Origin of the sequence: Anabaena sp. WFMT (assembly GCF_051781005.1) — a bacterium.
Classification (GTDB): domain Bacteria; phylum Cyanobacteriota; class Cyanobacteriia; order Cyanobacteriales; family Nostocaceae; genus Anabaena.
Map to the genome: position 1 here is coordinate 115,343 of NZ_JBPWOA010000006.1, position 57,671 is coordinate 173,013.

Annotated in this window: 46 protein-coding genes (1 of these 46 cut by a window edge); 24 read left to right on the forward strand and 22 right to left on the reverse strand. The window is 38.5% G+C overall.

Features of this window, described 5'->3' with window-relative positions; all coding sequences use genetic code 11:
• Nucleotides 1–182 precede the first annotated feature (182 nt).
• The 11 genes from ACSQ6I_RS05290 to ACSQ6I_RS05340 form a co-directional block, all read right to left on the reverse strand.
• Nucleotides 183–1,394 carry a mechanosensitive ion channel domain-containing protein gene (locus ACSQ6I_RS05290; RefSeq protein WP_438889315.1) on the reverse strand — a complete coding sequence of 404 codons (1,212 nt, stop codon included), beginning with the start codon at nt 1,392–1,394 and terminating at the stop codon, nt 183–185.
• 25 nt (nt 1,395–1,419) lie between these two features.
• Nucleotides 1,420–1,695, reverse strand: coding sequence for a hypothetical protein (locus ACSQ6I_RS05295; RefSeq protein ID WP_438889316.1), 276 nt, complete (start codon nt 1,693–1,695; stop codon nt 1,420–1,422).
• Nucleotides 1,696–1,710: 15 nt separating this feature from the next.
• Nucleotides 1,711–3,897, reverse strand: coding sequence for an adenylate/guanylate cyclase domain-containing protein (locus ACSQ6I_RS05300; protein ID WP_438889317.1), 2,187 nt, complete (start codon nt 3,895–3,897; stop codon nt 1,711–1,713).
• A gap of 194 nt (nt 3,898–4,091) precedes the next feature.
• Complete coding sequence (locus ACSQ6I_RS05305) at nt 4,092–5,615, reverse strand: PAS domain S-box protein (protein WP_438889319.1); 1,524 nt, start codon at nt 5,613–5,615, stop codon at nt 4,092–4,094.
• Entirely contained in the window at nt 5,608–6,012 is a 405-nt protein-coding gene (locus tag ACSQ6I_RS05310; RefSeq protein WP_438889320.1) for a diguanylate cyclase, read from the reverse strand. The genes ACSQ6I_RS05305 and ACSQ6I_RS05310 overlap by 8 nt, the downstream gene beginning before the upstream one ends.
• Entirely contained in the window at nt 6,002–7,030 is a 1,029-nt protein-coding gene (gene glsA / locus ACSQ6I_RS05315; RefSeq protein WP_438889322.1) for a glutaminase A, read from the reverse strand. Before glsA ends, ACSQ6I_RS05310 begins: the two co-directional genes overlap by 11 nt.
• Nucleotide 7,031: 1 nt before the next feature.
• Nucleotides 7,032–7,790 (reverse strand): MinD/ParA family ATP-binding protein, encoded by a 759-nt coding sequence (locus tag ACSQ6I_RS05320; protein WP_438889324.1) that lies wholly within the window; start codon nt 7,788–7,790, stop codon nt 7,032–7,034.
• Nucleotides 7,791–8,014: 224 nt separating this feature from the next.
• Entirely contained in the window at nt 8,015–8,290 is a 276-nt protein-coding gene (locus ACSQ6I_RS05325; protein ID WP_438889325.1) for a TM2 domain-containing protein, read from the reverse strand.
• 495 nt (nt 8,291–8,785) lie between these two features.
• On the reverse strand, nt 8,786–10,366 hold the full coding sequence (locus tag ACSQ6I_RS05330; RefSeq protein WP_438889326.1) for a lysostaphin resistance A-like protein: 1,581 nt from the start codon (nt 10,364–10,366) through the stop codon (nt 8,786–8,788).
• Between the two features lie 240 nt (nt 10,367–10,606).
• Nucleotides 10,607–11,179 (reverse strand): phycobiliprotein lyase, encoded by a 573-nt coding sequence (locus tag ACSQ6I_RS05335; protein ID WP_438889327.1) that lies wholly within the window; start codon nt 11,177–11,179, stop codon nt 10,607–10,609.
• Between the two features lie 73 nt (nt 11,180–11,252).
• Nucleotides 11,253–11,933, reverse strand: a complete 681-nt coding sequence (locus tag ACSQ6I_RS05340; RefSeq protein WP_438889328.1) for a HEAT repeat domain-containing protein — start codon at nt 11,931–11,933, stop codon at nt 11,253–11,255.
• A 191-nt stretch (nt 11,934–12,124) separates the two neighbouring features.
• Here ACSQ6I_RS05340 and ACSQ6I_RS05345 point away from each other — a divergent pair, with 191 nt between their 5' ends.
• Nucleotides 12,125–12,676 (forward strand): YciE/YciF ferroxidase family protein, encoded by a 552-nt coding sequence (locus ACSQ6I_RS05345; RefSeq protein WP_438889329.1) that lies wholly within the window; start codon nt 12,125–12,127, stop codon nt 12,674–12,676.
• A gap of 274 nt (nt 12,677–12,950) precedes the next feature.
• Here ACSQ6I_RS05345 and ACSQ6I_RS05350 read toward each other — a convergent pair whose 3' ends face one another.
• Nucleotides 12,951–13,787, reverse strand: coding sequence for a fasciclin domain-containing protein (locus tag ACSQ6I_RS05350; protein WP_438889330.1), 837 nt, complete (start codon nt 13,785–13,787; stop codon nt 12,951–12,953).
• A gap of 895 nt (nt 13,788–14,682) precedes the next feature.
• Here ACSQ6I_RS05350 and ACSQ6I_RS05355 point away from each other — a divergent pair.
• The 3 genes from ACSQ6I_RS05355 to ACSQ6I_RS05365 all read left to right on the forward strand — a co-directional run bounded on the left by ACSQ6I_RS05355 (nt 14,683) and on the right by ACSQ6I_RS05365 (nt 18,881).
• The gene (locus tag ACSQ6I_RS05355; RefSeq protein ID WP_438889331.1) at nt 14,683–15,477 is read left to right on the forward strand and encodes a glutathione S-transferase family protein; all 795 of its coding nucleotides are present in this window, start codon (nt 14,683–14,685) and stop codon (nt 15,475–15,477) included.
• 139 nt (nt 15,478–15,616) lie between these two features.
• Nucleotides 15,617–17,347 carry a helicase HerA domain-containing protein gene (locus ACSQ6I_RS05360; RefSeq protein ID WP_438889655.1) on the forward strand — a complete coding sequence of 577 codons (1,731 nt, stop codon included), beginning with the start codon at nt 15,617–15,619 and terminating at the stop codon, nt 17,345–17,347.
• Nucleotides 17,348–17,897: 550 nt separating this feature from the next.
• A complete protein-coding gene (locus ACSQ6I_RS05365) occupies nt 17,898–18,881 on the forward strand; it encodes an RNA polymerase sigma factor, RpoD/SigA family (RefSeq protein ID WP_438889332.1) in 984 nt (327 codons plus the stop codon).
• 207 nt (nt 18,882–19,088) lie between these two features.
• Here ACSQ6I_RS05365 and ACSQ6I_RS05370 read toward each other — a convergent pair whose 3' ends face one another.
• Nucleotides 19,089–19,904 (reverse strand): SnoaL-like polyketide cyclase, encoded by an 816-nt coding sequence (locus tag ACSQ6I_RS05370; protein WP_438889333.1) that lies wholly within the window; start codon nt 19,902–19,904, stop codon nt 19,089–19,091.
• 357 nt (nt 19,905–20,261) lie between these two features.
• Here ACSQ6I_RS05370 and ACSQ6I_RS05375 point away from each other — a divergent pair, with 357 nt between their 5' ends.
• Together ACSQ6I_RS05375 and ACSQ6I_RS05380 are read left to right on the forward strand one after the other, a co-directional pair.
• Nucleotides 20,262–23,816 (forward strand): eIF2A-related protein, encoded by a 3,555-nt coding sequence (locus ACSQ6I_RS05375; RefSeq protein WP_438889334.1) that lies wholly within the window; start codon nt 20,262–20,264, stop codon nt 23,814–23,816.
• A gap of 556 nt (nt 23,817–24,372) precedes the next feature.
• On the forward strand, nt 24,373–25,098 hold the full coding sequence (locus ACSQ6I_RS05380; protein WP_438889335.1) for a hypothetical protein: 726 nt from the start codon (nt 24,373–24,375) through the stop codon (nt 25,096–25,098).
• Nucleotides 25,099–25,263: 165 nt separating this feature from the next.
• Here the strand turns inward: ACSQ6I_RS05380 and cobO are convergent, their stop codons facing one another.
• Both cobO and uvrB read right to left on the reverse strand, forming a co-directional pair.
• Entirely contained in the window at nt 25,264–25,941 is a 678-nt protein-coding gene (cobO, locus tag ACSQ6I_RS05385; RefSeq protein WP_438889336.1) for a cob(I)yrinic acid a,c-diamide adenosyltransferase, read from the reverse strand.
• 366 nt (nt 25,942–26,307) lie between these two features.
• Nucleotides 26,308–28,305, reverse strand: coding sequence for an excinuclease ABC subunit UvrB (uvrB, locus tag ACSQ6I_RS05390; protein WP_438889337.1), 1,998 nt, complete (start codon nt 28,303–28,305; stop codon nt 26,308–26,310).
• A gap of 355 nt (nt 28,306–28,660) precedes the next feature.
• Between uvrB and ACSQ6I_RS05395 the strand changes: the two genes are divergently transcribed.
• The 3 genes from ACSQ6I_RS05395 (at nt 28,661) to ACSQ6I_RS05405 (ending at nt 29,826) form a co-directional block, all read left to right on the forward strand.
• The gene (locus ACSQ6I_RS05395) at nt 28,661–29,023 is read left to right on the forward strand and encodes a hypothetical protein (protein WP_438889339.1); all 363 of its coding nucleotides are present in this window, start codon (nt 28,661–28,663) and stop codon (nt 29,021–29,023) included.
• A 174-nt stretch (nt 29,024–29,197) separates the two neighbouring features.
• On the forward strand, nt 29,198–29,488 hold the full coding sequence (locus ACSQ6I_RS05400; RefSeq protein ID WP_438889340.1) for a nucleotidyltransferase family protein: 291 nt from the start codon (nt 29,198–29,200) through the stop codon (nt 29,486–29,488).
• Nucleotides 29,485–29,826 (forward strand): HepT-like ribonuclease domain-containing protein, encoded by a 342-nt coding sequence (locus ACSQ6I_RS05405; protein WP_438889341.1) that lies wholly within the window; start codon nt 29,485–29,487, stop codon nt 29,824–29,826. Before ACSQ6I_RS05400 ends, ACSQ6I_RS05405 begins: the two co-directional genes overlap by 4 nt.
• Nucleotides 29,827–29,870: 44 nt before the next feature.
• On the opposite strand, the gene ACSQ6I_RS05410 is transcribed toward ACSQ6I_RS05405, so the two are convergent.
• On the reverse strand, nt 29,871–30,647 hold the full coding sequence (locus ACSQ6I_RS05410) for an ABC transporter permease (protein ID WP_438889342.1): 777 nt from the start codon (nt 30,645–30,647) through the stop codon (nt 29,871–29,873).
• 203 nt (nt 30,648–30,850) lie between these two features.
• Here ACSQ6I_RS05410 and ACSQ6I_RS05415 point away from each other — a divergent pair, with 203 nt between their 5' ends.
• Nucleotides 30,851–31,999 (forward strand): DegT/DnrJ/EryC1/StrS family aminotransferase, encoded by a 1,149-nt coding sequence (locus tag ACSQ6I_RS05415; protein WP_438889343.1) that lies wholly within the window; start codon nt 30,851–30,853, stop codon nt 31,997–31,999.
• A gap of 104 nt (nt 32,000–32,103) precedes the next feature.
• On the opposite strand, the gene galE is transcribed toward ACSQ6I_RS05415, so the two are convergent.
• Nucleotides 32,104–33,099 carry a UDP-glucose 4-epimerase GalE gene (gene galE, locus ACSQ6I_RS05420; RefSeq protein WP_438889345.1) on the reverse strand — a complete coding sequence of 332 codons (996 nt, stop codon included), beginning with the start codon at nt 33,097–33,099 and terminating at the stop codon, nt 32,104–32,106.
• Nucleotides 33,096–34,499 carry a sugar transferase gene (locus tag ACSQ6I_RS05425; RefSeq protein ID WP_438889347.1) on the reverse strand — a complete coding sequence of 468 codons (1,404 nt, stop codon included), beginning with the start codon at nt 34,497–34,499 and terminating at the stop codon, nt 33,096–33,098. The genes galE and ACSQ6I_RS05425 overlap by 4 nt, the downstream gene beginning before the upstream one ends.
• A 1,505-nt stretch (nt 34,500–36,004) precedes the next feature.
• Between ACSQ6I_RS05425 and ACSQ6I_RS05430 the strand changes: the two genes are divergently transcribed.
• The 12 genes from ACSQ6I_RS05430 to ACSQ6I_RS05485 all read left to right on the forward strand — a co-directional run bounded on the left by ACSQ6I_RS05430 (nt 36,005) and on the right by ACSQ6I_RS05485 (nt 51,742).
• Nucleotides 36,005–38,173, forward strand: a complete 2,169-nt coding sequence (locus ACSQ6I_RS05430) for a GumC family protein (protein WP_438889348.1) — start codon at nt 36,005–36,007, stop codon at nt 38,171–38,173.
• Nucleotides 38,174–38,193: 20 nt separating this feature from the next.
• Nucleotides 38,194–39,519, forward strand: a complete 1,326-nt coding sequence (locus tag ACSQ6I_RS05435; protein ID WP_438889349.1) for a nucleotide sugar dehydrogenase — start codon at nt 38,194–38,196, stop codon at nt 39,517–39,519.
• Complete coding sequence (locus tag ACSQ6I_RS05440; protein WP_438889351.1) at nt 39,516–40,460, forward strand: Gfo/Idh/MocA family protein; 945 nt, start codon at nt 39,516–39,518, stop codon at nt 40,458–40,460. The genes ACSQ6I_RS05435 and ACSQ6I_RS05440 overlap by 4 nt, the downstream gene beginning before the upstream one ends.
• Complete coding sequence (locus ACSQ6I_RS05445) at nt 40,453–41,034, forward strand: acyltransferase (protein ID WP_438889352.1); 582 nt, start codon at nt 40,453–40,455, stop codon at nt 41,032–41,034. The genes ACSQ6I_RS05440 and ACSQ6I_RS05445 overlap by 8 nt, the downstream gene beginning before the upstream one ends.
• A gap of 53 nt (nt 41,035–41,087) precedes the next feature.
• Entirely contained in the window at nt 41,088–42,203 is a 1,116-nt protein-coding gene (locus tag ACSQ6I_RS05450) for a DegT/DnrJ/EryC1/StrS family aminotransferase (RefSeq protein ID WP_438889353.1), read from the forward strand.
• Nucleotides 42,200–43,507, forward strand: coding sequence for a lipopolysaccharide biosynthesis protein (locus tag ACSQ6I_RS05455; protein WP_438889354.1), 1,308 nt, complete (start codon nt 42,200–42,202; stop codon nt 43,505–43,507). Before ACSQ6I_RS05450 ends, ACSQ6I_RS05455 begins: the two co-directional genes overlap by 4 nt.
• Before the next feature lie 61 nt (nt 43,508–43,568).
• Entirely contained in the window at nt 43,569–45,491 is a 1,923-nt protein-coding gene (asnB, locus tag ACSQ6I_RS05460) for an asparagine synthase (glutamine-hydrolyzing) (protein WP_438889356.1), read from the forward strand.
• 120 nt (nt 45,492–45,611) lie between these two features.
• Nucleotides 45,612–46,886, forward strand: coding sequence for an O-antigen ligase family protein (locus tag ACSQ6I_RS05465; RefSeq protein WP_438889357.1), 1,275 nt, complete (start codon nt 45,612–45,614; stop codon nt 46,884–46,886).
• Nucleotides 46,887–46,980: 94 nt separating this feature from the next.
• Complete coding sequence (locus ACSQ6I_RS05470) at nt 46,981–48,102, forward strand: glycosyltransferase family 4 protein (RefSeq protein ID WP_438889358.1); 1,122 nt, start codon at nt 46,981–46,983, stop codon at nt 48,100–48,102.
• A 28-nt stretch (nt 48,103–48,130) separates the two neighbouring features.
• Nucleotides 48,131–49,315 (forward strand): glycosyltransferase, encoded by a 1,185-nt coding sequence (locus ACSQ6I_RS05475; protein ID WP_438889359.1) that lies wholly within the window; start codon nt 48,131–48,133, stop codon nt 49,313–49,315.
• Between the two features lie 133 nt (nt 49,316–49,448).
• Nucleotides 49,449–50,213, forward strand: coding sequence for an FkbM family methyltransferase (locus ACSQ6I_RS05480; RefSeq protein ID WP_438889360.1), 765 nt, complete (start codon nt 49,449–49,451; stop codon nt 50,211–50,213).
• 143 nt (nt 50,214–50,356) lie between these two features.
• On the forward strand, nt 50,357–51,742 hold the full coding sequence (locus tag ACSQ6I_RS05485; RefSeq protein ID WP_438889361.1) for a hypothetical protein: 1,386 nt from the start codon (nt 50,357–50,359) through the stop codon (nt 51,740–51,742).
• Between the two features lie 169 nt (nt 51,743–51,911).
• Here ACSQ6I_RS05485 and ACSQ6I_RS05490 read toward each other — a convergent pair whose 3' ends face one another.
• The gene (locus ACSQ6I_RS05490) at nt 51,912–52,655 is read right to left on the reverse strand and encodes a DUF561 domain-containing protein (protein WP_438889363.1); all 744 of its coding nucleotides are present in this window, start codon (nt 52,653–52,655) and stop codon (nt 51,912–51,914) included.
• Nucleotides 52,656–52,833: 178 nt separating this feature from the next.
• Between ACSQ6I_RS05490 and ACSQ6I_RS05495 the strand changes: the two genes are divergently transcribed.
• The gene (locus ACSQ6I_RS05495) at nt 52,834–54,027 is read left to right on the forward strand and encodes a DUF4336 domain-containing protein (RefSeq protein ID WP_438889656.1); all 1,194 of its coding nucleotides are present in this window, start codon (nt 52,834–52,836) and stop codon (nt 54,025–54,027) included.
• A gap of 86 nt (nt 54,028–54,113) precedes the next feature.
• The gene (locus ACSQ6I_RS05500; RefSeq protein ID WP_438889364.1) at nt 54,114–55,343 is read left to right on the forward strand and encodes a DNA cytosine methyltransferase; all 1,230 of its coding nucleotides are present in this window, start codon (nt 54,114–54,116) and stop codon (nt 55,341–55,343) included.
• On the opposite strand, the gene ACSQ6I_RS05505 is transcribed toward ACSQ6I_RS05500, so the two are convergent.
• From ACSQ6I_RS05505 to mnmE, 3 genes are all read right to left on the reverse strand, one after another.
• Nucleotides 55,300–56,043: a restriction endonuclease gene (locus tag ACSQ6I_RS05505; RefSeq protein WP_438889366.1), complete on the reverse strand. Its 744-nt coding sequence runs from the start codon at nt 56,041–56,043 to the stop codon at nt 55,300–55,302. The two genes, ACSQ6I_RS05500 and ACSQ6I_RS05505, sit on opposite strands and share 44 nt — an antisense overlap.
• Nucleotides 56,040–56,288: a helix-turn-helix domain-containing protein gene (locus tag ACSQ6I_RS05510; protein WP_438889367.1), complete on the reverse strand. Its 249-nt coding sequence runs from the start codon at nt 56,286–56,288 to the stop codon at nt 56,040–56,042. Before ACSQ6I_RS05510 ends, ACSQ6I_RS05505 begins: the two co-directional genes overlap by 4 nt.
• A 93-nt stretch (nt 56,289–56,381) precedes the next feature.
• Nucleotides 56,382–57,671, reverse strand: partial view of a tRNA uridine-5-carboxymethylaminomethyl(34) synthesis GTPase MnmE gene (gene mnmE, locus ACSQ6I_RS05515; RefSeq protein ID WP_438889657.1) — the 3' portion only. 105 nt of this gene lie beyond the right edge of the window; 1,290 of the gene's 1,395 nt are visible here — the last part of the coding sequence; its start codon lies beyond the right edge, outside the window; the stop codon is at nt 56,382–56,384.

A 57,671-nucleotide genomic window follows, 5' to 3' on the forward strand; every position in this document is an offset into this window, starting at 1 on the left:
ACTTCATATCATTATATAGGACTACTATTCGATTTTTGTTGGCGTAGCCTGCGCTTTGCGCTTACAAGACTCAGTAGACACGGAAATTCTTCTTACCTATTAAGAGTTCCCTGCCTCTATGAAAAATATGGCTTACGCCTCCCGTAAGGGATACATAAATCAAATCGGATCACTATAGAAATTTAGTTAGGGACAACGCTTGATTCTGTGGCCAGGCGAATTAGTTTTTTACGTTCATCAATGAACTGGCTCATTTCTAGAGCAAATTTAGGATAGTTTTGAGTGAGATGAGCGATCGCACCGGGAGTAATGCTGATAACTGATGTCGTTTGGATAACAGTAGCAGAAACAAGGCTAGGTTCAACATTATTGAAAAATACCATTTCACCTAAGAAGTCCCCTTCAAATATATGGGCAATCTCTTGTTTTTGACCAGATTGATCATTGACTGACAGTAAAACCTGACCACTTAAGAGGATATAAAATGCCTGATCAAATGCACCAGCCACCACAATTTTTTCCCCAATCCCAAATAACTCTACTGTTGTATGTTGGGTTAAATATTGAATGCTTGTGTGATCTAAACGGGTAAATAGGGATTGCGATCGCAATATCTCAGTTAGACCTTCAGGAGTACTATTCCGGTTGACGGGCATTTCATTAATCTTGTACTCTATCTTGTCTGCAAAGGGAACATGAAGACGATTGCGGCGAATGGCGTAATAGGCTCGACTCCAAAATAAGTCTTCAATTGCCTCGAACTGACTGTAGTTGGTGATAAAAAAACGAATCTCGTACTCTATATAAGTATTTTTATAAACTTGGGGATCAATTTGGGGCAAGGGGTGAGGACGAATGCCATCTACAGAGAGAGCAACTTCCCGGAGTGTTTGACGCACTAGATCGGGATGATCTTGATAGGAAAATGGCATTTTCAAGCGGATAGCATGGAGTGGATCGAGCAGAGTGAAATTGCAGATGTTCTCTTTGCCTAAGTTCCCGTTGGGAATGATGATAATGTCCCGATCAATTGTTTTCAGCCGCACTGCTCGCCAGTTGATTTCAATTACTTCTCCTTGTAAATTGCCTATTTGAATCCAATCACCTACTTTAAATGGACTTTCGATAATTAGTAAAAAACCAGATACTAGATTACTCAAGGTGTCCTGTAAAGCTAAAGCCATGACTAGAGATCCAACCCCTAGTGCGCCCACAACCTTGCTTAAATCAACGCCCCACACTTGGGATAATAAATAGCTGAGAATACTCAGAAATATTACGGCACGAAGAAACTGAAATAATAGGTTAGGAACATTAACTTGCCACAGCCGTTGTTTTTTATCGGTTGCTAAGATTGTGTCAAGTAATAACAGCAAAATATAGAACAAGGCCATGCCAATTAGACTACCAATAATCCGCTTAGACTACCAATAATCCGCTTAGACTACCAATAATCCGCAGAGCGAGGGAATCTTTTGGTACATCAAAAAAGTGAGCCATTACCAGCCAGAGGCTTAAAGGAGGTAAAAGCAGATTGCGCGTGGCATTCAAAATCTGTGCCAGAGGATTTTTATGGCGTTTACATTGTTCAGTGAGTTCTCCTAAGCCAATCACCACAATGGGTAAGCCTATGATTATGGCTAGTCCTTGAAGTAGGATTTCTTGATCATTTGGTAGGTTGAGTAAGTTGCTCATGGTTTGCTCTCGGCTCTAATTTGTGGGATTGAAGATATCGTCTGCATCGAAATCTAATCCAGAAGTAATATCGCTGATTAGACTGCTCATGCCCGTTTTACCGAGAACCCAAGTCGGCAGATTGGATTTGTCTTCTAAGTTGATTTTTTGATCTGGCTCAAAGGGAAAAAGTTCTTGCACGCGATCGCAGATAGCTTGTGTTACCCGAATGGTGTTGGCTTCTGCCTGTTGGGACAATTGACTGGCGATATAAAGCGGTTCTCCCCAGATGTCATACTGAAATTTTTTCTGTCCAATGAGGGCGGCTGTAATTGAGCCAGTATGGATACCAATCCGTAAATTAAAGTTAAGATTATATTTATGATTTACCTCTTTAACCAAGTTCAAAGCATCCTGGGCAAAGTCTACGCTACGTTTGACGTGATCCATGCGGGGTTTGGATAAACCACAAGCAGCAATATAGCGATCGCCAAAACAATTTAATCGTTCTATATCTACCCGATTTGCTTTCTCATCTAGTAAAGTAATCCATTCATTAAAACTATCAACAACGTTTGTATTACCGTGTTCCTGGGTAGCCTTTTCCAAGTCTACAATTTGGATGACGATGATAGTCACCTGTTGTAAGCGATCAACAATGGGTGTTTCTCCTTGTCGCCACCGTTCCATTACCGGACGGGGTAGGAGGTTTAACAATAGGCTTTCGTTTTCTTGTTCTTTTTGCGTAATTGCCTCTATTTTTTGGCTAATTTGCCCCACTAAGCCATTAAAAATTTTAGCTAGTTCACTAATTTCGTCTTGGGAAGTAATCTCTAATTCTGTACTTAAATCACCTGATTTAGCATCCTGCAATCTTTGCACCATCTGATCAATAGGTTTCATAAATTGCACAGATGCGATCGTTGCATACAGAGTCACCAGCAAAATCAGGATAATGGTAGCCAGCAGGATATAGTTTTGCAAAGAACTAATAGGTGCATAAGCTTCAGACAATGACATCTCGGAAATAATTCCCCAGTTGACATCTTGAATATTCAGGGGAGCGTAGGAACTGAGGACTGGGGAACCTTGATAGCCTTTGATAATTTGTGTTCCTGATTTGCCTTGTATTGATTTCCTCGCAGCATCAGTTTCGATGGTATGAAGTAACAGCGAAGTTTTCAGTTGTTCAATTAGATAAACTGTCTTGGATCTGACTCCGTTCTGACGTAACACATCGAAATAGGTAGTTGGATTTTCAATTAAGAGTCGAGCCGCAGATCGCAAGCGCAAATCATCACCCACCAGATAAGTCTCTCCTGTATCTCCGAGTCCATCCTGTTTCCAACGGCGATTGCCAGTCAAGACAAGATTAATTTCATCAATTGGTAACTGCACTGCCAAAATTCCCACCCGTTTTGTCCCATCGTAAATAGAACCTGCCAGGAAAGCAGCAGGAGCATTGTAGGAAGGACGATAAAACTGGAAATCAACCAATTTAGTAGCGTCACGGTCTGGATTATCACGGACTTGTTTTACGACTTGGGCAAGATTACTATTGTGATAGGTTCCAGTATAAAGATTGCTAGAAAAATCAGTTTCTTTGTAAACGGTATAGACAACGTTACCTGTTTCTGCATCAATTAAAAACAAGTCATAATAACCAAATTTTTTAATTAAATTCCGAAATAAACTGTGATATCGAGAATGAATTTGACTATAGTTACTACTATCTTTTGCTTGATCTAATTCATCTTTTTTGCCAACTGGATAAGGATTATTAGCAATGTAATGATATTGTAAATAACGAGATTCTGGACTATTTGGTTGATAGGTTTCCAAGACAGGCTTACCTTCAATATTTTTGGACAATCGCGGTAGAAATTCTTGATTGTAATAATTTTTGATTACCTGATCTTGAACAGAAGAAATTGATTGCTGTTTCAGTTGGTTAAATTCCTGATCAAATTCTGTCATGGCTGACACGACCATGCGGTTTTCACACAATGTTTCAATTTGGTTGTGTAATGTGTTGAAATAAGATTCGATTTGATAGGCTTTAGAAGAACCAACACTCGTTAACTGATTAAAAATGCGTTCGGTGAGAATTTCCCGCGATTTACTCCAACTGAGATAGCCCACCACCAGAATTGATCCCAAACTGGCAATCAAGAGCATGATTTGCAGTTTGGATTTAATACTGAGATACTTGAGTCCTAACACCGTTCACTCCAACAATTGTCCAGATTTACTGAGGTCATCTCTGACTGTATTTCATTATCAACCATTAATGCCATTTCAATATAAAGAACCGTAAAGACACAGAGAAATAAGAGTTTGAGTGATATTTTGCGTAAGTCTTAATTGAAAAATGTTCGACTTAACTTTACTTTAATTTAATTTATACTTAACTATCGCTAACTCCAAAATTCATCCAGATTAACCTCTGCCATTTCCTGCTGTACTTCTTGAAAATATGTACTTCCAGTCAGCATTGCCACTTCTTTTTCACGCTTGTTCTGGTCAATTTCAATCTTTAATTCTTCTAATTGTCGTCTTAGTTCATCTTCTCGACGTTTGCGATCACTAATGTTCTGGACAATACCTTCGTAGTACAATACATTCCCTTGACTATCTTTTACTGTCCGAGCATCAATTTGTATCCAGATAATACTTCTATCTTTGCAGTAAGAACGGTACTCAAAATTCTTCGCAGTTCCTTGTGTTGCTAATAAGGTTTTAAATTCAGTACTTTTTTCTAAATCAACATAAAGTTGCTCACTAATATTCGTGATGCTTTCTATCATCTCAGCAGGTGAGTCATAACCATAAATTTTTGATAGTGCTGGATTGACATTGATAAATCGTTCTGCTGGAGAAGATTGAAAGATTCCTTCCAAGGCATTTTCAAAGATGCTGCGGTAGTTTTCTTCGGCAATACGAAGAGATTCTTCTGCCTGTTTGCGTTCTGTAATGTCAATACCAACGGATACTGTTGCATCACCCTGTTGGTATTTTTGGGCAACCACCAGGTAGTAGCGATGATCATTACTTAACTCAATATCAATCACAGTCTCTGCCGCCATATCTGGACTTGCAACAAAGCGAGTCAGAAAATCTGCCAGTTTGCCATTGTCTTTAAGGAAACCAACGTCCTGACCAATAAAAGCATCTTGAGTCAGGTTGAAATTCTCTGCCAAATGACGATTCACCCCAATATAAACTCCCCCCGAATCCACCCAGGAAATGGAGCCGGGAACCGCATTAAGTACAGCTTCTAGTTGATCCTTTGCTTCTGCTAATTCTTGTTCGCGGGCTTTTAATTGCAAAACCATTTGAGTAAATATCCGTGCTAACCTACCTAACTCATCCTGGCGAGCCGCAACCCCATCTAATAATTCAGGTTGGAAGGTGTTATTCTCAACGGAAATAGCAGCGCCAATAACTTTATCAACTTCCTGCAAATAACTAGACATAGTTTGATTGGCAGAAATTAAAGCCTCCTCCATGCGTCTACGTTCGGTGACATCTCGAATCGTCAACACAGCAGTGCGATCGCCATTTTTCAATTCGACAAAAGAACCCGCAATTTCTAATATTGAGGTATTTCCATGCTGCTGAAATTCATATTCACTAGTTTGAAAATTTTGAGACAATACCTGATAGACGGGATGTTCTGCATCTACTAGCACAGTTCCTGCCTGAGCCAGAGGTAGTAGAGTAGGCAGAGTGCAACCGAGAACAGCAAGATGACTGCGGTTAACGAGGCGATCAAAGGTGGTATTACACCATTGAATTCCCCCATCTTCTCCTGCCCATGCGATCGCTTCATCAATCGAGCCAAGGGCAAGCTCCATTTTTCCGAGCGTAACCCGTAATTCTTTAATAACGACTGCTAAATTCTTATCAGCCAGTTCTAAACCCGCTAATAGATTACTCATGGTCTTCCCCTATTTGGTGATGGGAATTAACCGGGTTTAAAGGACGAAGTTGGGCAGCAAAATACCACTTTCCTTCAATTTGTTCTGCCGTAATATAATGCTCGGAGAGAATAGAACGCCCATCTTGGGAAATGACCATTGCATTGATCGGATGATTGGCAACATGGGAAATTTCTGTAATGGTGAATCGGGAAAACCCCAGGTTATGGGAATCGTGAAAATTCAGGGGAATAATGTCTGCTAAGGTTCTGCCAATCAGATCAGCACCCCAGAGATACTCCTCGGTAAACTGATCATTGATATAGACGACAAATCCCTGATCATCTGAAACTACAACGGGTTGCTGAATTTCTGAGCGCAAATCAGCAAAGTTTTTTGATAATTTTTCACCAGTCATTGATGTTTCCTCCTTCCAACCACTCTTTTAAATCTCGTTCTGGTTTAGCTACGTTAAACAAATGCAAACCAAAGTCTTTGGAGAGGTCTTCACATACCTTGATACCCCGTAGACTGTTACCCTTGGTATCTAATGGTGGTGAAAACGTACCAATGCCTAATTGACTAGGAACTACTGCCGTAATTCCTCCTCCTACGCCACTTTTGGCTGGTATCCCCACTCGATACGCCCACTCGCCTGACGCATCGTACATACCACAGGTAAACATGACGCTAATCACATCTTGAACATAGTGTTCATCGATCGCCCTTTCTTTTGTGACTGGGTTGATACCCCCATTTGCCAGGGTTGCTGCCAGCATTGCTAAATCTTTAGCGTTAACTAAAATTGAACATTGCTGAAAATAGAGATCCAGTGTTTCATCAATTTTATTGCTGACCATGCCAAAGTTCAGCATCAGATAAGCCATTGCCTTGTTGCGGTAGCCTGTTGATTTCTCTGACAAAAAAACGGGTACGTTTATGTCGTGTTCCCGTCCAGTGTAGCGTTTAAACATTGCCAGCATTCGTTTCAAGCGTTCGGTACTGTTTTGACCTTTGATTAGATCAGCCGTAGCGATCGCCCCTGCATTTACCATTGGGTTATAAGGACGGTTGGTGGCTTCATCTAACACAATTGAATTAAATGCTTCTCCTGTTGGTTCGACACTGACTTTACTATTCACGTACTCGCGTCCGTGATCTTCTAATGCCAAACCATACACAAATGCTTTAGAAATGGATTGAATTGTGAATAATTTATCACAATCGCCTACCTCAAATATCTGCCCATCAGGTGTAACCACACAAATACCAAACCACTCTGGTTTTGCTAGTGCCAATTCGGGAATGTAGTCAGCAACAACACCATCATTGAGCGATCGATATTTTTCGTATATATCGTTTAAATAATTCCGAAAGGGCGACGTAACCGCAGCAATGGAACTGGCAAGGGACTGCAAATCTCCTAAATTTGACATTTTACCCCTCTATAATTTGCTGTGCTACTTTGCGGAATTCTTTAGTAACGGGATGTTCTGGATATTTCACGCAAAATACCCCTTCACTGGCAAGCTGCACCATATCTTCCGACAGCGGAAACACCCCAGCAACGGTTTCACCGTAGGTTTCTTCAACTTTCTGCTTTAGTGCCTCTAAGTTGAGTTTGCTGTGGGCTTTATTGATTGCTAACAGCATTTTTCTAACTTTCAGCTGCCGTGCCACATCTACAGTGATAGCTGTACCTTGGTAATCTTGTTTGTCGGGGCGTAAAATTAGGATGAGGACATGGGAGATGGCGATCGATAAAAAAGTTTCTTTTGATAAACCAGGATGGGTATCAATAAATAAATAATCAAGCTGAAGTGCTTTCACCAAACTACGAAACCCATCATTCAGGAGTTTGACATCATAGCCTTCCTTTAAAATTCTGGCGATTTCATCTGCTTTGACACTGGAAGGCACTAAAAAAAGCTGGCCTGGACTATCTACACCAATGTTGGCACTAACATCATAGGCAGCGTCCTGAATCGGACTTTCACCCCACAGATAATTATTCAGGGTTTTCCCCATCTGCTCTGGTTCGAGACAGAATAAATTATGAATTCCGGGCGAAGGCACATCTGTATCTACTACACCCACACGGTGGCCAAGCAAAGCCATTGTGGTTGCTAAGTTGGCAGTAAAGTTAGATTTACCCGTACCACCTCGGTATGAATGAATGGAAACAACTTTGGGCATTGGTGTAAATTTGGGAAGACAAATTTCTCTTTGTGAGTAACATATTAAATATAGTATAAGTAGCCGTTTTTACGGTGATTTCCCCCTGATTTTTAACCAAGGGATATATGGGGATTTATTACGTTGTTTGTATGAAGAGTTACAAGTATCAATTACTGCGAGAACTTTACAGAGAACTGTAGTATCTAAATTTTGTAAACATCCTCAGCATTGATATAGAAATTCTAGAACCAGCCCTGCTTATTCACAAAGTAAGTGTGAACAAAATTTTCATGGCTTTTGTTTAAATAGATCATGCCTTCAATTAAACCTATCAGTTGCATAATTAGCAATGTAAATCCGTAAGTGAGAGAACCGCCAACTACAGAAATGACTAACATAATAAAACCTTCTGGTGCGTAGCCAAGAATAAATTTATGTAGCCCAAATCCTCCAAAAATAATGCCACAGTAACCCGCTAGAAGTTGTTTGGTAGCGTGGGAAGGGTTGAGATTAGCCATATTCAGTTATGTCCTTGAATTCAGAAAATAAGAATAAATAAATATATTTAGTTCCTAAATATACTTTTTTTGTGATGGTAAAAGCACTTCTTAATATCAATAGCTAAAGCCAATGCACCATAATTCCTAATACAACTTGGAAGTATAGAACTGAGGATATAGTCCAACCAAGTCTGAACCTATCAGGCTAATTGATGGCTGTTTGTAAATTGGCTAACAAATTTCAGTGCAGCAAGTTTACAGATTTATAAGCTCAACATTTCTCTTGAAGAGAATAACCCCAATAATCGGCAAAAACTTGCCACACGATGCTAGTATTTACAGGTTTATAGAGATTATGTCCGGACTTTTTTGAGTTCCCTATCTGACGGGAGGATACATTTTTTTGTGGGCTGTCAGTGCATATGCACACAGAAAAATTATCTGTTTTTAGAATTCTTTTTAATTGTTGATGTAAGCAAATATTTTGAATTTTTACCTCCGTAAATTTTAGTATTAATTATTTCCACTACCTAAGAGAAACAAACTGAGTAATGTGCCGCTATTCCAGAGACTATGGAGAAGCATAGGGGCGAGGAGATTGCGCGATCGCGTGTAAACTATTCCTAATACCATGCCCAAGGCAGTGAGAGGCAGAATTTCCGATAAGCTGAGGTGAGCAGCAGCAAATAACAAGCTACTGGCGACAATGGATGCCCAAACTGGAATGTAACGAGTTAGGGAGGGCAACAAAAATCCCCGGAATAGAAATTCTTCAAAAAATGGCGCAGCTATACCAGCAGTAAAGAAAAATATCCCCAATGCGACGTTATCTTTACTTTCTAGCGCTAGTTGTAACAGTGGATTACTTCCACCTTGTCCATTCCATAGTTGCTGATTAATCAACGATACTACCACCACAATCGGTAAAGCAGTGCAGTAGCCACCCAATCCCCACAGAAACCAATTACTTTGACAACGGAAGCGAAACCAGTCTTCTGAGAGGGGTAAATAGCGCCTAATGGAAAAATAAAGCACTGACAGCGCCCCGAATGCAACTAGCAAGTAACTTACCAACACAGAGAAAGCCTGGACTCGTGCATTACCTGTGCCACGAGGGATTGGTAAGGTGTTTAAAATTGCGGGTATAAATAATTGTCCCATCAGGAAAAATCCCAGGACAAAAACCTGTAAAACTGTTTCTCCATTCCAAGGAGTAGTCCAAGGCTTTTCACTATTTTCAGCTAATATAGATTCTCTTCCCTTCAGTAAACGCTGAATCACCAAAGCCACCAGCAGTATGACACCAATCAACGCCGTTAAACTGGGAATAGTGGCAATAATTGCTAATTTCCATACTGCATCAGTAGCAGCAGCTTGTTGGGCAGCTAGAACATCTGCTAGAACATCTTCACGTTGTTGGAGTTGGTATAGCTGAATCAAAGCAGTAGACTGAAACCAACCTTCTAAATTCTTTTGAATAAGTTGTTGAGCATTGGGGAGTAGACGAGGAGGGTTACTCCAAATTCCATTTAATACCTTAGCTGTTTCGCTAAATTCTGGTTTGATATCTGAGCGTTGCTGTACTTGACTCCAAGTGGCGACGGCGTTTTCTGTTTGTCCTTGTTTGGCTTGTAAGATTCCTAGCCGCAAGTCTAATTCATCCCGCAATTTTTGCAGTTGTTGAACAGACTTCTCTAACTGTTGCTGCTGTTCTTGAAGAGAAGTTTTGGTGTCAAGGGGGTCATTTGGTAAGGGTTTAGGAGGTGTGACAGCAGTAATATCAGGCAAGAGCAATTTTGCTAATTTGATTTCGGCTTTATCTAAATTAGTTTGGACAGACTCACGCGCTTGTTGATATTGCTGGGTAGCACTTTCTAAGGGTTTATCACCCAGTATCGCTTCTCGAATTGCGAGAAAATTCTCGTTGTTGCTATCTTCTGGCTGCCATGCTTGGGCTTGTAAGACAATATTGGTTTGGTACAGTTCCAGCCGACTTTGGAACTGAGGTTTTTGCCAGCTACTAAATAAAGACAAGCCGGACAACATGAGTGCAAATAGTGTCAGCCCAATTAACAGCAACCGCTTAAGTGTCATCTATCCCCCTTTGACTTACCAGTGAAGAGCGCACGCCCCTTGGAAATTATAAGCTAGTCGGGGGGATTGGGTAGATTTGATCTTAGGAGACAAAATTCAGAGTGCTGAGTAAGCACATAGCTTGTGATGTTTAAAGCCCTAAGTAAGGGCATAACTGCACTTAGAGCGGTAGCGGGGCATTTACCCCGGACAATTTTTTGCTCAACACTCGTTACTCAGAACTCAGCACTCAGAACTGTTTTAGCTTGCAGGCGCATTAACTGCATTGGCAGTCTCAGCCGCTTTTGCAGCTGGTGTACCACCCATCCGAATTTCTGAAGTAAAAGAAGCCATACTAAACCCGCCAAACCGCTTCAGGACACTTACCCGCATCCGTAGATTGGGACTGGCAAACCACAAGCGTTCTTCAGACCACATGGTTTCATATTCAGTAATCAGGGTAAGAGCGCCATCATCGCCCATTTTATAGCTGCCAGCAACGGGGGCTTTTTCCGCATAACCCATTTCCCGCAGTAATTTACCTTCGTCTGGGTTATCTGCATTAGGAACGGTGGCTAAGACGGTAGAACCTTGGTGTTTTTCTTCATCCCATTCCATTGTCCCGTTCCAGGTAACTCGCGCACCACAGGAAGCCGTACTAGGCTCAATTTCATACTGTTGACACAATTTGATCACTTCTGGATGATCTGCGGCCAGCATCTCAATCACGATATCTGATTTACCGTCTTCCGATTGCTTAAAAGCCAGATGGTGACTGGTGCGATGAGAAAACCATTTACCAGCACTTAACTCAAAAAACTCTTCAATATTCATGAATCAAATGATCCTGTATCAAAATTCTAAAAATCCTACTTTTATTATTAAAATCTAGCAGGAGGCGTTTATCTTAAACTTGCTTGTCTATTTCTTCCAGTCTTTTTAAAGAAATTCTCGCAGCTTCAGCAACATGGGGATGACTGTCTTTTTCCAGGTATTTCAAAGCTGAGATACTCTTGGGTGTGGGCAGATTGCCTAAAGCTTCAGCTAGACGTTGCCTCACTAACCAATCCTCGGCTTGGGCAAAGCGTAGGATATTATCTACAGAGTCAATGGATTTGATTTCTCCCAAAGCGGAAATAGCAGCTTGTTGGATGACGACTTCTTTGCTATCCAGTGCTTGAATGAGGATTGTTCGGGCGCGGGGGTCTTTAATGTTACCGAGAGATACGGCGGCACTAAATCTCACTAGCCAGTCGGTATCTTCATAAAATGCCCGTGATAGGGCTTCTAATGCTCTGTTATCTCCTAAATATCCTAAAGCCCCAGCGGCATCAGCACGGATACCATAATCTGGGTCAGTTTCCAAAATTTTCACTAAAATAGGATAGCATTCTGGGGTTTGTTTGATCCCTAGAGCAAATACTGCCATTGAGCGCAGTTGTAGGGATTCATCATCTAAGACCTTTTTAATCAAAGGTACGGCATCTTCTGGGGATATGTGGCGCAAGCTGGCCAGTGCTACCATGCGATCGCGCAAATTTGGACTTTCTAACTGGGTAGAAATTATCTCTAAGCTGGGAACAGTCATTATAGTTAAAAGCGTTTTCTTTACTTATCTTTAACTTTAACGTAATTCACTACTTAAGCCCCAAGACCGATTCTAATGTATTCAAATTAGCAGTCCGATTTAACACTCAGGTATGAAGAGAAGACTGAAAGATCAACGTAGGGTTGAGGAACGACTGTCAACCACAGCGTCAAATCTTCAGGAGATTCACAATGGTTCAACTTACTGAACGTCCAGGAACAAAGAAAATCGCCAATTCGCAAGATAAGTTCATCTATGAAGTTGGTGTTATGTATGATGCTGAAAATCGCTTCTTAGAAGCCCAGCAGATGATCTGGCAATGTTGTCAAAACAATCAATTAAAGTCTTTAGTTGAGACTCATATTAGCGAAACTGAGCAGCAAATTAGTAACCTAGAGCAAGTTTTTAATATCTTGGGAAAACAACCACAACGGATTACTTGTGATGCTGCGGCTGGTGTGATTAGTGACGGTCAAAAATTCATGCTACTGGCAGCAGATAGTCAAAAAGTTCTGGAACAGGGGATAGTAGGAGGACAATTAACAGTCGAACATTTGGAAATTGCCTGTTATCGCTCTTTAATAAAATGTGCTGAACAGATGGAACAAAAGCAAGTTGTGCAGTTATTACAGCAAAACTTGCAACAAGAAGAGCAAACAGCACAAAAGCTAGAGCAGTTAATGCCACAATTGCTGCAAGAAACAAAGTCTGGTGACAGCAAGACTACTGCTAAATCTCGCTAATTTAACTGTAACGATGCACCTCTCCAATGCGGAGAGGGTCAGTTAAATCTTTTGTGAAAAACCAAAAATTAAGAATTTTAAGTTTCTCCCCGCAAAGAGCAGAGGTTTACCAGAGAGGTTCTACCAATTAGTAGAACTCACGTCAAATAAAGTCTGGATTCATACTCTAACCTTAGTCGGCCACAGCCTTAAGACTGTGGCTTTTTTGTATTATTGATGAATTTGTATTTTACTCAATTTCCAGGTTGCTTGTTAGCAAAAAAATTCTGCCAATCTACAAACTAGGTGGCAAAATCAAATTGTCAATTACATGAATAACTCCGTTGCTTGCCGGAATATCTGCTTTAGTGACCTGAGCATCATTCACAAATACGCCTTTAGCAGGATCGATTTTCACACTAATGGGATCACCCTGCACACTAGTGACTTGACCAGATTTTAAATCGCTGGAAAGGACTTTCCCCGGCACCACATGATAAGTTAGAACCTTAACCAATACTTCCTTGTTCTCTGGCTTTAACAAGTCCGCTACAGCATCCTGTGGTAATTTGGCAAAAGCTGCATCAGTGGGAGCAAAAACAGTGAACGGCCCTTGTCCTTTCAATACTTCTGTGAGTCCAGCGGCTTCTAAAGCCTTGATGAGCATTGTAAAAGAACCCGCTGATTCCGCTACTTCTAGAACGTTTTTAGTTTCAGTTGTCTCGGCTGGTTGTGGGGTTGGTTCTGGTGTGGTATCAGGAGTTGTTGGCGCTTCTATTCTAGGTTGAGTTGGTCTGACTGGTGGTGTTTCACTAGGTGCTGTACGACCATTATAGGGAGGTTCGTTGAAAATATTTGGTCTAGGATTGAGTACTCCACTTCCCTTGCTCTGGGCTATCTGTGTTTTACTTTTAGTGTTGCCATTTTCTGTTGTTAAAACCAGGTTAGCAGGTATGGATTGAGAATTTGCTTGTATGCTTTGATGGCGATTATGGGCAGCTTCTTGGAAAATATTGGCATGAGGATTGAGGATTTCGTTCGCTCTAGATGGTAAAATTACCAGGAGACTGAAGCCAGTTACTCCTAGTATTCCAGCGAGGTTGGTCAATAATTTGCTGTAATTAGCCTTCATAAATTTGGTTTGTCTTCATTTTTAACAAGCTACATAAAAACTTATAGCATTTTGCCAACCCAAAATATAACTACAACAGGAAGTCTATTTTTTGGCAAAAACTTATTTGGCGCTGTTAAGATAAAGTTTTACAGATTGGTTGCTGTGAATGATCAGCAGAATTTAGCCAAAAGTTAATGTAAATTTGGTAACAAAGATTATAGAAACCTTGCCTACAACCTCTCTCCAAGGTTTATGGAATAGATTTGGGTCAATTAGTTGTTGATATTGCAGGAACTGACAATTTTATTGTATTTCAAGATTTACGCAATTGGCATATTATTAGGGTTTGTCAGATGTCGAAAATCTGTTGATACTAACCAATTTATTAGGTCTGATGTACCCTTCTACAATCTTAGATTGAGTATGACACCCAGCTTTAGTCTTATATTTAGATGTCAGTAGTATGAAAAATATGACAATTTAGTAAAATTGACTACAAAATATGCAGAAATATCTGCTATTGACAAACAATAAATTTGCGTATATTCAATATTTATGGTTTTATATTGAATGTCTACAATTTTTAATTAGGAAATGATTAAATCACAAAATTATATATGGATAATTTAAAAATTAATCATAAAACCAAATGTTTGACAGCCTGAATTAAGCTCACGCATTAGATTTAAGAGTTAGTCTAATGGATTGATATAAATAATGATTATAAAAATTTGATGATTTCAGATATATTTATTTTGAGGTGATTATTGATTGTGCCAAAAAAAAGGCAAAATTTCAACTTTAGGTTGAATTGTAAAAACGAGCAAATGATTCAACATGATGGAAAAATTACTTATACTGAAGATAGAATTGTAAAAGCAATAAATAATAAGTTAGTTACAAGGAATAGAATATGCTGGAATTATATCAGTGGGAACTATCTCAATATTCGGAAAAAGTGCGTCTAATCCTTGATTATAAAGGTTTAGAGTATCGCAAAATTGAGGTTACACCAGGCATTGGACAAGTCGAACTGTTTCGTTTAACTGGTCAGAAACAAGTTCCAGTATTGAAGGATGGTCATAAATATATTGTAGATTCTACAGCGATCGCTAAATATTTAGATTCCGAATATCCAGATCGTCCCCTGATACCGACTAATCCCAAAAAACGTGCCACCGCTTTATTGCTAGAAGATTGGGCTGATGAGTCTATAGGTGTTAAGGGTAGAAAAGCGCTATTTGCTGCTATTAGTCAAGATCAGAGTTTTCGTAAGTCTTTATTACCCGTCTCCACACCAGATATTTTCAAAAGCATGATTGAAGGTGTCCCCGCTGATTTTCTCAGTGTGTTGGGTTTTGGGGTTGGTTTCAGTCCAGATGCAATTAGTTCTGCGATCGCTAGTCTAAAACAAGATTTGGAAATTTTGACAGAATTATTAGCAGATAGTCCCTATCTGTTGGGAGATGAACCAACCATAGCTGATTTAACAGTCGCCGGTTTGTCTATATTATTGAAGTTCCCAGAAGGGCCTTATTTGGATTTACCAGAATCCCTGAGAGGTAAAGGATTGCCCATCTTAGCCGATAATCCTGATTATGAAGCATTTTTCACTTGGCGCGATCGCATCTACACTCAATTTAGAAAGCCATTATCAGGGAAACCTCCCGCTGCTGGAAGCGCACCAACTTCGATTCAAATTGATTAGATAACAGGTGACAGGTGATAGGTAAGAGGTGACAGGTGACAGGTGACAGGTGACAGGTGACAGAAAGAAATTTAACAATTACCAATTACCTATCACCAATTACCAATAACTAATGACCAATGACCAATTGACAAACAAAATGAATTCAGCACAACCACTAGGTTCAGTCATCCAAGGTTCGCTTACAGGTGGATTAGAAGTTAGATTACACCCAGATATTTCTGTAGAAGATATGCGGGTGGGGAAATTTTTAGTAGTACAAGGGGTGCGATCGCGCTTTTTCTGTATGCTGACTGATGTAGCATTAAGTGCTGCAAATGCGCGAATTATTGCTAGTCCCCCAAATTGGGATGATACATTTTTGCGAGAAGTTTTAGCCGGCAGTGGTACTTATGGCATGATCAACCTCGCACCGATGTTGATGTTTACCCCCGAATCTCAAGAAACTTCCTTCTCCACCAATGGTAAATCTCTAAATCCCTTTATTCCCACTAGCAATGGTTTAGCATCATTTCAACCCCAAACCAGCACGACGATGGAATTGTTACCAGTTAAAACTATTCCTAGTCACTTTAGTCAAGTTTACGAAGCCAGTGAAGAAGATTTCCGGAAGGTGTTTGGTTGGGAAGATGATCCCCACAGAAATAACTTTTCCATCGGTAAACCCTTAGATATGGACGTACCGATTTGTATTGACTTAAATCGGTTTGTAGAACGGAGTAACGGCGTTTTTGGTAAATCTGGAACCGGTAAATCCTTCCTGACACGATTACTTTTAGCAGGTGTCATTCGCAAAAATGCAGCTGTTAACTTAATCTTTGATATGCACTCAGAATATGGCTGGGAAGCAGTAGCTGAAGGTAAAGAAGTTAACACCGTCAAAGGCTTAAAACAGTTATTTCCCGGTAAAGTTGAAGTTTATACCCTTGACCCCGAATCAACCAAACGCAGGGGTGTACGGGACGCTCAAGAACTGTTTCTTAGTTATGAGCAAATTGAAGTAGAAGATATTAAATTATGTGGCAGAGATTTAGGACTCTCAGATGCAGCTTTAGATAATGCCAATATCTTATTTAACGAGTTGGGTAAATCTTGGATTCCCCAGTTATTCAATATGACTGGTGAGGATATTAAGATGTTTTGTGATGACAAGCCAGGACACCCAGGATCAATCACTTCATTACAACGGAAATTATTACGTTTAGATAGTTTAAAATATATGCGGGCTGTTTGTCCCCAAAACTATATCAGTAAAATTTTACAATCTCTCGAAGCTGGGAAAAATGTTGTGGTAGAATTTGGTTCCCAGTCGAATATGCTCTCCTATATGTTGGTGACGAATATGATCACCAGACGCATTCACGAACATTATGTCAAAAGAGCAGATAAGTTTCTGCAAAGTAAAAATCCCTTAGATCGGCCAATGCCATTAATGATTACAATTGAGGAAGCGCACCGCTTTCTTGACCCAGGAGTAGTACAAAGTACAATTTTTGGAACTATAGCGAGAGAACTGCGGAAATATTTCGTAACACTTTTGGTAGTTGATCAACGCCCGTCGGGGATAGATAATGAAGTCATGTCCCAAATTGGTACTCGCATCACTGCTTTGCTTAATGACGAAAAAGATATTGATGCCATTTTTACAGGTGTGTCTGGTGCTGGAGCTTTGCGATCAGTATTAGCAAAGTTAGATTCTAAGCAACAAGCCTTAATTTTGGGTCATGCCGTGCCTATGCCAGTAGTTGTGCGTACACGTCCTTATGATTCCACTTTCTACGCCGAAATTGGCGATCAAATTTGGGAAGAAAAGTCAGATGCAGAGGTTTTTGCAGCCGCAGAACTGGCTAAAGCTGATTTAGGTTTTTAACCACTTTCAAAAAATCTACCAATTACTCAAAACTCAGTACTCAGCACCCAAAACTCATTGCTATTTCGTGACATCCCTCCATTAGAGGAGCTTCATAAGTTCGGTTATCCGGCTACTTGTAAGCAACAGAAGAGGGGTTTTTAACGTCACTATAGATATAGTCAGCTTTTTTAAGGAACTCCTAAGAAACTTTAGCAGCTAGACTATTTTACTTTATAATAGAGAGCTTTGATCTGCTGCTATTTACTATCCGCCAGATTTGCCTTACCATAAAAGTAGAACTCATACTGACTTCGTGTTTTACAGTTGCTGCCAGTGACTAAGAGGAAAGAAAAATTCTTGAAAACAACTCAGTGTGCTGCGAGAGAGTTTCCATAATTGAGGGAGGGTAAAGGAACCCATTCCCAAATAGTACCGTCCTAAAAAAGACTATATAAATTAATCGCTTATGGTAGCGCACAAATGTTTAGTGATGTATATACCATCTTTCTCAATCCACCCTAATTGAGAAAATATTTATTTTGTTTAGGGAGTAGAGGACAACGCACCAATGCCTACTGTTAAAACCCAAAATGAAAACCTCAACACCAAATTCACGGCTGATATGGTGAGAACCTATCTGCGGGAAATTGGTCGTGTGCCACTGCTAACCCGTGAACAAGAGATTGTATATGGGAAGCAAGTGCAACAAATGATGACCTTGCTAGATGCTAAAGAAGCTTTATCCAAAAAACTAGATCATGAGCCTAGTTTAGCAGAGTGGGCTACTCATGTTAACCAATCTGAAAACGAAGTTAAGCAGACGGTAGCGCAAGGTAAGCGAGCCAAGCAAAAAATGATTGAAGCAAATTTGCGTTTGGTTGTAGCTATTGCGAAAAAGTATCAGAAGCGAAATATGGAATTTCTGGATTTAATCCAGGAAGGAACCTTGGGACTAGAGAGAGGAGTAGAGAAATTTGATCCTATGAGGGGTTATAAATTCTCGACTTATGCTTACTGGTGGATTCGCCAAGCGATTACGAGAGCGATCGCCCAACAAGGTCGAACAATTCGCTTACCTATCCATATTACCGAAAAGTTGAACAAAATTAAAAAAGTGCAACGGGAATTGGCGCAAAAGTTGGGAAGATCCCCAACACCAACAGAAATAGCCAAAGAACTGGAACTAGAACCTGCTCAGATTCGTGAGTATCTGAACATGGCACGTCAACCAGTCTCTTTAGATGTACGAGTTGGTGATAACCAAGATACCGAACTGCAAGAAATGCTCGAAGATGATGGTCCATCACCAGAATATTACACCACTCAGGAATTCTTGCGCCAAGACCTCAATAACCTGTTGGCAGAACTTACACCCCAACAGCGTGAAGTTGTAGCCCTGCGCTTTGGTTTAGAAGATGGTAATGAAATGTCTTTGGCAAAAGTTGGTGAACGGTTGAACCTCAGCCGTGAACGTGTCCGTCAATTAGAGCATCAAGCTCTTGCACATTTACGTCGCCGTCGCGCCAATGTTAAAGAATACGTTGCCAGCTAAAAGTCGAGACAAGCACCCGCTTGTGAAGAAAGATAACTTTTGGCTGTATGCCTCCTGAATCCAGGGGGCAATTTTTTTGCGTGTAATACTACAATAAAACAGCTGTTGCACCTTTAACTTGCAGATAGAAGGACAGGCTGTTCTGCCTACCCCACAAGAATTTTCACCCAAAAGAATGTGTAAATTAAACTTCCAACAGCTGATAAATTACCGCAATAAAGCTGCAAATGGACAACCACTAACAGCTAAATTAGCTGATGTTGGCTTAAATTTAGATGGCAAAAGCCGCTTGAAGAAACCCAAAAAAGTTTGTTGCCAAGAACTAGAAGGTGGTGTTTCTGGTGTCAATGTCTGTTGTTTAGTATCTGTTCCAGTTTTACCTCCTGATGTTAGTTGATTCAAAAATTTACCATTGTCATAATAGTGTTCCAAGGAAAGAATTTTACAATTTTCAGTAACTTGGACAATACTTGTACCAATCACTTCTATCATCTGCCCAGTCGGAATATAATCTTTATAATTACCTTGGAAATGTCCCCAATGCCGCCATTTAAAAGCAATAGTAGGAGGTGCTGAATAAACTTCTAATACTTCCCATAAAAATCCCTGAGGAAATGCAGTATGAAACAGATGGGTAGAAGATTCAAAATCTTCTTCTGTAGCTTTATAATTTGGAGTATTACCAATCAACAGTTTATAAGTACCTGACTGAACTAAATCCTCTAATTTATAGCTAGTTCCACCATTCGTACTCATACGAAACTTATCTTGAACTACAGAAATCCACTCTTGAGGATTGGTTTTGAAATTAGCTTCAACGTCGAAAGTTCGCACCAAGTTTTGGACAAGTGTTTCCAGGGAATTAGCCGGGTGGTTACGTAGACTTTCTTTGGCTAGATTTTCATTAGAACGGGTATAATCGGGTTGCTGACCATAACGCCACGTTACATTAGTGTTATGTTTGAGGACTACATCTCGATTTTGTACCCAAAGTGGTAGATTTTCAATGTTAATCTGAGTCATAAATACCTCTGCTCAAAAATTACAACAAAGTAACCCTAAATACTCATCCTGTGGAAGTTGCAGAGATATCCCCTTAATTTTACAGCAACAAGCTATACAGCTTTTTGTGCGGCTTTTGTGAATAATTAACTAGTGATGAAGAGCCGTTGTTTTTCATCCCAACTAAAAATATCATCACACCTGATGGCTATCAGCGCCAGGGAAGTTAAGGAAGTTAAGGAGATTGGCTAAATTAAATTACTAAAATCTTTGATTTTCAAGACTTTCAGACTTTGAATATTTTTATATTGGGTACATTATGGCATAAATTAAAATCCATAAAAATCAGGAACTTCCAGATTTTGAGTTTATATGATCATGGCACGTAAGCGAGGAGTAGTCCTGACAAGACAAGGATATCAGCGACTACAAAAGGCTCAACAAGAATGGGAAAATCGGGAAAATTATGGTGTAACTTATACCATAGAAGCTTTAAGCGAACTTACCCAACTAGACCCTGCTACAGTTTCTAAAGTTTTACATCGAGAAATGGGGGTAGATAAACGTACTTTAGAACGCTTTTTTCGGGTATTTAATCTGGAATTGTGCCAAAGTGATTATGCTAAACCGGATGTTGTGCCACAAACATCGGAAGCAATTAGTATCTCTCATCAAAATAAGCTGGTTTGGGGTGAAGCACCGGATATTTCTATTTTTTACGGTCGCACTCAAGAACTAGATATCCTGCAAAAATGGATTATTGAAGACCATTGTCGTTTAATTACATTAATAGGTATTGGCGGAATTGGTAAAACTAGTTTATCAGTGAAACTAGCTCAAAATGTTTCTGAAAAATTTACTCATGTAATTTGGCTGTCTTTACGTAATGCCCCACCGCCTTTAGAAATCATAGCAAATTTAATCCAGTTGTTATCCAACGGTGAGGAAATAGATTTACCAAAAAATATTACCCAAATAATTAATCGACTACTTGAATATCTACAAAAGCAACGTTGTTTGTTAGTTTTTGATAATCTGGAGACTATTTTTTCTAGTGATAATTATGCAGGTTATTATCTACCAGGATATGAAGGTTATGGTGAACTTTTACTGAGAATAGGAGAAACTCAGCATCAAAGTTGTTTATTAATTACTTCTAGGGAAAAACCAAAAGAAGTAGCAGCAATGGCAGGTAATCAACTACCGATACGTTCTTTGTATATTCATGGTTTAAGCATTGCCGAAGGACAAAAGATTTTTGGCGCTAAAGGTATTGTTGGTTATAGCAATTCAGATTGGGAAAATTTAATTATTAGCTATGGGGGTAATCCTTTATATTTAAAAATTATTGCCACTACAATATTAGATTTATTTAATGGTAGTATTGCTGATTTTATCGCTCAAGGCACAACTGTTTTTGGGGATGTTCGCAATCTCGTTAGTCAACAATTTAATCGCTTATCACTATTAGAAAAGTCTATATTATATTGGTTAGCTATTAACCGGAAACCTGTAGAATTAAACGAATTAAAAGCAGATTTATTATCTCCTATTGGCCCATCTAATTTATTAGAAGTTTTAGAGTCTTTATATCGTCGTTCCCTAATTGAAAAAAAAGACAGTCAATTTACATTACAATCTGTAGTTATGGAATACGTGACTATGAATTTGATTGAGCAAGTATGTCAAGAAATTGCTACTGCTAAAGTTTCATTATTCCAAAGTCATGCTTTAATTAAAGCTACTGCTGCTGATTATATCCAAGAAATTCAAATTCGCCTCATACTGACATCAATTATTGAGAATTTACAAGTATTATTAGGAAATACCAGCCAAATTAAATCACAATTGCTCAATATTATTAACTGTTATCGTGGTCAAGCACCATACGTTACTGGTTATATTGGCGGGAATACCATTAATTTACTATCTCAATTATTACCAAAAATTAGTAATGAAGATTTTTCTAATTTAACAATTTGGCAAGCTAATTTACAAAGATGCAATTTACAGGATGTCAATTTTAGTCATAGCCATTTTACTAAATCGTTTTTTACAAACACATTTGGTATTATTTTTAGTTTGACTTTTAGTTCCGATAATGAACTTTTAGTTACAGGGAGTATTGATGGTGAACTTTGTTTATGGCAATGGCGAGAAAATCATCAGCTTTTTAGGCAACAAGCACATACTACAATTATAGAATCTATTGCCTTTAGTCCCGATTGTCAATTAATAGCTAGTTCTAGTCGAGACAAAACTGTAAAATTATGGGATGTCTCTACAGGGCAATGTCTTTTAAATTTGCCTTCACCTGATGGAACTATCAAAAATATTGCCTTTAGTCAAAATAGTAAAAAGCTATTCGGTTGTTTAGAAAGGCAAATCATCTCTTGGGATGTTCAGACAGGTATTTGCTCAACATTAGTTGCATATCAAAGCCGCATTTCGGCAATGGCTGTATCAACTCACAACGATATTTTGATATTTGGTTGTGTAGATGGTACGATTAATATTTTGGATACAAATACTGGTAAATTTGTAGAAAATTTTTCTACAAGTAGTGGAGTAATATTATCTGTAATTGTTAGTGATGAAGACAAAATTTTGGCTAGTAGCTTAACTAATAAAACGCTAAAAATTTGGGATGTAAATGCTCGTTGTTGTATTGTAGATTTATCTGCTCAAAGCTACAAATTTTCATTAATTGCTATCAGTCTAAATGGACTTACCTTAGCTACAGGTAGCGGTGAGAAAATTATCAAAACCTGGGATATTCATACTAATAAGTATCTACAAAGTTTAGAAGGACATCTCTCGGAAATAAACACTATTGCTTTGAGTCCCAATAGCAAAATTTTGGCAACTGGTAGTGTCGATAGGACGGTAAAGTTATGGGATGTGACTACAGGTAAATGTCTGAAAACTTTACAAGGTCGGACTGATTTTGTCCATTCAGTTGGATTCAGCCATGATGGTAAGATTGTCGCTAGTGGTAGTCAACATGAAATTAGGCTTTGGGATGTTAATTCTGGCCAGTGTGTGACTAACATATCAGCGTATAAAGATTGGCTTTATTCCTTGGCTTTAAGTTCTGATGGTAAATTACTTGCTTGTGCGAATCTTGGGAACGAAAATCATATCATCAGACTTTGGCAAATACAGTCTCTGCACAAGGGAAATAGTTATCAAGCACCTGACAAAATTTTACAAGGACATACAGATAATATTTGGGCGATCGCATTCAGTCCAGATGGTAAAATAATTGTGAGTGGCAGTAGCGATCGCACTGTTAAACTTTGGGATTCGCAAACAGGTCAGTGCTTACAAACCTTTTCAGGCCATACCCGACCTGTACTTTCAGTAGCTTTTAGTCTCGACGGACAAATTATTGCTAGTTGTGGTGGTCATTCAATCATCAAAGTTTGGGACGTTATTACAGGGGAATGCTGTCAAACTATACAAGAAGTTGCTTCTTATGTTTTGAAATTTAGTCCTAATAGTTACATTCTAGCTAGTGGAAATACGAGTGGTGTGATCAAACTCTGGGATGTGCGAGATGGTCAGTGTATTGGGATTTTAGGCAAATATGGCAAACCCATTATCTCTTTGGCCTTTAGTCCAGATGGACAAATTCTAGCTAGTGGTAGTTTTGACGGTACAGTGACCTTGTGGAATATCAACACCAATCAATGCATCAATACCATAGAAATAAACACAGGTTCTGCTTGGTCACTGGATTTTAGTCCAGATGGTAAAAACCTGGCTTGTGGTAGCAATGGAGAAACCATTCATCTATGCGACCTCAATATAGATAAAGATATCAAAATTTTGCAGGGCGATCGCCCTTATGAAGGCATGAATATTCAAGGTGTAACAGGATTGACACCAAACATCATAGCTAGTGTCAAAGCGCTGGGAGCAGTTGATTAGATCATCTTATGAATTACGCAAAAACTCTTCCAAGCTTTTATGTCTACCTGTTCTCTGCGTCACGTCAGTTGCGACAACGGAGGAAACCTGACTCCGCAAAACACTGGCTTCTCCGTGGTTAGTTATTCCGTGAATTGTGCATAAGTCCTAACTTTATATACATCTCAAAGATCAGCATTTAACTTACCCAATAATTTTTATCTCTCGTCCGAAATCTCAAGGTTTGCTGTTGTAGCTAAGAATAGCCAAGCAAATTGGACTGTGAGAGCAATCTTGATGATCGCAAGTTGCTATATATCAATATAGATTTGATTGGTAGTTTTGAAAATATATTCGTCATCCCTCAAATGGGTTAATCTATCGGCTGAAGCGTAAATTTATCAAATGATAATATTGTTCACATTATTAGCAAAAAAACTATAAAAACTTCATTTTTTGACTTTTTTGAACCAAACAATATATATAAAACCTTTGAGGGAATCGCGCAGTATCAGTGTTTAGTTAAGATGTAAGGAAATTACAGATAATTAGTTAGCTTTATTACAGGAGAAATCAGGTGCTTAACAATATTTCTAAATTCATTACCTCACGTCAGTTAAAGTTTCCTGTTGTTAGTGTGCTGATCACCTTTGGTATTTTAGGCTTAGGTGTAATCGGTGAACAAACAAAAATTAACCTGAAATCTTCTACTGTGATAGCGGCTAATTTACCAAGTTCTCAAAATCAAATTCAGAGTGGTGATAAAACTCCTATTTTAGCGCGACTGAGAGAAATTAGAGATCAAAGAAGTCAACTCAGCGCTGACAATACAGATAGTAACGACTTAGAATCGGAAATTTTATCCAAAAATATTCAGACAATCCCCACAAAGACAAGACAAATAGGGGGAAAATCACGAGTAAATTTCCCTGAAAGGGATGGTATTTATCTCTATGGTCAGTCCTCAACACCAAACCAGTTAGGACAAGGTTATATTGTGTTTCAGAAACAACAAGGTAAGGTGATTGGTGCATTGTATATGCCGAGTTCCGAGTATAGTTGTTTTCAGGGGACAATTGCTAACTCAGGGGAATTGGCGATGACAGTAACTAGTTCTCCTGGTGAACTTGGTGTAATGCAAGTGTCAACTACCAGCAGAATACCCAGATTCAGCGATGAAGATGCTATCACTTACGCTTACTCTGTAGCATTGCAGGATTATCATCAGCTAGACGCTGTGAGTGCTAATGATAGAGAAATTTTGCAAGGGTGTAGTCAAGATGTCAATGGTGGTAATCAGTAGATGTTTGATGGAATGTTTTTACAAGGGTTCTGGATAACGCATATTTAAATTTGATCGATGTCTGATTACTTAGCAATACAAAAGAGGGCGGGAAAACCCCGCCCCTACAGGCTTTACAATTAAAAACTGTACTTCACGGATTTGAAAACTGGTAGATAGGATTAATCAATATTCAATTCCTGCTTGGGCTTTAACGCCTTGATCGCGGAAAGGATGCTTAACTAAAGTCATTTCGGTGACTAAATCTGCTTTTTCAATTAAAGCAGGTGGTGCACCTCTACCTGTGAGAATTACGTGTTTATCAGGTGGTTTTTGGGATAGACCGGCTAATACTTGTTCAACTTCTAAGTAACCGAGTTTGAGAGCAATATTAATTTCATCTAATAGTACGAGTTTGAAGTCGGGGTTGCGGATGAATTCTAATGATTTATCCCAAGCGGCGCTGGCTTTATCTAAATCGCGATCGCGATCTTGAGTTTCCCAGGTGAAGCCTTCACCCATAGCATGGAATTCTAATTGGTCTGACCAATGGCTGAAAACCCGCTTCTCTGAAGGTTCCCAGGCTCCTTTAATGAACTGCACTATTGCTACTTTATGACCATGACCGAGCGATCGCATGACCATTCCTAAAGCCGCAGTGGTTTTCCCCTTCCCGTTACCAGTATTGACAATAATTAACCCTTTTTCGGGTATGGCTTTGGCTATGCGTTTATCTTGTACTTCTTTGCGTCGCTGCATCTTTTGGCGATACTGATCATCATTCAGAGATGATGACATTACCTCATCAATCAAACGCGAAATTTCTTGATCTGAATTTAAATCTTCTGGTGTGTCGTTTTTCATAAACTTTGTTAGAAATTAAGTTTGGATGATTTTACTTACTTCCTTCGTTCTGGAAGAATGAAGAATTAAATGAACCGCGTTCGCGAAGCGTTCCGTAAGGAAAGACGCATTCGCGGTAGCGTTGCGAAGCAAAGGACGCGAAGGTAAGAAAGAAGAAGGAAGAAGATTGTAATTACAGCAGTTTTTGAAGAAATTAGGTACACATTTAGCGGGCAAGATGCCCGCACCACAAGAGTTTGATTATTCCAGTTTGTACCTCATTTGAATGAAATATGCTGTATTATATTTTCCCTATATTTATTCAGGTTACGCTAAACATTATTGAAAATATGTGAGTATTTACGCTTTTAGCTGACGGCTAATGATTTACCGTCCTAACATTTTATCTCGAAGATGCTTGATGCGATCGCGAAATTTTGCGGCTTCTTCAAATTCCATTTTTTTCGATGCTTCTTTCATTTGTGCTTCTAATAGGGTAATCAATTCTGGAATCTGCTCTAATGGTAGATCGTTGATATGTTCATCTACGACTTTTAAATCAGTTGCATTTAAACGTCTTGATACATCTAAAAAAGACAAAATCGCATTACCCGATTTTTTGATAATTGGTTGTGGTGTAATTCCGTGCAGTTTATTATGTGCCGTTTGAATTCCCCGTCTTCTATCGGTTTCATCAATGGCTTTAATCATACTCTTGGTTAAGTTATCAGCATACATGATGGCTTTTCCATGAATATGACGCGCAGCCCGGCCAATAGTTTGAATTAAGGAACGTTCAGCACGCAAGAAACCTTCTTTGTCTGCGTCCATAATTGCGACTAAGGAAACTTCTGGTAAATCTAAACCTTCCCGTAGTAAATTTACCCCCACCAATACATCAAAAATTCCTTCTCGTAAATCTTGTAAAATCTCAATACGTTGAATTGAATTAATTTCCGAATGTAAATATCTAACTTTAATTCCTCTATCTTCCAAATATTCAGTTAAATCTTCCGCCATGCGCTTTGTTAGAGTAGTAATCAAAGTTCTTTCTTTACGGTCAACTCTATCTTTGATTTCTCCTAATAAATCATCAATTTGTCCTTCTGTGGGACGAACAAATATTTCTGGATCTACTACTCCAGTTGGTCGAATCACTTGCTCAACTATATTATCTTCTGAAATTTCTAATTCCCAAAGTCCTGGAGTTGCTGAAACAAAAATGCATTGATTAGCTTTTTGCCAAAATTCATCTACTTTTAAAGGACGGTTATCAGCAGCACTGGGAAGCCGAAAACCATGATCTATTAAAACTTTTTTCCGTGCTTGGTCGCCGTTATACATCCCACGAATTTGAGGAACTGTAACGTGAGATTCATCAATTACTAACAGCCAATCTTTAGGAAAATAATCAATTAAACATTCTGGTGGTTCTCCAGCTTGTCTACCTGCTAAATGACGAGAATAGTTTTCTACGCCATTGCAATAACCCACTTCTCTCAGCATTTCCAAATCGTAGCGGGTGCGTTGGTCGATGCGTTGCGCTTCTACTAATTTACCTAATTCTTCTAATGTTAATTTTTGCTGTTTTAATTCTGTGGAAATATCTTCACAAGCGACTTCTAAACGTTCTTCTGGGGTGACAAAGTGACGCGCAGGGTAAATGTTAACTGCTTGGAGACTGCTCAAAATTTCCCCAGTTACAGGGTCAATGTAGCGAATTGCGTCAATTTCATCGCCAAAAAATTCAACGCGGATTATCCGGTCTTCATAAGCGGGTCCAATTTCTAAGACATCACCACGGACGCGGAATTTTCCCCGACCCATTTCTAAATCGTTGCGACTGTACTGCACAGATGTCAAATCGCGCAAAATTTGCCTTTGGTTAACTTCCATACCTATTTGTAGGGGAATGGCAGCTTTGAGGTATTCAGCAGGCATTCCTAAGCCGTAAATGCAACTAATAGAAGCAACAACGATGACATCTTTGCGTTCAAAGAGCGATCGCGTGGCTGAATGTCGCAACATATCTATCTCATCATTAATCGCCGCTGTTTTCTCTATATAAGTGTCTGTAACCGGAATATACGCTTCTGGTTGATAATAATCGTAATAGCTGACAAAATACTCAACAGCGTTGTTAGGGAAGAACTCCCGTAACTCATTACACAACTGAGCAGCCAGGGTTTTGTTGTGCGCTAAGACTAAGGTAGGTTTACCCACCTTCTCAATCACTGCGGCGATAGAAAACGTCTTACCGGTTCCCGTTGCACCCAGTAAAGTTTGGTAACGATTACCGGCTTGGAGACTGGAGACAAGTTGTGCGATCGCTCGCGGTTGATCCCCTGTGGGACTAAAGGGAGCTTGAAGACTAAATTCCGTCATACATACAGTTTTGTTGAAGATACCCACTTCCATAGTAGCGACACAGCCTCTCTCTGTGGGGTCTGAGTGGTAAAACAAAGGAAGCAAAGTGGGGATGTCAAAGATGACTAGATTTTCTCATTTTGCGAGTTGATTGGTTTGGAGGAGGAGCGCATCCCATTTACAACCCCTACCTACGAAACTTTGAGGTCAAGGTATTACAGGGATTAAATAAACTTATATTTATATGAGGTTTTTTAGAGTTACACTCACATATATAGGAGAAAATACATCTTTCCTTAATTATTGTAAAATTCACGTAATAAGTAAAAGGTGTTAGTTTACAAAGCGCCACAGCTGCAAAGGAGACATAAAAATGGAAGAAAATACCCAGGGTAATAATGTGAATACAGAGGAAGGTTCTCAAGGGACACTCATCGTTGCTGGAGAGCGTCCCATTGGCAGCAGTGGCTTACAAGTCGCAGAAACAATATCAATCGCTGGATTGCGTCCTATTGGCACAAGTAGTTTGGAAGTGGTTGAAACCTATAACTCTATGGGAATTCGTCCCATAGGTGCAAACACGTTCCAAATGGTTAGTAGTATCAATCTCTCTGGTATTCGTCCAATTGGTTCCAGTTCAATAGTGATTTCTGAAAACTATTCTGTGTTTGGTAATCGTCCAATTGCACCCAATATTGTTGACGATTCTGAAATTCTGATGGGATTTCTAGACTAAGAACTAAGATCAATCCCATATCTTTATCAACCCAGTTTTATTGCTAAACTGGGTTTTTTATGAAAATAAACAGAAAAATTTCATCTCACCAACTGCATGGCATTATTAATGCTACAGATGTCGAATTTGCAATCTAGGTTATACTCAAGCAAGAGAATAGCTGCCATTTAGGTTATGGGAATTGAAGAATTATTACTACCATTTCGTGAAGAAATATTAAAAATTGCCGCTAAATATGGCGCTTATAATATGCGGATTTTTGGTTCAGTTGCCAGAGGTGAAGCAACACCAGATAGTGATGTAGATTTTTTAGTGGAACTGCAACCTCAATGCAGTTTATTTGACTATATAGCGTTAACTCAAGATTTAGCAGCATTGCTAGGACGCAAAGTTGATGTTGCTGAACCTCAGAATTTACATGATTTAATTAGAGATAAAGTATTAAGTGAAGCTGTCCCATTATGAAAAATGAGCGTTTATATTTGAGCAATATTAAAGAATGTATTGAACGGATAGAAGAATATACCCAAGGTGGAAAAGAAGAATTTATGCAAACTAAGATGATTCAAGATGCAGTGATTCGCAATTTTGAAATCATTGGGGAAGCAACAAAAAGATTATCACCTGATTTGAGAAGCAAATATTCTGATGTTCCTTGGCAGCAGATGGCGGGTTTACGGGATGTACTAATTCATGATTATCTAAAGGTAAATCTGAATTTAGTTTGGCAAATTATCGAGCAAAATTTAGCTGATTTAAAATCACAAGTTACAACAATTTTACAAAATTTAAGTGAAGGTTAGGATGATATGCCCTGAGAATTATAGGTAATCAATCTAAAATCATTTTACCGCACTAACTGCATGGCATTATTAAAAAACTGACGGCATAAACCTTTGGTGACTAAAATTGTCGTCAACAAATTTGCGACAACAACCATAAACATAATCAAAATTTCATAGGATACGGCTTCTAAAGGTTTTACTCCAGCGAGTAACTGTCCGCTGGTGAAAGCTGGGATTGTCACCATGCCAATGAGCATCATTTGATTTAGAGTGGGGAGCAATGCGGCTCGAATTGCGTCTTTACGATAAGGACTAATTGCTTGCTGGGGAGTTGCACCTAAACTTAAATGAGTCTCTATTTCTGTGGGAAATTGGTTAATCGCATTTACAAGACGTTCTCCTGCTACTGCTGCTGCATTCATGCCATTACCAATCAATATGCCGGCTAAAGGAATTAGATAACGTGGTTCATACCATCTATCTGGTTGGATAATTAAAAAGTTGGTATAAAGCAATGTTAAGGCGGTACTGATGAAAATTGCCCCCCACACTAAAGGTAGTACTTGAGGAATTTTTTGGCTGATGCGATTTCGTGCGACAATCGCCGTAATTGTCAGCATGATTGTTAAAATCGCTAAAACTGCCCAAACATTGTCTACAGCAAAGATGAAGTCTAAAACGTATCCTAATACGATGAGTTGGAGGATGGTTCTACCGGTGGCTAAGGCTAAGTTTAACTCTAGTCCTAATTTTTCCCAGGCAGATAAACCAAGAGCGATCGCTATTAATGCTACAGCTAATGCTAAATCTACAATATCCAGTTTAATCAAATCCGGCATGGTTTCTCTACTTCCTGGGATTTTCTACTTGTAGCAACGGTCAAGATGCTGAGGACATCAATTGATGATGGAACTCCTTCTACAACAGGTTTTTACTCCTGACTTCTGCTATCAAACAGCCTACACGCGAATAATTCAAAATTCCATTAGCAAACAGCACCCGTAAAAGTGTATCTTTTGTATCTCGATTAAAATAATAAATTATGATCCAACGCGTAAATTCCATTCCCGCATTTGATATAAAACAGCAATACGCCACTATTGAAGCGGAAGTCAGTAGTGCTGTTCTAGAAGTTCTTGCTTCTGGCCGTTATATTGGTGGCCCTGCAATTGCAGGCTTTGAGCAACAATTTGCTGCTTATCATGGTGTAAGTGAATGTGTAGCTTGTAATTCTGGTACAGATGCGCTGTATTTAGCACTACGCGCTTTAGGAGTTGGTGCAGGTGATGAAGTTATTACCACACCTTTCACCTTTTTTGCAACTACTGAAGTTATCAGTGCTGTAGGTGCAACGCCTGTTTTTGTTGATATTGATGCCACTACCTTTAATTTGGATGTAGCACAAATAACAGAGGCAATTACACCTAAGACCAAGGCTATTATCCCAGTTCACTTGTTTGGACTACCTGTGGATATGACAGCTTTGATGGAGGTTGCTCAATTTCACAATTTAGCAGTAATTGAAGATTGCGCTCAAGCTACAGGTGCAACTTGGGATAATCAAAAAGTTGGCAGCATTGGACACGTTGGTTGTTTTAGCTTTTACCCAACTAAGAATCTGGGTGGTTGTGGTGATGGTGGTGCGATTACAACTAATGATAGTGCGATCGCAGCCAAGTTGCGAATATTGCGAGAACATGGCAGTAAAGAAAGATATATTCACGAAGAAATAGGTGTCAACAGCCGTTTAGATGCCATTCAAGCCGTAATTCTGCAAATTAAACTGCGCTATCTAGATACGTGGAACAAACAACGGCAGCAAATAGCCGCTTATTACTACCAATACCTCAGTCAAGTTCCCGGTATCACCACACCCCAAGAATTACTAGGAGGAGTTGGAGTTTGGAATCAATATACCATTCGCGTTTCTAGTGAAGGCAGAAATGGTGCAAGTGCTAAATATCGGGATTGGGTGCGGACTCAATTACAAGAAAAAGAAGTGAGTTCCATGCTTTACTATCCCCGTCCTTTGCATCTGCAACCAGTTTATGAAAATCTGGGTTATCAACCGGGACAATTGCCAGTTTCAGAGCAAGCTTGTCACGAGGTGATATCTTTACCCATGTTCCCAGAACTAACCCAGGAACAGCAAGATAAAGTAATTTATGCCTTGAAAGATTGTTTAGGGTAAGATTTAGGGCAGGCATCTTGCCTGTCTGTAGCACTATTTTGTCTGCAAAATATCATCAACTTTTATCTAGAGTTGTCTAATAACCCGACTACCAGCCAAAAAGCTCATTTTGTCCCAGACACCATTTCTCGCTGTCTTTCCCAAGCCAAAGTAGTAGACACGATGAGATCCAGATCATTATATTTGGGTTGCCAGCCCAGCACCTTGTGAATTTTATCGGCACAAGCTGTGACGCAGGCTGGATCACCCTCACGACGGTCAGTTTCAATAACAGGAAAATCCACCTCAGAAATTGCCTTGACTCGTTCAATAACTTGACGCACACTATAGCCTTGCCCATAACCGCAATTAAGAATTTGGCTTTCTCCACCCATTTCCAGATAGAGTAAAGCCTCCAAATGCGCTGTAGCCAAGTCTTCCACATGGATATAGTCCCGAATTCCGGTGCCATCTGGTGTGGGAAAATCAGTGCCAAAAATTTGCATTTGTGGCTGACGTTTAAGTGCTGCATCACAGGCAGATTTAATCAGATGATTTGTCTTAGGTGATATTTGCCCCAGCTTGCCACTAGAATCGGCTCCTGCCACATTAAAATAACGTAGAATTACGTAACGCAGAGAAGAAGTAATAGCATAGTCCTTAATCAGCCATTCGCTCATCAGCTTTGAGCGCCCATAGGGGTTAATAGGCATGGTAGGGGTAAACTCACTAACTGGATTTTCCCCTACCTCTCCATAAACTGCTGCTGTACTGGAAAAGATGATTTGATTAACACCCATCACATGACAACAGCGGAGTAAATTTAAAGTATTGCGTGTGTTGTTAGCGTAGTAGTCCAGGGGATGGATGATTGATTCTGGTACAATCAGACTAGCGGCAAAGTGCAACACCGCACTAAATTCATGCTTGGCAAAAACTAGATAAAGATGGTCTAAGTCGGCTAAATCGCCGATAATCAAATCGCCGTAAAGCACAGATTTTGGTGAACCTGTAGAGCAATTGTCATAGACTATAATGTCATAACCGACTGTACCAAGTTGGCGGACAACGTGTGAGCCTATATAGCCTGCGCCACCAGTTACTAAAACTTTTTTTCTCATCTACCTTGACCTAAAAAAACTACTCGTATAGTTTTGAAAGCGATCGCTAAATCTAACCAAATGGAATAGTTCTTGATGTAATAGAGGTCGTAAGCGAGCTTTTCATAGGCATCTTCAATTGATGCACCGTAGGGATAGAGTACCTGGGCCCAGCCTGTTATTCCCGGTTTGACCAAATAACGTAGTTCATAGTAAGGAATCGCTTCTTTCAGCTTGGCATCAAACTCTGGACGTTCTGGACGTGGGCCAATTAAGCTCATTTCTCCCCTCAGCACATTCCAAATCTGCGGTAGTTCGTCGATTCGCAACAGGCGTAGCCAACGTCCTACTCTAGTAACACGAGGGTCATGTTTATCAGCCCACTGTACCCCGTGTTTCTCAGAATCTTGATGCATAGAGCGGAATTTATAAACTCTAAATGACTTGCCATATAAACCTGTTCGTAACTGGCTGTAGAATACTGGGCCCGAACTATCTAATTTAATTGCCAGTATCGTGAACAACATTAGTGGGGATAAAATTACGAGCAAAACCATTACCAGAATCAAATCTACAAACCGCTTTAACTTCATAGTTAAGTAGCCAGGCATCAAGTGAAACCCAGGGCTAAAAGCGAACCACTTATCCTGTAGTAGGTACGAAGGGAGTTTATACCATAAGGTTTCATAAAAATCCGGCAGCCTGTAAATTGGAATACCTCGCAGCCGGATTTGCATCAATTGCTGTACCTGCATATCAGAAAACTGAATATTGGTTGCTATGATTACGGCAGACCAAGATTCTTGAATCCATTTAGATAAATCATTGAAGTCTCCTACATAATTCAGATTATCCAGTTCTGAACGAGCAGGCTTTTGATCAGCTTCAGGAGTTAGCACAACTAACTTCCCCAATAGATTTAGCTGTAATAGATTTTGTGTAAATTTGATTGCGCTTTCACCTGCACCCAACATCAACCAACGACTTTGCTCAGTGCGCGATCGCACCCATCTCGCTGCTAATAATCTTAACATCACTGCCCAGATGCTAAAAATTCCCAAGCTTGATAGCAAAACGCCCCGTTTAACCAATGTATGATCCACCCAAGCCATTAGCGCAAAAATGAAAAAACCACTTACTAAAATGCCGATTAGGGTGCGAGATGGTGTCCTTAATCCCGCAATCTGTCTCTCTGGATGGTAAGTATCAGCCAAATAAAGTCCTACTAGCATTAATAAGACAAAACAGTAAATAAATGGGTCAAATCCGTTAATTGGTTGGCCTAACCGTAACCAAAAAGCAAATAATAAACAAACATACAAGCCAAAAATATCACCTAAAAAAAGGATTATAGGCAGAGTACGTGGTATGTTTGGCAATTTGGTATTATTTGGAGAACTGATGTAACTAGTAAGATTCATATATTTTATTAGCTTGTGTTTTGCTCATTTTTGTACAAGGTTCAAATTTCATACGAACTTACACATTGATTTGGATATAGCGTTTCCTCATCACATGAGGTACATCATAGCCCCCTCCCCACAAGCGATGAGGGGGTTGGGGTTTTTGTACCTCACTCAACCGATAGCTATATATCTGAGGTTAAAACCTTTTATCCTTCTTTTATTATCAAAAAAAAATGATCAATTTTCTGATTTTGATATCCAGATTCACACAATGTTGCCAAGATTTAAGTTCCACAAAAAAACAACATATTGGTGAATATGCTCAAACATTGATAAATAATAAGCTGGGATTTTTTTAATCTCAGATTTGGATGTAGCGAACGGACAGAAATGAGGATTATCAATACCATTCAGTTAAGGCTCAAAATTAATTGAAAGAAAACTCAACATTACCCAATACTTATTTGAGTATTGCTGCCTTCCCACTACGCGGAAACAAGCTAGAATTTTTCTTAACTGAACAGTATTGGATTATGAATACCATTCCCAATACTCTAACTACAGATTGAAGAAAAGTCGTATTAGCCAGTAAGGATTAAGGGTTCTTCGGTTATTTATATGGAAAACCTGGTTCAACATTATTGACAGTCTTATTTCACTGGCATTTCATTGAAAACAAGAGCATAATCCTTTATAACTCTTGCCCAGTAAAGGTTTTGTTATAATCAATCCTCAATCACCATAAAAAAGGCGAAAGATCCAGATTAATATAAATTATGTGTATAACACATTACGAGAATGAGTGTTATACCTTTTGATATATTTTCCTTATGGGGCAAAAATCTCAGGTACTCTTTAAGGCAGAACGTTTCAAGATATCGTCAAGACAAACTAATGAAAGTTTAGGTAGTCTGGTTTGTCCTATAAATCTAGAAAAGTTGAGACTCACAATCCATAAATTAATAGAATGAGCTTTTCTAGAGAATATACTAAAAATACACACATCAGAGCTTATGTGTCTAGCTTTATGCAACGATATTTTGAAAAATTGGCGTTCTAAAATTCATACGAATTTGATTCATAATGTATCTACTAATTTCCGGGCTGCAAAAAGCCAATAATTAGTGTTATATCAAGTTTTTAACAAGATTACTATCCAGTAATTATGAAGTTTAAATTGATGTTGCATAAGGGCTAGACAGATGAATTATGGTATGTGTATTTTAAGTACATCCTCTCACGACACTTCAATAAAAACTAAGCCCAAACTGGCTTATAGGTATAAACGTGGAATAGCTTCCCATTTTTAAACCTATAATTGAAGTTATTGACAGCAAATTTCAGGCTCTTAGAATACAGTTGGATAGGGATAATTGAGTAAAAGTTTGTGTGGTTTAATTAGTAGACAATAAGGTATTTTTTGCCAAAAGAAATATGATGAATCTTTGTTATTGCATACAAGGCCAATTCTTTGTTTTTAATAATTGAAATTTAATTTCAATCAGTGACAACATTTTAATATGGAATCTAAGCAAGAAGACCAAAATTTATCAGAATTTCAAAATCACTCGCTGGTTTTCAAAAAGCATTGGTTGATGATAGTAACTATAATCGCCTTTGTTTTTGGATTGACAGGGTTATTAACTTTCACACAAACATTGATTTACGAAGCCAAAGGTAAACTACTGTTAAAGCAAAGTGAAGCTTCTTCCTTGGCGGGTTTGAACCAAAAAGTGGGAGGACTGACAGGTCTGAGTAACACAAGCAATCCAGTGGATACAGAAGTACAAATAATTCGTTCTAATTCCATCGTTCAGAGAACTATTGACAGACTTAAATTAAAAAATAAACAGGGTAAGCCTCTAACAATTGAAGAATTTATCACAAAACTAAAAGTCAATGGGATTCGTGGTACAGATGTGATGGAGTTAACTTACCAAAGCAATAATGCCATAGAAGCTGCGGCAGTTGTTAATACTTTGATGAAAATTTACTGGGAAGATAATATTCTGACTAATCGAACAGAGACGAAATCTGCGAAGGAATTCTTAAGTAATCAATTGCCTAAAATTGAAAACAGAGTGGCACAAGCAGAAGCAGCTTTACGCTACTTTAAAGATAAAAACCAAATAGTTTCCTTAGAAGCAGAAGCAAATTTAGGAGTGCAAGAAATCAATAATTTATTAAGTGAAATTACTAAACAAAAGGCACAACTGGAGGCTGCTAAAAGTCGTTCTATAGGTTTACAAAATCAGTTGAAATTGAGTACTCAACAAGCCTTCAATCTTTCTACTATAAGTCAGTCCCCTGGTGTGCAGCAGGTGCTAACAGAATATCAAAAAATTCAGAATGATTTGGCTGTAACGCAAACTCGCTTGACAGATGAACATCCAACAGTCAAGAATTTGATGAGCAAAAAACAAGCTTTGAAACAGCAGCTACAAAAGCAAGTTGGAGACATTGTATATAGTCAAGAATCTATACCAGACAAAAATTTGCAGATTGGACAATTGAAGCAAACACTGACATCTGAATTGGTGCAATCACAGCTAAATAAGTTGGCATTAGCAAACCAAGTCAGAGTCTTACAAAATGCATTATTCACCAGCCAAACAAGATTAAGAATGTTACCCCAACTGGAACAACAACAGCAAGCGCTAGAACGACGTTTGCAAGTAGCACAAACTACTTATCAACAAGTATTCAAGCAATTACAAGAAATGGAGGTGGCAGAGAAGCAAAAAGTTGGTAATGTGCGGATAGTTTCAGAGGCTGTAATTTCTGACAAAGCTATTTCTCCCAAGATTATCCCCAACTTGGCTCTAGGTGGATTTTTAGGAGTGCTATTAGGGATTGGGACAGCACTACTGTTAGAAGCTATGGATAAATCACTGAAGACAGTTGAAGAAGCTAAACAGTTGTTGGGTTATCCCTTATTGGGAACTATTCCTAGCCTAAGTCACAAAGAAGGAATTGGATCAGAACTGCCTATTAGAGACAATCCCTATTCGTCGGCCAGTGCTGCCTTTGAAATGCTGATGACTAACTTGAATTTCACCTTCTCTGACAAAGAATTACGGGTAATTTTAGTGACTAGTTCCATCCCGAAGGAAGGTAAGTCTTTTGTTGCTGCTAACTTGGCAATAGCAAAAGCACAGATGGGATGCCGAGTGCTGTTGCTGGATGCAGATATGCGTCGGCCTCGGCAACATGAAATTTGGAAATTGCCTAATGTCATGGGGTTGAGTAATGTGTTGGTAGGTCAGGGTGAATTAACAAAAACGGCACAAGTAATGGTTGGGTTGGAAGTATTAACATCAGGAACCATTCCACCTAATCCTGTTGCACTGATTGATTCGCAGGGTATGGATTTGTTAATTAAAGAATATGCTCAAGAGTATGATTTTGTTATTATTGATACTGGATCACTCGCGATAAATGCGGAGGCACAAATTCTCGGCAAATTGGTGGATGGAATGTTGCTAGTTGTACGTCCTGGAATGGTTGATTCGCGTACAGTGATCGCAGCCAAGTCGCTGGTGGAGCAGTCAGGACAGCAAGTTTTGGGAATGGTGGTGAATGGGGTAGGGAGTGATAGTAACTATAGCTACTACTCTGACGAACACCCCTCTGAAAAATTACATAATAAAAAAACAGAGAAGAAGTTGCCGAATTTTCGGGTTTCATGAAGTTTATTGATTGATTAATTATGTCTAATATCTCAACAGCTTTAATTACTCTTGAAGAAAAGATTATTAACCGTACTGCCATTGTCGGGGTTATTGGCTTAGGTTATGTTGGTTTACCTTTTGCAGTCGAAAAGGCCAAGGCAGGATTTCAAGTGATTGGGATAGAACAAAATCCTGTCAGAGCAGAAAAAGTCAATCGTGCCGATAATTACATTACTGATATTAACGATGATGATCTCAAGAAAGTAGTAACGGATGGAAAATTACAAGCTACTACTAATTTTGACCAAGTATCAGAAATGGATGTGTTGGTAATCTGCGTTCCGACACCACTGAGTAAAAATCTTACACCTGATTTAAGTTATGTAGAAACAGTTACCCAGGGAATTACCAAAGGATTAAGAAAAGGGCAGTTGGTCACCTTGGAATCAACTACTTATCCAGGTACTACAGATGATGTCATACGTCCAGTCTTAGAGCAAACAGGTTTAAAGCAAGGAGAAGAGTTTTTTTTAGCGCATTCTCCTGAAAGAGTAGACCCTGGTAATCAGCGATATACCACTAAAAATACTAATAAAATAGTGGGTGCTTCTGACCCAAATTCTCTAGCTGTTGCGAGGTTATTTTATGAGCAAACGATAGAGAAAGTTGTCACCGTAAATAGTGCCAAAGCTGCTGAATTAGTAAAAGTATTTGAAAATACATTTAGAGCCGTTAATATTGCCTTGGTGAATGAATTAACCTTATTATGCGATCGCATGAGTTTAAATGTCTGGGAAGTGTTAGATGCAGCTAATACTAAACCTTTTGGCATCATGCCTTTTTACCCAGGTCCAGGTGTGGGCGGACATTGCATTCCCATAGACCCACATTATTTGGAATGGAAAGCCAAGGAATTTAACTTTGAAACTCACTTTATTGCTTTAGCAGGAGAAATTAATCGCCGGATGCCGGAATTTGTCCGGGAAAAAACCTGGCGCATTTTGAATAGCTTGGGTATAGCACCAACAAAAGCAAAGGTACTAGTAATTGGCGTTGCTTACAAGAAGGATTTAGGCGATTGGCGAGAATCCCCAGCTATCTCCATAATTAACAAATTACTACAAGATGGTGTGGATATTGGCTATCACGATCCCTATGTACCGGAAATTACAATAAATGGTAAGAAACTTTTCTCGATGCCATTAACTGAGGATACCCTGGCAATTCCTGAATTAGTTATTATCATCACCGACCATAGCCAAATTGATTACATTCACTTGGTGCAGAAAGCTCAGACTGTCCTGGATACACGGGGAGTAACTCGACATTTAAATTGCGCCCAAGAAAAGGTGACACTACTATGAAACAAGTGATTGTAGTTGGTGCAGGCAATTGGGGTCAGAACCTGATTCAGAACTTCTATGCCTTAGAAGCTTTAGCAGGAATTGCAGAGATTAACCCTGAACTTAGAAGCAAAGCACAAGCTAGATATCCTGATGTTGTTAGCTATGCAGATTTACAGCAAGCATTGGCAAGTGATATTCCAGCAATTGTCTTTGCTACTCCAGCCCCTACCCATTATAAATTTGCAATGGCGGCTTTGGAAGCAGGGAAAGACGTATTTATCGAAAAACCCATGACTCTGCAAACAGAAGAAGCTCGAAAGCTGGCAGAATATGCCGATAAGCATTCCCAGATATTAATGGTGGGGCATTTATTGCTTTATCAACCTGCAATTACTTGGATGCGAGACTATTTAGGCAGTGGTAAAGCCGGAAAGGTACTCCATGTAGCTACCCAAAGAGCCAAATTGGGTAAAGTGCGGCAGGAAGAAAATGTCTGGTGGTCATTTGCACCCCACGATGTTTCCATAGTGCTAGATTTGTTGGGCAATCCTCAAGTAGAACGAGTACAAGCTCATGGACAGGCAATGTTACAGCCAGAAATTGAGGATAATGTCCATGCAGACATCAGATTTCAGAGTGGTCAAACTGCTCACCTACACACTTCCTGGTACTGGCCTCTATTACAACGTAGTACGACAGTCATTACTGAGCGACAAATGCTGGTATATGACGAAATAGCTCAACAAGTCACAGTGTATGACAAGGGTGTTGATGAGCAGCTAAATAATCGAGACCAGGGCAGTTCAGTTGTCGATATAGCTGCATCAGAACCCCTAAAAATAGAGTGCCAACATTTTCTGCAATGTTTGCAAACTCGTGAAACACCTCGTTCCGATGGCTGGAATGGTGTAGCAGTGGTGGAGATTTTAGAGAAGGCTCAGGAGGCACTACATGGCTAACTATTTTGCCCACGAATCAGCTTATGTGGATGAAGGGGCTGAAATTGGTGAAGAGACAAAGATTTGGCACTTTTCCCACGTCTGTGGTCAAGCGAAGATAGGACGCAACTGCTCCTTTGGACAAAATGTCTTTGTTGCAAATAATGTGATTATTGGCGATTACTGCAAAATTCAGAATAATGTTTCTCTTTATGAGGGGGTAATCCTGGAAGATTACGTCTTCTGCGGTCCCAGTATGGTATTTACCAACATCAAAACCCCTCGTTGTGAATATCCTCGTAATACCAGCGACCATTATGGCAAAACATTGGTCAAGCGAGGTGCAAGTATTGGAGCTAATGCAACCATTGTGTGTGGTGTGACATTGCATGAGTGTGCCTTTGTTGCTGCTGGAGCGGTAGTTACTAAAGATGTGCCAGCTTACGCAATGGTAGCAGGAGTTCCCGCAGAGATAATTGGCTGGATGAGTTCCTATGGCGATGTCCTGGAATTTGATGAACACGGTTATGCGATCGACTTTATCGGCGCTAAGTATCAGCAAATATCTGATCAAGAAGTGATAAAAGTTTCTTGATATTTAAATCTATTTCCAGTCTGCTCAAAAATAACTTTGGTTTGTAGAAGCTGATGAAAATTCCTGTACTAGACTTAAAACCCCAATATGAAAGCATCAGGGCAGATATTCAAGAAGCAATAAATCGCGTGCTGGAATCAGGTGCATTTATCATGGGACCAGATGTGAAGCTATTTGAGCAAGAAGTAGCCGAATACCTGGGAGTTAAACACGCTATTAGTGTCAACTCTGGAACTGATGCCTTAGTAATCGGTCTGAAAGCATTAGGTATTGGTGAAGGAGACGAGGTAATTACTACTCCCTTTTCCTTTTTTGCTACCGCAGAATCAATTGGTAATGTCGGGGCAAAACCAGTTTTTACTGATATTGACCCCAAAAGTTTTAATATTAACCCAGAGGAAATTAAAGCTAAAATTACACCCTCTACCAAAGTAATTATGCCAGTTCACCTTTATGGTTATCCGGCTGCTATGGGGCAAATTATGGATATTGCCAAAGAATATGGACTAAAGGTGATTGAAGATTGCGCTCAGTCTTTTGGTGCGCGTTATTATGGAACAGATTCTGATTTGAACAGTAAATTTACTGGTACGATAGGTAATGTTGGCGCTTTTTCATTTTTCCCTTCTAAAAACTTGGGTGCTTATGGTGATGGTGGGTTGATTGTCACTAACAATGACCAAGTAGCGGAGTTGGCTAAAGCTTTACGGGCGCATGGAGCCAAGAAAAAGTATCACAATGAAATGCTTGGTCATAACTCTCGCTTGGATACCCTGCAAGCTGCAATTTTAAGAGTCAAGTTGCAGCATATAGATGAATGGAATGAGGGGCGGCGTAGAGTTGCAAAAACTTATAACCAATTGTTAGCGGATATACCTGGGATAATTACGCCAGAATTGGCTGATGGTCATGTGTTCCACCAATACACTATTCGCGTTTTGGATGGAAAGCGCGAACAAGTACAGCAATATCTTGCCTCGCAGGATATTAGCACGATGATTTATTATCCAATACCACAAGACCAATTGCCAGTTTACCAAGGTCAGTATCCAGTAAATCCAATGAGCATTCAACTGTCAAAAGAGGTGCTGAGTCTGCCGATTTGGTCTGAGATGACACTTGATTTACAGGTAATGGTTGTTGAAAAATTTATTTATGCCTTGAAATGAGTAGTCAAATTAACCAAATTAGAAAACTTTTATCCCAGGGAACTTTTTTCCGTCAAGTAACAGTATTAGCAGGGGGAACCGCAATTGGACAGGGCATACTAGTCTTAACTTTGCCTTTACTAACTCGTCTGTATACTCCTGATGATCTAGGTAGATTTGGCCTGTTGACAGCATTTATCAATATAGCTTCTGTAGGAGCATCATTGCTCTACGAAGCAGGAATTGTAGCGGCGAATAGTGAGGAAGACGCTGCACACTTAACTACTTTGTCACTTATTCTTGCAATTTTCACCACTCCCATTGCGACATTAGGATTTTTTATTCTGATCAACTTTAATATTATTGGTTTTGGGACCATTCCAGTTGAAACAGTATTCTGGATACCAGTCGCATTGTTGCTAACAGTAGCCTTTCAAACTTTGAGGTATTGGTTAATTCGCAAAAACCTTTTTGCTTTAATTAGTAAAGTCACTGTAATGCAGAATTTGATTAAGTCCTTTGGTCAACTAGGATTAGGTCTAACGCCACTTGGTTGGATAGGCTTATTAGTTGCGGATGTTCTTGGACGTGGATTTGGTGTAGGACGAATATTAAAGGAAAGTAAGCAAGATTTATTTAACCTAACTTTGCCTATTCAGCTACAGAAATTGTTTTCTCTGGCTCATCGGAACTTAGAATTTCCTATTTACTCTCTGCCTTCTTCTTTGATTGATTCTTTAGCATCTAGTTTATCTGTGCCAATTCTTACGCATCTTTATGGTACAACAGCAGCAGGGTATTTTCTGCTTGCTCAACGTACTCTTGCTCTTCCTCTAAGTTTAATCAGCAACAGTGTTGCGGATGCATTTCATAGTCAGGTCGCATCCTATGCTCGTTACCAACCTACCAAGGTAAATCCTTTTTTCTGGCGAACAGCAAAAACTCTAATTTTAGTTGGTCTTATTCCTACTATAGGGCTAGCACTGATAAGTCCGCATATTTTTAGTTGGGTTTTTGGAGCAACTTGGGCTAAGTCCGGTTTCCTAGTGGCTTTAATTGCTCCTTGGTCATTAGCTGGCTTAGTTGTCAGTCCCCTTAGTCGCATTGTATTTGTAGTACGAGGACTCAAGTGGAAGCTATTTTATGATGTTGTGGCATTAACTATATTACTGTTAGTTTTTTATTGTGGTTCGACATTTGATTTATCGCTAACTTCTTCTGTATCTCTATTAAGTATCCTTAATATTATTGCCTATGGATTATATTTTTGGATTTTATTACGGATTATGCATAGTTTTTCTAAACAAAATATTGCCGATGTGTAATATTTTGGTGTGGTTTACTAGCCTATAACAATTAGCAGACAAATCTTGAGTAACTTTAAATATGTGTGGAATTGCTGGAATATTAAAATTAGACCGCTCAAAAATTGATTCACAACTCTTAAAAAGTGTGAGTAGTTCTTTATATACTCGTGGTCCTGATGATTTGGGATTTTTAGGTTGGTCAGGACAATCATCCGTACAGCTTTCCCGTAATCCTGATGACTTGCAAAACTGTTGGGTTGGCTTAGTTCACCGTCGTCTTTCCATTCTCGATCTCAGCGAAGCTGGTTGGCAACCGATGGTAACACCGGACGGACGTTATGCGATTGTTTTTAATGGAGAAATCTATAACTATTTAGAATTACAAGCAGAACTTAAGGCATTAGGTTACACATTTCATTCTCATTCAGACACGGAAGTTCTGCTCACCGCCTATGCTCATTGGGGAACTCAAGCACTAAATCGGCTGGTGGGAATGTTTGCCTTTGCGATTCTGGATACCCAGAAACACTCGATATTTATTGCTAGAGACTTCTTTGGCATCAAGCCTCTTTACTATACTCACTGGCATAATGGGTTTGCTTTTGCTTCTGAAATCAAAGCTCTTCTAGAATTTCCAGGTTTAAATCATCGAATCAATCCTCAAAGACTCTACGATTATCTGTGTCTTGGACTAACAGATCAAGGAGGAGAAACCCTTTTAGCTGATATTCAGCAACTGCCAGCAGCTCATTATCTAGAATTTTCTCTAGACGCTCCCTACAAATTTGATCCAGTGCGTTATTGGCAAGTTAATCTAAACCAACGCTTAGAAATTTCCTTTGAAGAAGCTGCGGAAAAATTGCGGGAACTATTTCTTAATAGTGTCCAACTTCACCTGCGTAGTGATGTAGCAGTGGGAGCTGCCCTCTCAGGCGGAATTGACTCATCCAGTATTGTGATGGCAATGCGCTACCTAGAGCCAGATTTAGAAATACACACCTTCAGTTACCTAGCAGATGACCCCAAAGTGAGCGAAGAGAAGTGGGTGAAGATAGTCAGCAAGGCTGCTAACTCAATTATGCACACAACTCAACCGACTCCGACTCAATTAGTAGAAGATTTAAATCACCTGATTCAGGTTCAAGATGAACCCTTTGGTAGTACTAGTATTTACGCCCAACATCGAGTATTCCGATTGGCTCAGGAGGCAGGAATTAAAGTCATGCTGGATGGACAGGGAGCGGATGAAATGTTAGGAGGTTATTCTGGTTATTTAGGTGCGCGATTAGCCTCATTGATTCGTCAGGGACAATTGGGTAAAGCCACTCAGTTTCTACAAAAAGCATCTAGTTTGCCTAATATTAGTAGTCTGAAGCTACTGCTAATTGGAGGAGGGTTTTTATTACCTGAAAATCTCCAAGGTGCAGCTAGAGATTTAGTGGGAAAAAGCTTTACTCCATCTTGGTTGAATACTACTTGGTTTACTGAACAGGGGGTAATGCTTGCTTCCGCGCCGCAAAATTACAAGCAAGAAGTATTCTGGGAGCGACTTAAACACGATCTTGAAAATAGTTTGATTTCACTATTACGCTATGAGGATCGTAACTCTATGGCTTTTTCCATTGAAAGCCGCGTTCCTTTTTTAACGCCAGCCTTAGTTAATTTTATGTTTTCTTTACCCGAAGAATATATTATTGCTCCTGATGGCACTAGTAAGGCTGTATTTAGAAGAGCAATGCGTGGCATTGTTCCAGATGCAATTCTGAATCGCCGAGATAAGATTGGTTTTGCTACTCCTGAGTTTAGTTGGTTAACTACTTTAAGTCCTTGGGTAGAAGAAGTACTACATAGCAAACAGTCAATTCCTGCACTCAAAATTTATTTAGTAGAGAGGGAGTGGCAAGAAATTCTGAAAGGACGTAAGCCTTTTAATTTTCGTATCTGGCGTTGGCTGAATTTGATTCGATGGGCTGAAAAATATGCTGTAAAATTTGAATTATGACAGATTTATTAAGATGCATCAGACAGTGATATAGTGTATCTATTTTCAGAAAAAACCACATAATATTAGCACTAATATATGATATGTTTTAAGAAATTTAATAATAGCAAAACTGTTGCAATGAAAAGTTTTGTTTTTCTCCTCCATTTAGTAGTTTTATTTTTTATTACTGTATTTTTACCTTTCTATTTTTATTATGAAAATGAAAGTATACTGCCAATAAGAAATAGCTATTTTTTACTTTGTATGCTTTTGTCTACCGTTATAATATTTTTATTTATTTTGAAAAACAAAGAAAAATCAACTTTATTTATTTTGTCATCATACCTACTAATTGTATTTTTTTCTTGGACTTTTATTAATCTAATCATTTGTTATATTAATTTTTCTGTCCCTAATTCAGATAGTGATATTGTTATGCTTCTATACTGTTTTTTTTCCCTTGCATTTAGCCTGGAATTTATAAAATTTTACCGGAAAAAATATTTTATTGGCGTAACGTTTATTGTCTGGTTAGTTATCTGTTATTTTGTATTTTCTAAGGTAGATGTTACATCTCTTCAGTCTGTCTATGGAACAGAAAACCCAAAATTCTTTGGAGTATACCAATATATAGGCGATACATTTGCTTTTGTCTCAATAGCACTGACAAGTCAAGTAATAACTCAAGAAAAAAGATCAGGATTGATGGGCTTTTTAAAAAGACGAAAAGAAGGTAATAAATATTTTCAAATACTTGTAACTATTCTGATATTAATATTATCTATTATTGTACTATTTTTGAATAGTTCAAGAGCATCATTGGTCTCTTTTTTGATAGTGACTCCATATATACTATTCCACTCATTTAGTAAATTAAAACTACGAAAGTTTATTATATTATCTATATTTGTGTGTAGTTCATTTTTGGCTTTTTACTTGGCTTGTATTAATGGTTTTATACATCTTAATTCAGATTTAAATTTATTTACGAATAGAAATTTACAGGCAGTAGAAACAGGCTCAGATGGTTCTTTCGATGATAGAGTTCGCTTTTATCAATTAGGTCTTCAAGATGTTATAACTAATCCAATTTTCGGTAATTATTCTGCACGAGTTCTTGACAGAGGAGCAGGTACTTACATACATAATTTATTGGCAGCACTTCAAGATTTTGGAATTCCTAGTTTTTTAAGTTATATCTCTCTAATCTTTTGTTGTGTCAAACAGTCTTTAATCTCGGCAAAAATTTTTAGAAATTCCGAACATATTCTTTTTAATAGTCTTCTGATATTTAACATTATCCAAATTTTATTTTTTAGGCATCCGCTGGGTTTATACCTTATGTTTGTGAGTTTTGGAATGGGATTAAATAATTTATCTGAACTTTCTATAAATTTTCAAAGGAAAAGCTGACCTCAAAAGCAAGTGAGATTCAATGGACTGTACGTGAAAGTAATCAAAGTAAAATCTATCATGTTAGTTAAAAATGGATATCTGTAGGTAAAATATGCTTGAGCCACAACATAGAAAAGTTAGAGTTTGCCATCTCACTTCTGTTCATCCCTATAATGATACACGTATTTATGTCAAAGAATGTTGTAGTTTAGTTGATGCAAATTATGAAATACATCTGGTGGCTCCTGGAGCACCAAATGAAGTGATAAAAGGTGTTCATTTTCATCCTGTTCCTCAAATTCAGGAAAACCGCTTATTACGCATGACTAAGACGGTTTGGCACGTTTATCAACAGGCTTTGGCAATTCAAGGAGATATTTATCACTTCCACGATCCGGAATTAATCCCACTTGGATTTCTATTACTCAATCAAGGTAAAAAAGTGATATACGATATTCATGAAGACGTGCCAAGGGATATTTTAAGTAAATACTGGATTCCTGAAATTTGGCGTCAGATAATTAGTTGGCCTATTGAAAAATTAGAAAATTTTGCAGCAAAACGCTTCACTGCTATTGTGGCAGCAACGCCATTCATCTGCGATCGCTTTCTCAAGTTGGGATGTTTTGCGGTCAATGTTAATAATTATCCGATCGTCGATGAATTATCTTTACCTAACACAAGTTGGGAGCAGAAGGAACTCGTAGTCTGCTATGTAGGCGCAATTACAGAGGTACGAGGGATTTTTGAAATGATAGAAGCGATTGGGCAAACAGATACTTTTCTACTACTAGGTGGTAAATTTGCATATCAAAAACAACAAGAAAAAGCAGTAGCGATGTCGGGATGGGCAAATGTAAAAGAGTTAGGGTGGCTCGGTAGAAAGGAAGTGGTTCAAACTATAGCAAAATCAATGGCAGGATTAGTTCTGTTACATCCAACAGTCAGTCTTATAGATTCACTTCCAGTAAAAATGTTCGAGTATATGTGTGCTGGTATTCCTGTTATTGCTTCTAACTTTCCTCTTTGGAAAGAAATTATTGAAGGTAATCAATGCGGCATTTGTGTAGACCCTCACAATCCTCAAGCAATTGCTGAAGCAATCCAATGGATAATTGCTCATCCATATGAAGCTAAACAGATGGGTGAAAATGGCAGAAGTGCTGTTTTGGAAAAACACAACTGGAAAAAAGAGTCAGACAAACTACTGAAACTTTACGAAGCCATTATCTAAAAAGTACCCTAGTAATCTTACATAGTTTATGAATTTACTATTTGTTACTCCGAGATTCCCCTATCCACCCCTCAAGGGGGATCAAGTTGTCTCCTATCATCGTCTACGGACTCTTAGTCAGCGACACAAAATTACATTATTGACCTTCTATCAAACTGCATCAGAATTGAAAAATATTGCACACATAGATTGCTATTGTGATGCAATATATCCCATTCAACTTCCTAAATTACAATCGTTGGTCAATGTAGGAAAGGGAATATTTTGCTCTCAGTTGCCTTTGCAAGTGAATTATTATTATTCTCAAAATTTTAAAAACCATTTTGATACGATAATTAAATCATCTAATTTTGATTTAGTTCATGTATTTATGATGAGAATGGCTCCATATTTTCATCAGATATCAGCACCTAAAATAATTGAATTAATTGATTCAATGCAACTGAATCTAGAGCGCCGTTTGACTATTGAACCTTTTCACCAGCGTTGGTTATTTCAAGAAGAGCTGCGACGAGTAATTGATTATGAACAAATTTTGTGCGACTTGTTTAATTATGTTGTTGTTGTATCTAAAAAGGATAAGGATATTATTTCTAATCAACAAGTACAGGTTATTCCCAACGGGATAGATACTAAATTATTTACTGCCCAGCAGAATACACCCCTTCATTCGACTCTTATTTTTTCTGGGAATATGAGTTACGCTCCTAATATTCATGCTGTTAAATGGTTTGTTAAACAATGTTTACCTATCATTAAGCGAACTATTCCTGAGGTTTATTTTATAATTGCTGGGGTAAACCCTACGCAGGAGATTTGCAATTTAGGACAAGTTCCGGGAGTTAAAGTAATAGGTTATGTGGCATCTATGTCAGAAACTTTGCAGCAGGCAAATGTGGCTATCGCTCCTATGCAATCTGGATCAGGTATCCAGAACAAAATTTTAGAAGCAATGGCATCTGAACTTCCAGTAATTACGACAACCTTGGGGTTAGGAAGCTTGAAAGCAAAACCCGGTCAAGAAATTCTAGTAGCAGATAGCCCCAAAAGTTTTGCAGAAACTACAATTACCCTACTTCAAAATCGTAAGTTAGCAAAAGAAATAGGACATCAAGCCAGGAAATTTGTTGTAAATTACCACAGTTGGGAAACCGCAGCAAACCAGATTGAAGAACTATACACTCAGATTGTAGGTAAAAATTTTTCAACCTAACCTGACCGAAAAATGGAGATTTAATTTCAAGAGAATTCTATAGATAATTTTTCATATTGATGTCTATATCCAAAAGTTTTGAGATGATTCAAAAAGTAAATTTTCTACTTTGTAGTTCCTATCTAATAGGCATATGAAAAAGTTACTCCGCACTATACAAATTAACTTTCCTTACTTGGCAAATGCTAAACTTGCTCTGATGCGATTTTGTTACAACAAGCTAGGAATTGCATATGAAAATGATTTTTGTGCTTTATCTTTGTTTCCCGATGTTGATGGGGCATTGTTTTTAGATGTCGGTGCAAATAGGGGACACAGCACTGATGCCATTCTTCGGTATACAAAGAATAGCTGTATTTGCCAATTTGAACCGAACCCATTACTTGTAGAACAATTAAGTAGGGAATATGTTAATAATAAGCGTATAATGCTCAATATTTTTGGGCTTGGAGATGAAAATGGGGAGTATCTTCTTTATATTCCTTGCTATAAAAACTGGATGTTTGATGGGCTTGCATCTTTCAGCCAAGAAAATGCAAATAACTGGCTCAAAGATGGAATTTTATTCTACGAAGATCAGTATCTTTTGACAAGAAAATTCAAATGCAAAATTAAACGATTAGATGATATAAATTTAGCCCCATTTTTTATCAAACTTGATATTCAAGGGTATGAACTTCAAGCCCTCATCGGGGGAGAAAGTACAATAAAAAAGTATAAGCCTATTTTACTGATAGAAACACCTAATGAGATAACTATAAATCATTTGAAACGTTTTGGCTATCAATTATATAGTTTTGAAAAAGGTAAGTTTAAATCTGGTATTAAAGGTAAACTAAACACATTCTTCATGACACCAGATAAAGCGTTTTTAGTCGAAGAAAATATTATTTCATGATATATATCCCATCCATCTTGAAAACTTGAGTTTTCGCTATAGAAAAAACTATAGGTTTCAACGTAGACGGGGTTTATCAAGAGAAGCAAGTAGTCAAATCCTTGTATAAAGAGTTATCAAATGTTAGTTATTGAGGATTAGCAATGAAGTCAGATAAATCTGTTATTCTACTGGAATTTAATGAGCTTTGTCCTTCATTAATTAAAAGATTTATTCAAGAAGGAAAACTGCCAAATTTCCAGCGTCTCTATGAAGAATCAGAAGTTTATACAACCGATGCAGAAGAAGAACCACCATATTTAGAACCTTGGATTCAATGGGTGACAATACATTCTGGTGTCCCTTACAGTGAACATCAAGTATTTCTTCTGGATGAGGGATATAAACTCAAGTCAAAATCGATCTGGGATATTATTTCAGATGCAGGATTAAAAGTTTGGATTTGTGGCAGTATGAACATTAGCTACAATTCCTCATTAAATGGTTATATAATACCAGATTTCTGGAGTACAAAAATTACTCCAAATTCTGAAGAATTATTGCCATATTTTCGATTTGTTCAAAAACAAGTCCAGGAACACACAAATGATTTTGTTCCCCTGAGTACTAAAGATTATTTGAGGTTTTTGGACTTCATGAAGAATCACGGACTTTCACTAAATACAATTAGTGCCATTATTCAACAATTAATTTGTGAGAAAATCACAGGAAAATACCGTTGGCAACGTGCAACTATCGCAGATAAGCTTCAGTTTGATTTATTTCGCTTCTACTATCACAAAATTCAACCGCATTTTTCTACTTTTTTTATTAATAGTACCGCCCATTTTCAACATATGTACTGGCGGAATATGGAGCCAGATAAATTTCAAATCAAACCATCAGTAAAAGAACAAATTGAATATAAAAATGCAATCTTGTATGGCTATCAAGAAATGGATAAACTGATAGGTAAATTTCTGAATTTATTAGATGATAAGACTACTTTGATTTTATCTACAGCTTTAAGTCAACAACCTTGTTTTACCTATGAGGAAACTGGAGGAAAACGTCTTCGTAGACCTCGTAAGTTTGAAAGTCTCTTAGATTTTGCAGGTGTGAAGAGTAATTATATTTGCTCTCCAGTTATGGCTGAAGAATTTCATATCAGGTTTGAAAATGAACAAGACACAACTGACGCAGAACAAAAACTGATAAATTTACAAATAAATCAGCGTCCGATCATGCGATTAAGACGCAATGGTAAAGATATTTTCGGTGGCTGTGGAATTTTTGAAGAAATACCACAAAATGCAATTTTGAATATTGCCAACAGCAAAAAATCAATCCCATTCTTTGATATTTTTTACCAAATAGAAGATATAAAAAGCGGAATGCATCACCCAGATGGCATTTTATGGATTCGTAAGCCTAGCGGGCAGCACTCAGTTCATGAAAATAGACTATCTCTGCTTTCCATTGCTCCAACTATCTTGAATTTATTTAATGTTCCTAATCCAGATTTCATGAAGGGAATTGCACTATATTAAAACCATAAGAAGAGATGGTTGGATAAAATTATGGCTTTGCCATGACTCTGGGAAATAGAAATCAAAGAAAATGAAGATGCAAATAGCGCTGATATCATTGCCCAGTCACTATTTTAGAATCAATATGGGCAGGCAATACACCTGCCCTACGGTATTAATTCAAGGAGAATTACGCACTGAGGACTTTTGTGGTTGCCAAAGCTTCCACTAAGCTACGGACAGCAGCAATCATGGCGATTTCGCTATTGAGTTGGTTGATAGCAGAACCGACACCAACACCAGCAGCACCAGATGCGATCGCTAAAGGTGCAGTAACATTAGAAATGCCAGAAGCGCACAACACAGGCACAGAAACCACGCGGGAAATTTCATAAGCCGCAGCCAAAGTAGGAGCAGCTTTTTCAATCAATCCCAAGGTACCACCGTGAGCAGGTTTGCTGCTAGTGCCACCTTCAGTTTGAATGATATCAGCACCAGCTTTGACCAAATCTTCAGCTAGTTGTACCTGTTGGTCTAATTCCAGGATATGAGGAACGGTCACAGATAGGGGAATTTCTGGCAATAAGGCACGGGTTTGGCGAGTTAGGGCTAAAACTTCTTCAGCCTCAAATCTGCGTCCTTGAGCGTAAAAAGAATCAAAATTACCGATTTCAATCAAATCAGCACCAGCAGCTACAGCTTGGACAAATTTTTCCGGCTCAACTGCTGAAACACAAACAGGTAAGCTTGTTAAACTTTTAGCTAATTGCACCAAAGCCACATCAGCAGCAATATCTACAAAAGTCGCACCACCAAATTCAGCCGCTTTAATGGTAGCAGCAACACTTTCAGCATTGAAGTTATTCAAACCGCTAATCACCTTCAGGACACTGCGGTTAGCAAAAGCACGTTGCAAGTTAGGATGAATTGTCATAATTCTTGTTTTACAGCTATCAAAGTAGGAATATTTTTACACTATATAGACTCTGGAAACTAGAGGCTAGAGCAAGAGACTTTAAGAATTCAAGACAATAGCACTAAAAATATCTATCCAAAGAACTAAAAATCCTGTTAGTACTAGAAATGGGAAAGACTTACTTGGTTAAATGACAATGAACGCTCCAGGAAGCATAAATAAGCGAGATTGGTCATGGCCTTTTTGGCCTGTTTTACCACTATATCCCTACGGTAGAAGGCGAACACTGCGCCGGGAAATAGTCAAGGATACCATTTGGACATTTGATCAATTACAAGGCATCCTGTATACCATAGTCCCAATTCGGATGACCATCATCAAGCTACAAGCAGGTGGTCTTTTAGTTTATGCACCTATTGCACCCACACCAGAATGTATCCGTTTAGTTCAGGAGTTAGCAGCAAAGCACGGTGAAGTTAAATATATCATTTTGCCTACTAGTTCTGGTTTAGAGCATAAAATCTTTGTTGGCCCCTTTGCCAGAAAATTTCCTCAAGCTTTAGTTTATGTTGCTCCTCACCAATGGAGTTTTCCATTTAATTTACCACTGAGTTGGCTTGGTTTTCCCCAAAAACGGACTTTAGAAATACCAGAGGATATTCATCAAAATCCTTTTGGTGATGAATTTGAATATAAAATTTTAGATATTAATTTAGGACGTGGTGCTTTTGTCGAAGTCGCATTATTGCACAAACCATCGCGCACTCTCTTAGTCACAGATACTATACTTTCAGTTTCCGAAGAACCACCAGAAATTTTACAATTAGAACCATATCCTTTATTATTTCACGCTAGAGAAAATGCACAAGAAATTATAGAAGATAATCAAGCTAATCGTCGTCAAGGATGGCAAAGAATATCTTTATTTGCAATTTATTTTCGTCCTAGTGCTTTAGAAATTACGGGAATAAGAGAAATGTGGCATGATGCTCAAAAAGCACCAGACCATTCACCAAAAGCATATTTTGGGTTATTTCCCTTTCGCTGGCAAAATAACTGGCAACAGTCTTTTGATGCCTTGTGTGGAAATGGTCGTCCTTTTGTAGCACCAATTTTACAAGTTCTCATTCTTCCCCAAGCACCAAAACAGGTATTAGACTGGGCTGATAAAGTTGCAAGTTGGGATTTTGAGCAAATTATTGCTTGTCATTTTGATTCACCAATTAAAGCAATTCCTATTCAATTCCGTCAAGCATTTAGTTTTTTAGAAAAAGAACCATTATTAAATGATGATTATCCTTTATTGCTTGAAGATTTGCGATTTATTCAGGAACTAGAAGCGAGTTTGGTTAAGGGTGGTATTGCAACGCCAGTAAAGGATAAGGTTTAATCAATTTTGTTGAACAAATATTACCTAAGTTTTACTTTTTAGTAATAATAGTTAGATTATAAGACTATTGATAAATAGTAGACGATATGTCACAATCAAGCAGACGTGGAATTAATTATCAAATGCAAGGAACACAACTTTCATTTTTTGCTCACGGAGAGGAGCATAACTCTATCAAAAAGACAAAGAAAGCTAAGTTAGGACGTTATGAACGTATTCAGCGCGAACTAGATCAGGATAACTCTGATCCATATAAGAGATTTATTGATATTAGTTCTGTAGCACGTCCATCATCTAAATATACCTTTGTGGATCTGTTTTGTGGTGCAGGGGGAATTACACAAGGGTTATTACAAGCTGGATTTACACCTTTAGCTAGTGTAGAAATTAGTCCAATTGCTTCTGCTACTCACAAAAGAAATTTTCCACAATGCCATCATTTATGTGAAGATATTGAACGAATTAATTCCAAATATTTGCTGCAAGAAATTGGCTCACCTGAGATAAATGTTGTTGTTGGTGGTCCACCTTGTCAGGGATTTTCAGTAGCAGGAAAACGCGACCCACAAGATCCACGAAATCGGTTGTTTTATGAATTTGTGCGTGTTGTTTCAGAAATACGTCCTTGGTATGTTGTGATGGAAAATGTACCAGGTATTTTGACAATCCAAAATGGGGATGTGAAGCAAGCAATTATTGAGGCTTTTGAGTCTATTGGTTATCCTCATATTTCTGTAGCAATTTTGGAATCTGCTGCCTATGGAGTGCCACAAATTCGACCAAGAGCTATTTTTATTGCTAATAGATTTGGAATGCCAAACCCTTATCCTAAATTTCAATTAAATCCAGAAGAATATAAACCTATTGAATCGGCGATTTCTGATTTACCAGCATATTCACGAATACCAGAAATTAATCATGAATGGACTAAGCATTCAGCAGAATATATGGAACGTATTGCTCAAGTTCCTCCTGGTGGTTCTTTATATGAAAAATATGTTGATGCGTTCAAAAGGCAATATCCTGGTAAACCAAGTATGACGGTGAAAGAAAATTATGGTGGTACTCATATTCATCCTTATTTAAATCGTGTAATTTCTGCTAGAGAAATGGCAAGATTACAAACGTTCCCCGATTCATTTATTTTTGAAGGTTCAATGAAAAAAGCCATGTGGCAAATTGGTAATGCTGTGCCACCACGTTTAGCAGAATGTATTGGTTATGCGCTGATTCCTTATTTAAATGATATTTTCTTGAACCAAAAACAACCAGTTACTTTTCCTGATTTTCAACAAACTCAGTTAACTTTTGATTAAGTGCATTACGCCACTTCTCCATATCGTACCAACCAAAGCCAATACAACCTTTTTCCGCATCCTTACCTTTCTTAGGTATATTATCTGTCCAGTTTTCATCACCTTGATAATAAAACTTGATACCAAAAGGTGTACCTCTTTTGCCAGTTTGAATGCAGCGTTCACAACTTCTCGATTTTAAAAGATTATGATTACCTGCTGTATCATTTTTCAGTAATTGAAACTTCTTTTGAATGATATCATCGCTCATAGATTTAGAATGTGTTGGTTCATTAGCTCCCCAACGCTCCTTTGGAAATCTATGATCAATTACTAATTCATGAGCATATCTTTCTCTGTGTTCTATTACATCTATATAAGAATAATATTTGAGAATTCTTTCGACTAACTGAGGAGTTATGTTAGCAGGAGCATTTGCTTCTTTTCGTTCTCCTGTCCATCGATCCCATTTTGTGACTATCTTGCAAAATTCGCAATATTCCTTTTTCGTTTCTATAACTAAGCCACGTCTACCACTTCTATTACCTTGTTCTAAACCTTGAATACCACCTCCACCAGCATACTGATCTGATCCAATCTTTTTTCCCTCGTGTTTACGACAATGCCATTTTTGATCTGATAGTAGTTCAAAGACTTTAGATTGTAGTTTAGCTGTTTTGAGTTCATCTCTAATTTTTGTTATTAAATCTTGTTCAGTCATTTTATTCTATCGGCTTCGATTTCCAGATTTTTGAGAAGAACGGAAACACTAATACCTAAGCCATCTGCAAGACTTACAAGAGCCGTCAGGCAAGGATTTCTCACTCCGCGTTCCACACCAGATATGTATGTCCGGTCTAAATTAGCACGTAGTCCTAATTCCTCTTGTGAAATTCCTAACTCTGTTCTATGTTGCCTCACAAGATAACCTAAAGCACAAAGAATCTTTTGTTTTGATTCATTCATGTGCCAATTGTGAGGATGTATGGACTATCAGTCTACGGACGATGTGTCACATTTAAAGGCATTTTTCAGGCAAATGGGGAAAACATCACTATCCTACTTCCCAATACAAAACCGACTAAAAATCCTATCCAAAACTGATTCTGTCACCTCTTCTCCGGTAATTTCTCCCAACGCATAAATCGCTCCTCTCAAATCAATTGTCCAAAAATCTAAAGGTAACTGCTCGATAATTGTTTTTTGCACTTGTTCTAAATCAATTTTCGCTTTTGTTAAAGCTGCTGCTTGTCTTTGATTAATTGCTAAATCCATATCAGCAGCTTGCACTTTTCCCGCTTGGACTATTTCTAAAATAGCAGTTTCTAACCCATCAATTCCTTGATTTTGCGCTGCTGCGGTGACAATTTTAGATTTTGGATTTTGGATTTTAGATTGAAGAGTTTGTTTTTGTTCTACTGAAATTAAATCTATTTTATTAACTACCAAAATTACCGGACGGTGTTTTACTTGTTCATAAATCTCTTGATCTGCATCTGTCCAACCTGCGGAAGCATCAATAGTTAATAATACTAAATCAGCAGCATTCGCAGCACGACGCGATCGCTCTACCCCTATTTTTTCTACCTGATCTACTGTCTCCCGAATCCCTGCGGTATCTAAAACCTGGATAGGAATCCCCCCTACCACTAGCTGAGATTCCACCACATCGCGGGTTGTACCGGGTAAATCTGTGACAATAGCGCGATCGCTCTGACTCCACGCATTCAATAAACTCGATTTTCCCACATTGGGACGACCAACAATCGCCACTTTTAACCCAGTTCGCAATAATTCACCTTGATCTTTTGTTGCTAATAACTTGGTTATTTCTGCGGTAACTTGATCAATCTCAGAAATAATCCTTTGCTCATCTAAAGGTGGTAAATCTTCCTCAAAATCAATCCGCGCTTCAATTTCAGCCAAAATATCCAAGCATTGAGCGCGTAACTGACGAATCGGATGAGCTAATTTACCTTGTAACCCAGCTAAAGCCGTTTGTGCTGCTTGGGGAGATTTCGCACCAACTAAATCTGCAATACTTTCCGCTTGCGTTAAATCCAAACGTCCATTTAAAAACGCTCTCAGGGTAAATTCCCCCGGTTGCGCTAATCTCGCACCATTTTCTAAACATAGTTGCAATACTTGTTGTACTGCCATAATTCCCCCATGACAATGGAATTCAACCACATCCTCACGGGTAAAAGAACGGGGTGCTTTCATGATCAACAATAAAGCTTCGTCAACAATTTGCTTCGTTTGGGGTTGACGGATGTAACCATAGAGAATGCGGTGACTTGACCAAACTTGTTTTCCAGGTGCAGAAAATAGAGTTTGTGCGATCGCTAT

What these genes read in the sequence shown, in the direction of transcription:
- ACSQ6I_RS05290 (WP_438889315.1), bottom strand. Translation starts at nt 1,394, where the DNA reads ATGGCCTTGTTCTATATTTTGCTGTTATTACTTGACACAATCTTAGCA.
- ACSQ6I_RS05295 (WP_438889316.1), bottom strand. Translation starts at nt 1,695, where the DNA reads ATGAGCAACTTACTCAACCTACCAAATGATCAAGAAATCCTACTTCAA.
- ACSQ6I_RS05305 (WP_438889319.1), bottom strand. Translation starts at nt 5,615, where the DNA reads ATGAGTAATCTATTAGCGGGTTTAGAACTGGCTGATAAGAATTTAGCA.
- ACSQ6I_RS05310 (WP_438889320.1), bottom strand. Translation starts at nt 6,012, where the DNA reads ATGACTGGTGAAAAATTATCAAAAAACTTTGCTGATTTGCGCTCAGAA.
- glsA (WP_438889322.1), bottom strand. Translation starts at nt 7,030, where the DNA reads ATGTCAAATTTAGGAGATTTGCAGTCCCTTGCCAGTTCCATTGCTGCG.
- ACSQ6I_RS05320 (WP_438889324.1), bottom strand. Translation starts at nt 7,790, where the DNA reads ATGCCCAAAGTTGTTTCCATTCATTCATACCGAGGTGGTACGGGTAAA.
- ACSQ6I_RS05325 (WP_438889325.1), bottom strand. Translation starts at nt 8,290, where the DNA reads ATGGCTAATCTCAACCCTTCCCACGCTACCAAACAACTTCTAGCGGGT.
- ACSQ6I_RS05330 (WP_438889326.1), bottom strand. Translation starts at nt 10,366, where the DNA reads ATGACACTTAAGCGGTTGCTGTTAATTGGGCTGACACTATTTGCACTC.
- ACSQ6I_RS05335 (WP_438889327.1), bottom strand. Translation starts at nt 11,179, where the DNA reads ATGAATATTGAAGAGTTTTTTGAGTTAAGTGCTGGTAAATGGTTTTCT.
- ACSQ6I_RS05340 (WP_438889328.1), bottom strand. Translation starts at nt 11,933, where the DNA reads ATGACTGTTCCCAGCTTAGAGATAATTTCTACCCAGTTAGAAAGTCCA.
- ACSQ6I_RS05345 (WP_438889329.1), top strand. Translation starts at nt 12,125, where the DNA reads ATGGTTCAACTTACTGAACGTCCAGGAACAAAGAAAATCGCCAATTCG.
- ACSQ6I_RS05350 (WP_438889330.1), bottom strand. Translation starts at nt 13,787, where the DNA reads ATGAAGGCTAATTACAGCAAATTATTGACCAACCTCGCTGGAATACTA.
- ACSQ6I_RS05355 (WP_438889331.1), top strand. Translation starts at nt 14,683, where the DNA reads ATGCTGGAATTATATCAGTGGGAACTATCTCAATATTCGGAAAAAGTG.
- ACSQ6I_RS05360 (WP_438889655.1), top strand. Translation starts at nt 15,617, where the DNA reads ATGAATTCAGCACAACCACTAGGTTCAGTCATCCAAGGTTCGCTTACA.
- ACSQ6I_RS05365 (WP_438889332.1), top strand. Translation starts at nt 17,898, where the DNA reads ATGCCTACTGTTAAAACCCAAAATGAAAACCTCAACACCAAATTCACG.
- ACSQ6I_RS05370 (WP_438889333.1), bottom strand. Translation starts at nt 19,904, where the DNA reads ATGACTCAGATTAACATTGAAAATCTACCACTTTGGGTACAAAATCGA.
- ACSQ6I_RS05375 (WP_438889334.1), top strand. Translation starts at nt 20,262, where the DNA reads ATGGCACGTAAGCGAGGAGTAGTCCTGACAAGACAAGGATATCAGCGA.
- cobO (WP_438889336.1), bottom strand. Translation starts at nt 25,941, where the DNA reads ATGAAAAACGACACACCAGAAGATTTAAATTCAGATCAAGAAATTTCG.
- uvrB (WP_438889337.1), bottom strand. Translation starts at nt 28,305, where the DNA reads ATGACGGAATTTAGTCTTCAAGCTCCCTTTAGTCCCACAGGGGATCAA.
- ACSQ6I_RS05395 (WP_438889339.1), top strand. Translation starts at nt 28,661, where the DNA reads ATGGAAGAAAATACCCAGGGTAATAATGTGAATACAGAGGAAGGTTCT.
- ACSQ6I_RS05400 (WP_438889340.1), top strand. Translation starts at nt 29,198, where the DNA reads ATGGGAATTGAAGAATTATTACTACCATTTCGTGAAGAAATATTAAAA.
- ACSQ6I_RS05405 (WP_438889341.1), top strand. Translation starts at nt 29,485, where the DNA reads ATGAAAAATGAGCGTTTATATTTGAGCAATATTAAAGAATGTATTGAA.
- ACSQ6I_RS05410 (WP_438889342.1), bottom strand. Translation starts at nt 30,647, where the DNA reads ATGCCGGATTTGATTAAACTGGATATTGTAGATTTAGCATTAGCTGTA.
- ACSQ6I_RS05415 (WP_438889343.1), top strand. Translation starts at nt 30,851, where the DNA reads ATGATCCAACGCGTAAATTCCATTCCCGCATTTGATATAAAACAGCAA.
- galE (WP_438889345.1), bottom strand. Translation starts at nt 33,099, where the DNA reads ATGAGAAAAAAAGTTTTAGTAACTGGTGGCGCAGGCTATATAGGCTCA.
- ACSQ6I_RS05425 (WP_438889347.1), bottom strand. Translation starts at nt 34,499, where the DNA reads ATGAATCTTACTAGTTACATCAGTTCTCCAAATAATACCAAATTGCCA.
- ACSQ6I_RS05430 (WP_438889348.1), top strand. Translation starts at nt 36,005, where the DNA reads ATGGAATCTAAGCAAGAAGACCAAAATTTATCAGAATTTCAAAATCAC.
- ACSQ6I_RS05435 (WP_438889349.1), top strand. Translation starts at nt 38,194, where the DNA reads ATGTCTAATATCTCAACAGCTTTAATTACTCTTGAAGAAAAGATTATT.
- ACSQ6I_RS05440 (WP_438889351.1), top strand. Translation starts at nt 39,516, where the DNA reads ATGAAACAAGTGATTGTAGTTGGTGCAGGCAATTGGGGTCAGAACCTG.
- ACSQ6I_RS05445 (WP_438889352.1), top strand. Translation starts at nt 40,453, where the DNA reads ATGGCTAACTATTTTGCCCACGAATCAGCTTATGTGGATGAAGGGGCT.
- ACSQ6I_RS05450 (WP_438889353.1), top strand. Translation starts at nt 41,088, where the DNA reads ATGAAAATTCCTGTACTAGACTTAAAACCCCAATATGAAAGCATCAGG.
- ACSQ6I_RS05455 (WP_438889354.1), top strand. Translation starts at nt 42,200, where the DNA reads ATGAGTAGTCAAATTAACCAAATTAGAAAACTTTTATCCCAGGGAACT.
- asnB (WP_438889356.1), top strand. Translation starts at nt 43,569, where the DNA reads ATGTGTGGAATTGCTGGAATATTAAAATTAGACCGCTCAAAAATTGAT.
- ACSQ6I_RS05465 (WP_438889357.1), top strand. Translation starts at nt 45,612, where the DNA reads ATGAAAAGTTTTGTTTTTCTCCTCCATTTAGTAGTTTTATTTTTTATT.
- ACSQ6I_RS05470 (WP_438889358.1), top strand. Translation starts at nt 46,981, where the DNA reads ATGCTTGAGCCACAACATAGAAAAGTTAGAGTTTGCCATCTCACTTCT.
- ACSQ6I_RS05475 (WP_438889359.1), top strand. Translation starts at nt 48,131, where the DNA reads ATGAATTTACTATTTGTTACTCCGAGATTCCCCTATCCACCCCTCAAG.
- ACSQ6I_RS05480 (WP_438889360.1), top strand. Translation starts at nt 49,449, where the DNA reads ATGAAAAAGTTACTCCGCACTATACAAATTAACTTTCCTTACTTGGCA.
- ACSQ6I_RS05485 (WP_438889361.1), top strand. Translation starts at nt 50,357, where the DNA reads ATGAAGTCAGATAAATCTGTTATTCTACTGGAATTTAATGAGCTTTGT.
- ACSQ6I_RS05490 (WP_438889363.1), bottom strand. Translation starts at nt 52,655, where the DNA reads ATGACAATTCATCCTAACTTGCAACGTGCTTTTGCTAACCGCAGTGTC.
- ACSQ6I_RS05495 (WP_438889656.1), top strand. Translation starts at nt 52,834, where the DNA reads ATGAACGCTCCAGGAAGCATAAATAAGCGAGATTGGTCATGGCCTTTT.
- ACSQ6I_RS05500 (WP_438889364.1), top strand. Translation starts at nt 54,114, where the DNA reads ATGTCACAATCAAGCAGACGTGGAATTAATTATCAAATGCAAGGAACA.
- ACSQ6I_RS05505 (WP_438889366.1), bottom strand. Translation starts at nt 56,043, where the DNA reads ATGACTGAACAAGATTTAATAACAAAAATTAGAGATGAACTCAAAACA.
- ACSQ6I_RS05510 (WP_438889367.1), bottom strand. Translation starts at nt 56,288, where the DNA reads ATGAATGAATCAAAACAAAAGATTCTTTGTGCTTTAGGTTATCTTGTG.